Origin of the sequence: Flavobacterium sp. FlaQc-49 (assembly GCF_044005985.1) — a bacterium.
GTDB lineage: Bacteria > Bacteroidota > Bacteroidia > Flavobacteriales > Flavobacteriaceae > Flavobacterium > Flavobacterium cupriresistens.
Window position 1 is genome coordinate 1 of the sequence record NZ_JBIPCS010000013.1, and the last position, 57,671, is coordinate 57,671.

52 protein-coding genes (1 of these 52 running past the window's edge) are annotated in these 57,671 nt (G+C 34.4%); 27 read left to right on the forward strand and 25 right to left on the reverse strand.

Features of this window, described 5'->3' with window-relative positions; genetic code table 11:
- Positions 1 to 191 precede the first annotated feature (191 nt).
- Positions 192 to 392: a hypothetical protein gene (locus ACHRV3_RS19820; RefSeq protein ID WP_230001589.1), complete on the reverse strand. Its 201-nt coding sequence runs from the start codon at positions 390 to 392 to the stop codon at positions 192 to 194.
- A 146-nt stretch (positions 393 to 538) separates the two neighbouring features.
- On the opposite strand from ACHRV3_RS19820, the gene ACHRV3_RS19825 reads away from it, so the two are divergent.
- The 4 genes from ACHRV3_RS19825 to ACHRV3_RS19840 all read left to right on the forward strand — a co-directional run bounded on the left by ACHRV3_RS19825 (position 539) and on the right by ACHRV3_RS19840 (position 4,028).
- Positions 539 to 745 carry a helix-turn-helix transcriptional regulator gene (locus tag ACHRV3_RS19825; RefSeq protein WP_395426016.1) on the forward strand — a complete coding sequence of 69 codons (207 nt, stop codon included), beginning with the start codon at positions 539 to 541 and terminating at the stop codon, positions 743 to 745.
- 465 nt (positions 746 to 1,210) lie between these two features.
- A complete protein-coding gene (locus ACHRV3_RS19830; protein WP_395435879.1) occupies positions 1,211 to 1,792 on the forward strand; it encodes a hypothetical protein in 582 nt (193 codons plus the stop codon).
- A 74-nt stretch (positions 1,793 to 1,866) separates the two neighbouring features.
- Positions 1,867 to 2,454, forward strand: coding sequence for a hypothetical protein (locus ACHRV3_RS19835; RefSeq protein WP_395435880.1), 588 nt, complete (start codon positions 1,867 to 1,869; stop codon positions 2,452 to 2,454).
- Between the two features lie 104 nt (positions 2,455 to 2,558).
- On the forward strand, positions 2,559 to 4,028 hold the full coding sequence (locus tag ACHRV3_RS19840; RefSeq protein ID WP_395435881.1) for an FAD-dependent oxidoreductase: 1,470 nt from the start codon (positions 2,559 to 2,561) through the stop codon (positions 4,026 to 4,028).
- 195 nt (positions 4,029 to 4,223) lie between these two features.
- Here ACHRV3_RS19840 and ACHRV3_RS19845 read toward each other — a convergent pair whose 3' ends face one another.
- On the reverse strand, positions 4,224 to 5,153 hold the full coding sequence (locus ACHRV3_RS19845; protein ID WP_395435882.1) for a hypothetical protein: 930 nt from the start codon (positions 5,151 to 5,153) through the stop codon (positions 4,224 to 4,226).
- A gap of 324 nt (positions 5,154 to 5,477) precedes the next feature.
- Here ACHRV3_RS19845 and ACHRV3_RS19850 point away from each other — a divergent pair, with 324 nt between their 5' ends.
- The 3 genes from ACHRV3_RS19850 to ACHRV3_RS19860 all read left to right on the forward strand — a co-directional run bounded on the left by ACHRV3_RS19850 (position 5,478) and on the right by ACHRV3_RS19860 (position 7,970).
- Positions 5,478 to 6,482, forward strand: coding sequence for a hypothetical protein (locus tag ACHRV3_RS19850; protein ID WP_395435883.1), 1,005 nt, complete (start codon positions 5,478 to 5,480; stop codon positions 6,480 to 6,482).
- A 364-nt stretch (positions 6,483 to 6,846) separates the two neighbouring features.
- Complete coding sequence (locus ACHRV3_RS19855; protein ID WP_395435884.1) at positions 6,847 to 7,353, forward strand: GNAT family N-acetyltransferase; 507 nt, start codon at positions 6,847 to 6,849, stop codon at positions 7,351 to 7,353.
- 68 nt (positions 7,354 to 7,421) lie between these two features.
- On the forward strand, positions 7,422 to 7,970 hold the full coding sequence (locus ACHRV3_RS19860) for a HutD family protein (RefSeq protein WP_395435885.1): 549 nt from the start codon (positions 7,422 to 7,424) through the stop codon (positions 7,968 to 7,970).
- A gap of 232 nt (positions 7,971 to 8,202) precedes the next feature.
- Here ACHRV3_RS19860 and ACHRV3_RS19865 read toward each other — a convergent pair whose 3' ends face one another.
- The 3 genes from ACHRV3_RS19865 to ACHRV3_RS19875 form a co-directional block, all read right to left on the reverse strand.
- Positions 8,203 to 8,586 (reverse strand): DUF3037 domain-containing protein, encoded by a 384-nt coding sequence (locus tag ACHRV3_RS19865; RefSeq protein ID WP_395435886.1) that lies wholly within the window; start codon positions 8,584 to 8,586, stop codon positions 8,203 to 8,205.
- A complete protein-coding gene (locus ACHRV3_RS19870; protein WP_047776115.1) occupies positions 8,576 to 9,358 on the reverse strand; it encodes a HipA family kinase in 783 nt (260 codons plus the stop codon). The genes ACHRV3_RS19865 and ACHRV3_RS19870 overlap by 11 nt, the downstream gene beginning before the upstream one ends.
- A 132-nt stretch (positions 9,359 to 9,490) precedes the next feature.
- Positions 9,491 to 10,339 (reverse strand): NAD(P)H-hydrate dehydratase, encoded by an 849-nt coding sequence (locus tag ACHRV3_RS19875; RefSeq protein WP_230001579.1) that lies wholly within the window; start codon positions 10,337 to 10,339, stop codon positions 9,491 to 9,493.
- Positions 10,340 to 10,620: 281 nt separating this feature from the next.
- On the opposite strand from ACHRV3_RS19875, the gene gcvT reads away from it, so the two are divergent.
- The 3 genes from gcvT to ACHRV3_RS19890 all read left to right on the forward strand — a co-directional run bounded on the left by gcvT (position 10,621) and on the right by ACHRV3_RS19890 (position 15,267).
- A complete protein-coding gene (gcvT, locus tag ACHRV3_RS19880; protein WP_047776118.1) occupies positions 10,621 to 11,703 on the forward strand; it encodes a glycine cleavage system aminomethyltransferase GcvT in 1,083 nt (360 codons plus the stop codon).
- 497 nt (positions 11,704 to 12,200) lie between these two features.
- Positions 12,201 to 14,231: a S41 family peptidase gene (locus tag ACHRV3_RS19885; protein WP_395435887.1), complete on the forward strand. Its 2,031-nt coding sequence runs from the start codon at positions 12,201 to 12,203 to the stop codon at positions 14,229 to 14,231.
- A gap of 322 nt (positions 14,232 to 14,553) precedes the next feature.
- Positions 14,554 to 15,267, forward strand: a complete 714-nt coding sequence (locus ACHRV3_RS19890; protein WP_047776123.1) for a YebC/PmpR family DNA-binding transcriptional regulator — start codon at positions 14,554 to 14,556, stop codon at positions 15,265 to 15,267.
- 1,363 nt (positions 15,268 to 16,630) lie between these two features.
- Here ACHRV3_RS19890 and ACHRV3_RS19895 read toward each other — a convergent pair.
- Positions 16,631 to 17,671: a PLP-dependent cysteine synthase family protein gene (locus ACHRV3_RS19895; protein WP_047776313.1), complete on the reverse strand. Its 1,041-nt coding sequence runs from the start codon at positions 17,669 to 17,671 to the stop codon at positions 16,631 to 16,633.
- A gap of 70 nt (positions 17,672 to 17,741) precedes the next feature.
- Entirely contained in the window at positions 17,742 to 19,877 is a 2,136-nt protein-coding gene (locus tag ACHRV3_RS19900; RefSeq protein WP_395435888.1) for a S9 family peptidase, read from the reverse strand.
- Positions 19,878 to 19,945: 68 nt separating this feature from the next.
- Between ACHRV3_RS19900 and ACHRV3_RS19905 the strand changes: the two genes are divergently transcribed.
- Positions 19,946 to 20,266: a YbaB/EbfC family nucleoid-associated protein gene (locus ACHRV3_RS19905; protein WP_047776126.1), complete on the forward strand. Its 321-nt coding sequence runs from the start codon at positions 19,946 to 19,948 to the stop codon at positions 20,264 to 20,266.
- A gap of 94 nt (positions 20,267 to 20,360) precedes the next feature.
- On the opposite strand, the gene ACHRV3_RS19910 is transcribed toward ACHRV3_RS19905, so the two are convergent.
- Positions 20,361 to 21,380, reverse strand: coding sequence for a low specificity L-threonine aldolase (locus ACHRV3_RS19910; RefSeq protein WP_047776127.1), 1,020 nt, complete (start codon positions 21,378 to 21,380; stop codon positions 20,361 to 20,363).
- Between the two features lie 150 nt (positions 21,381 to 21,530).
- On the opposite strand from ACHRV3_RS19910, the gene prfB reads away from it, so the two are divergent.
- The 8 genes from prfB to hemN all read left to right on the forward strand — a co-directional run bounded on the left by prfB (position 21,531) and on the right by hemN (position 30,135).
- Positions 21,531 to 22,629 (forward strand): peptide chain release factor 2 gene (gene prfB / locus ACHRV3_RS19915; protein ID WP_395435889.1). Its coding sequence is split into 2 segments (ribosomal slippage): positions 21,531 to 21,593 and positions 21,595 to 22,629, totalling 1,098 coding nucleotides; the frame shifts between segments, so codons are not numbered across the junction.
- 149 nt (positions 22,630 to 22,778) lie between these two features.
- Entirely contained in the window at positions 22,779 to 23,225 is a 447-nt protein-coding gene (gene msrB, locus ACHRV3_RS19920) for a peptide-methionine (R)-S-oxide reductase MsrB (RefSeq protein ID WP_047776131.1), read from the forward strand.
- A 1,039-nt stretch (positions 23,226 to 24,264) separates the two neighbouring features.
- Positions 24,265 to 25,263 carry a UDP-3-O-(3-hydroxymyristoyl)glucosamine N-acyltransferase gene (lpxD, locus tag ACHRV3_RS19925; protein WP_047776132.1) on the forward strand — a complete coding sequence of 333 codons (999 nt, stop codon included), beginning with the start codon at positions 24,265 to 24,267 and terminating at the stop codon, positions 25,261 to 25,263.
- 160 nt (positions 25,264 to 25,423) lie between these two features.
- The gene (locus tag ACHRV3_RS19930; protein WP_395435890.1) at positions 25,424 to 27,052 is read left to right on the forward strand and encodes an acyl-CoA carboxylase subunit beta; all 1,629 of its coding nucleotides are present in this window, start codon (positions 25,424 to 25,426) and stop codon (positions 27,050 to 27,052) included.
- 121 nt (positions 27,053 to 27,173) lie between these two features.
- Positions 27,174 to 27,596 carry a DoxX family protein gene (locus ACHRV3_RS19935; protein ID WP_047776135.1) on the forward strand — a complete coding sequence of 141 codons (423 nt, stop codon included), beginning with the start codon at positions 27,174 to 27,176 and terminating at the stop codon, positions 27,594 to 27,596.
- A gap of 121 nt (positions 27,597 to 27,717) precedes the next feature.
- Positions 27,718 to 28,065 (forward strand): hypothetical protein, encoded by a 348-nt coding sequence (locus ACHRV3_RS19940; RefSeq protein ID WP_395435891.1) that lies wholly within the window; start codon positions 27,718 to 27,720, stop codon positions 28,063 to 28,065.
- Between the two features lie 109 nt (positions 28,066 to 28,174).
- A complete protein-coding gene (locus tag ACHRV3_RS19945) occupies positions 28,175 to 28,645 on the forward strand; it encodes a hypothetical protein (RefSeq protein ID WP_395435892.1) in 471 nt (156 codons plus the stop codon).
- 125 nt (positions 28,646 to 28,770) lie between these two features.
- Positions 28,771 to 30,135, forward strand: a complete 1,365-nt coding sequence (hemN, locus tag ACHRV3_RS19950) for an oxygen-independent coproporphyrinogen III oxidase (protein ID WP_395435893.1) — start codon at positions 28,771 to 28,773, stop codon at positions 30,133 to 30,135.
- A gap of 2 nt (positions 30,136 to 30,137) precedes the next feature.
- On the opposite strand, the gene ACHRV3_RS19955 is transcribed toward hemN, so the two are convergent.
- The 8 genes from ACHRV3_RS19955 to ACHRV3_RS19990 form a co-directional block, all read right to left on the reverse strand.
- Positions 30,138 to 30,839: a sulfite exporter TauE/SafE family protein gene (locus ACHRV3_RS19955; RefSeq protein ID WP_395435894.1), complete on the reverse strand. Its 702-nt coding sequence runs from the start codon at positions 30,837 to 30,839 to the stop codon at positions 30,138 to 30,140.
- A gap of 11 nt (positions 30,840 to 30,850) precedes the next feature.
- Positions 30,851 to 31,300, reverse strand: coding sequence for a FixH family protein (locus tag ACHRV3_RS19960; RefSeq protein WP_395435895.1), 450 nt, complete (start codon positions 31,298 to 31,300; stop codon positions 30,851 to 30,853).
- Between the two features lie 459 nt (positions 31,301 to 31,759).
- Positions 31,760 to 33,178 carry a cytochrome c oxidase accessory protein CcoG gene (gene ccoG, locus ACHRV3_RS19965; RefSeq protein WP_395435896.1) on the reverse strand — a complete coding sequence of 473 codons (1,419 nt, stop codon included), beginning with the start codon at positions 33,176 to 33,178 and terminating at the stop codon, positions 31,760 to 31,762.
- 13 nt (positions 33,179 to 33,191) lie between these two features.
- A complete protein-coding gene (locus tag ACHRV3_RS19970) occupies positions 33,192 to 34,127 on the reverse strand; it encodes a cbb3-type cytochrome c oxidase N-terminal domain-containing protein (RefSeq protein ID WP_395435897.1) in 936 nt (311 codons plus the stop codon).
- Positions 34,124 to 34,324, reverse strand: coding sequence for a CcoQ/FixQ family Cbb3-type cytochrome c oxidase assembly chaperone (locus tag ACHRV3_RS19975; protein ID WP_395435898.1), 201 nt, complete (start codon positions 34,322 to 34,324; stop codon positions 34,124 to 34,126). The genes ACHRV3_RS19970 and ACHRV3_RS19975 overlap by 4 nt, the downstream gene beginning before the upstream one ends.
- A gap of 5 nt (positions 34,325 to 34,329) precedes the next feature.
- Entirely contained in the window at positions 34,330 to 36,519 is a 2,190-nt protein-coding gene (gene ccoN / locus ACHRV3_RS19980; protein WP_395425997.1) for a cytochrome-c oxidase, cbb3-type subunit I, read from the reverse strand.
- A gap of 2 nt (positions 36,520 to 36,521) precedes the next feature.
- On the reverse strand, positions 36,522 to 36,713 hold the full coding sequence (gene ccoS / locus ACHRV3_RS19985; protein WP_047776152.1) for a cbb3-type cytochrome oxidase assembly protein CcoS: 192 nt from the start codon (positions 36,711 to 36,713) through the stop codon (positions 36,522 to 36,524).
- Between the two features lie 114 nt (positions 36,714 to 36,827).
- Positions 36,828 to 39,215, reverse strand: coding sequence for a heavy metal translocating P-type ATPase (locus tag ACHRV3_RS19990; RefSeq protein WP_395435899.1), 2,388 nt, complete (start codon positions 39,213 to 39,215; stop codon positions 36,828 to 36,830).
- 1,157 nt (positions 39,216 to 40,372) lie between these two features.
- On the opposite strand from ACHRV3_RS19990, the gene ACHRV3_RS19995 reads away from it, so the two are divergent.
- Complete coding sequence (locus ACHRV3_RS19995; protein WP_395435900.1) at positions 40,373 to 41,053, forward strand: Crp/Fnr family transcriptional regulator; 681 nt, start codon at positions 40,373 to 40,375, stop codon at positions 41,051 to 41,053.
- A 168-nt stretch (positions 41,054 to 41,221) separates the two neighbouring features.
- Here the strand turns inward: ACHRV3_RS19995 and mazG are convergent, their stop codons facing one another.
- The 3 genes from mazG to def all read right to left on the reverse strand — a co-directional run bounded on the left by mazG (position 41,222) and on the right by def (position 43,232).
- Positions 41,222 to 41,992, reverse strand: coding sequence for a nucleoside triphosphate pyrophosphohydrolase (gene mazG / locus ACHRV3_RS20000; protein ID WP_047776314.1), 771 nt, complete (start codon positions 41,990 to 41,992; stop codon positions 41,222 to 41,224).
- A 100-nt stretch (positions 41,993 to 42,092) separates the two neighbouring features.
- Positions 42,093 to 42,575 (reverse strand): DUF5606 domain-containing protein, encoded by a 483-nt coding sequence (locus tag ACHRV3_RS20005; protein WP_395435901.1) that lies wholly within the window; start codon positions 42,573 to 42,575, stop codon positions 42,093 to 42,095.
- 66 nt (positions 42,576 to 42,641) lie between these two features.
- Entirely contained in the window at positions 42,642 to 43,232 is a 591-nt protein-coding gene (def, locus tag ACHRV3_RS20010) for a peptide deformylase (protein WP_047776159.1), read from the reverse strand.
- 200 nt (positions 43,233 to 43,432) lie between these two features.
- On the opposite strand from def, the gene ACHRV3_RS20015 reads away from it, so the two are divergent.
- Complete coding sequence (locus ACHRV3_RS20015; protein WP_230001567.1) at positions 43,433 to 45,655, forward strand: FUSC family membrane protein; 2,223 nt, start codon at positions 43,433 to 43,435, stop codon at positions 45,653 to 45,655.
- Between the two features lie 40 nt (positions 45,656 to 45,695).
- Here the strand turns inward: ACHRV3_RS20015 and ACHRV3_RS20020 are convergent, their stop codons facing one another.
- From ACHRV3_RS20020 to ACHRV3_RS20030, 3 genes are all read right to left on the reverse strand, one after another.
- Positions 45,696 to 47,192 (reverse strand): malate:quinone oxidoreductase, encoded by a 1,497-nt coding sequence (locus ACHRV3_RS20020; RefSeq protein WP_047776162.1) that lies wholly within the window; start codon positions 47,190 to 47,192, stop codon positions 45,696 to 45,698.
- Positions 47,193 to 47,313: 121 nt separating this feature from the next.
- Positions 47,314 to 47,730 carry a Holliday junction resolvase RuvX gene (ruvX, locus tag ACHRV3_RS20025; protein ID WP_047776164.1) on the reverse strand — a complete coding sequence of 139 codons (417 nt, stop codon included), beginning with the start codon at positions 47,728 to 47,730 and terminating at the stop codon, positions 47,314 to 47,316.
- Positions 47,731 to 47,866: 136 nt separating this feature from the next.
- The gene (locus ACHRV3_RS20030) at positions 47,867 to 48,493 is read right to left on the reverse strand and encodes a PAS domain-containing protein (protein ID WP_395435902.1); all 627 of its coding nucleotides are present in this window, start codon (positions 48,491 to 48,493) and stop codon (positions 47,867 to 47,869) included.
- 280 nt (positions 48,494 to 48,773) lie between these two features.
- Between ACHRV3_RS20030 and ACHRV3_RS20035 the strand changes: the two genes are divergently transcribed.
- The 4 genes from ACHRV3_RS20035 (at position 48,774) to ACHRV3_RS20050 (ending at position 53,524) form a co-directional block, all read left to right on the forward strand.
- Complete coding sequence (locus ACHRV3_RS20035; protein WP_047776174.1) at positions 48,774 to 49,589, forward strand: 2,3,4,5-tetrahydropyridine-2,6-dicarboxylate N-succinyltransferase; 816 nt, start codon at positions 48,774 to 48,776, stop codon at positions 49,587 to 49,589.
- A 200-nt stretch (positions 49,590 to 49,789) separates the two neighbouring features.
- A complete protein-coding gene (locus ACHRV3_RS20040; RefSeq protein ID WP_395435903.1) occupies positions 49,790 to 51,565 on the forward strand; it encodes an LTA synthase family protein in 1,776 nt (591 codons plus the stop codon).
- 116 nt (positions 51,566 to 51,681) lie between these two features.
- Positions 51,682 to 52,749, forward strand: coding sequence for a glycosyltransferase family 9 protein (locus ACHRV3_RS20045; RefSeq protein ID WP_395435904.1), 1,068 nt, complete (start codon positions 51,682 to 51,684; stop codon positions 52,747 to 52,749).
- A 4-nt stretch (positions 52,750 to 52,753) separates the two neighbouring features.
- A complete protein-coding gene (locus tag ACHRV3_RS20050; protein WP_395435905.1) occupies positions 52,754 to 53,524 on the forward strand; it encodes a glycosyltransferase family 2 protein in 771 nt (256 codons plus the stop codon).
- Here the strand turns inward: ACHRV3_RS20050 and ACHRV3_RS20055 are convergent.
- Positions 53,521 to 54,288: a Kdo domain containing protein gene (locus ACHRV3_RS20055; RefSeq protein ID WP_395435906.1), complete on the reverse strand. Its 768-nt coding sequence runs from the start codon at positions 54,286 to 54,288 to the stop codon at positions 53,521 to 53,523. The two genes, ACHRV3_RS20050 and ACHRV3_RS20055, sit on opposite strands and share 4 nt — an antisense overlap.
- An 86-nt stretch (positions 54,289 to 54,374) precedes the next feature.
- Between ACHRV3_RS20055 and ACHRV3_RS20060 the strand changes: the two genes are divergently transcribed.
- Positions 54,375 to 55,451: a glycosyltransferase family 4 protein gene (locus ACHRV3_RS20060; protein WP_395435907.1), complete on the forward strand. Its 1,077-nt coding sequence runs from the start codon at positions 54,375 to 54,377 to the stop codon at positions 55,449 to 55,451.
- 2 nt (positions 55,452 to 55,453) lie between these two features.
- Here the strand turns inward: ACHRV3_RS20060 and ACHRV3_RS20065 are convergent, their stop codons facing one another.
- Positions 55,454 to 56,317, reverse strand: a complete 864-nt coding sequence (locus tag ACHRV3_RS20065; protein WP_395435908.1) for a hypothetical protein — start codon at positions 56,315 to 56,317, stop codon at positions 55,454 to 55,456.
- A 126-nt stretch (positions 56,318 to 56,443) separates the two neighbouring features.
- Here ACHRV3_RS20065 and ACHRV3_RS20070 point away from each other — a divergent pair, with 126 nt between their 5' ends.
- Complete coding sequence (locus ACHRV3_RS20070) at positions 56,444 to 57,460, forward strand: glycosyltransferase family 2 protein (protein ID WP_395435909.1); 1,017 nt, start codon at positions 56,444 to 56,446, stop codon at positions 57,458 to 57,460.
- Positions 57,461 to 57,640: 180 nt separating this feature from the next.
- Here ACHRV3_RS20070 and ACHRV3_RS20075 read toward each other — a convergent pair whose 3' ends face one another.
- A protein-coding gene (locus tag ACHRV3_RS20075; protein WP_395435910.1) for a glycosyltransferase family 2 protein crosses the window boundary here: on the reverse strand, positions 57,641 to 57,671 show its final stretch. It continues 941 nt past the right edge of the window; only the last 31 of its 972 coding nucleotides appear in the window; its start codon lies beyond the right edge, outside the window — the gene reads right to left on this strand; it ends in the stop codon at positions 57,641 to 57,643.

Genomic DNA, 57,671 nt, shown 5'->3' on the forward strand with positions numbered 1-57,671 from the left:
AAAAATTATGGAAGAACTATTATCTAAAAAGTCCTATTATTGTAAACCAATAACAGGACTAAAAATGAATTGTAAATCTATTTTAGGATTAAGGATAAATATGTAAACTTATTTTAGGACGAGACATTGGAACGTTCACGAGCGGGACGCTCGCGCGAGCAAATTGAATACTCAAACTAATCCAGTAAATCTTATTTACTATTTCGTTTACCAGTTGGATATGCAAAATGCTTCTCCTTAAATTCAGAAATTTCATCTTTCAATTTTTTGTTGGCATTGTGCAGCAGTTCATTCTGCACTTTCATGATACATAATAGGTCGTTAATAGCATTCAGGTTTTCTAATTGTGTCATAACAATTTGTTCAAGATCGGCTTTGGTATAAGTTTTCATGATTTTACATATTGAATTTCAATACAAATATATACTAAATTACAATATTTTACAATACATTTTTATATCATAATTTAACATACCGAAAGAAAGTTATTAATAGACAATAATTTTCTATGTTAAATAGCATTACAAAAAACGAATCAATGGCTGATATTCAAATGAACAGGATCAAAGAAGTACTGAAAGAGCAAGGAAGAACACAAACATGGCTAGCTGAAAAAATCGAAAAAAGTTATGTGGTCGTAACGAATTATTGCAATAATAATTCCCAACCAAGTATTGAGGTTTTAAGGAAAATTGCAGAGGTATTAGATGTAGATGTTAGACTATTATTGGTTTCAACAAAATAAAACAAGGAAAAATAAAATATCTCAGGCTCGCGCGAGCAAATGAAGCCCGAACTTATTGAATAGGTATCTGATCTAATAAGAATCAGAATTGTCAAAATTTTAAAATTATGGAAAATATTTTCCTCGTAATATTCATTTTCCAAATACTATTTTATGGCATAATTGATTATTTTAAAATCAATTATGGTCGTTTGATTATACTGTCATTATTCTTGTCCCTTTTTTTAGTTGTTTTTCCTTCTTATTTTCATTTGCCAAAAGATTGTTGTGAGTGTTATAATCCATTTTCATACTTTCAAGTTTATTGGAATATTGGTATCGCAATGGTTCTAGCTACTCATTATATTTATTATTTATTAAATAAAAAACATACAAATACTTAACTATTTTTTTAACTTAACCAAAGATTCACTGGCTAGCGCGAGCGTCCCGCTCGTGAACGCAAACAAAATCAACCAAATAACTATGGCAATTTGGCAATATCTCCTAATCGTTGTTCCTGAAAAACCTATTCAAAACGATTACCAATGCATTTTCAAAAATAATACAACGGAATATCTACCTGAAACTGAACCTTTGTGGAAAGATTTCGATGGTGATACGATTTCTATTATTTCCACAATGGACAGTATTATAAAAAGAGCCGATTGGGGAGATGAAACCTGTATATGCTGGAAAGGAGATACTAAAAATGAAGAAGACAATGACTGCAGTATTTCTTTAAATGAAGATAAAAATCAAATTATAGAATTCCGATTCCGCATTGATTTAAGAAAAGCTTCAAATCTTACTACTACCCTTCAGCCAATTTTAAAACTTTGTGAAGACAATCAACTTATTCTGATGGATTTAAAAGGAGAAATTCACAAACCAAAAATAGAAGATCTTATGGCCAGTATCAAAACCTCAAATGCAACTGCTTTTCTTACTGACCCAATACCTTTTTTAGAAAACTTAAATAATAAAAAGAAGACGTCTTTTAAAACGATTTTGATTCCTATACTAATTTTGATGACTTTCATATTAATTAAAATGCTAGGATTCTAATAATTGTTCTCACTCTTATTCTCTATCACTATTTATTAAATTAAAAAATACCACCATTTAAAACCAATAAAACTATGCTTAAAATATTCACTGTACTTTCACTTGTACTTTTAACATCTTGCCGAGAAAATGAATCTACGGATCGAAATAACAAAGAACCAAAAGCATTACAAGAAAAAAGTATTGATTTAGGAAGTTTAAGAAGCGGTAATAATTTAGTTGACGACCTCTATCAAGAACTTGTAAATAAATCTCCGGAATTGAAAGTTTTAGAGAATGAATTAGATGAGTTGAATACAAGAGATACCACAGACATCTTCTATGATTACGACCAAAAATCTGATGCTTATTACGGTTCTGCAAACAACTATATTAACACTATTAATGACAGTGTAATGAAACAAAAGATTTTAAATTTACTCCATAAAAATCAAGAGAAATATGTTTCCCGAAAAGCGGAATTGGAAAATCTTATAAAAACGATTCATAAAAAACGCATTGAAATAAAAGATTATCATAATGCTTTAAAAATTGTTTTAACGCTTCCATTAATTGAAGAATATCAGAAACAACATCTTCCAAGTAAGTCTCCTTTTGAAAAAATGATTGAAAAGGAAAATCAATTACTCCTTAAAACCAAAAAGAATACTCCAAAGTATTAATCTGACACAAAATATAAAGCCCACGAGAGCAGAAACTAAAAACTACCAATTTTATATTATTACATAAACGTGCTATATTAACTTCTACCAATAAAACCCTGTAAATGAAGAGAAAACATTTTTATCTAGTCCTCATTCTAATAACCTTAATTTTCATATCAATTCCCATTATTCACGTATTGAGAACAAAATGGAATGAAAAAGATCATAAAACCGAAACTCCAAACGGTTATACCAACGATGCAAGTCAGCTTAATCTAACCAGAGTTGACACTATACTTAAGGTTCCGAAAGATAAAGATTCAATTGTAAGACAACTTCAAAGCATCTTAAGATACGCAAAGGAAAAAAATCTAAAAATAGCTATTGCCGGCGCACAGCACAGTATGGGTGGCCATAGTATTTATCCGGACGGAATTGAGATCAATATGCTACCCTACAAAAACATGAAACTAGATACCGTTACTAATATCCTAACTATTGGTTCTGGTGCATTATGGCAGGATGCAATTGAATATTTAGATACCTATGGAAAATCGATCTCAGTAATGCAGGCTTTCAGTTCTTTTTCTGTAGGCGGTTCTATGAGTGTCAATGGGCATGGTTGGCAGAAGGATTCTCCTCCTATTTCATCGAGTATTGTTTCTTTTACCCTCATGAATTATGAAGGTAAAATCCTCAACTGCAGCAGAACCGAAAACAAAGAACTGTTTAAATTAGTTCTGGGTGGTTATGGTCTCTTCGGAATCATTTTAGATGTAAAGCTAAAAGTTACTGAAAATACGGCATTGCGATTTAAGTATGTTCGTTTGAGTTCCGAAAATTATGTTTCAAATTATAAAAAATACGTCTCCGAAAATCCAAATGTTGAACTGGTTTTTGGAAGATTGCGAATTTCTAAAAAACATTTTTTAGAAGATGCTACTTTAACTTTTTTTGAAAAGACGAACGACAAACCATTACCCTTACAACAACAAAACAAAAACAATCAGGAGACCAAACGATTGGTTTTCAGAAGTACAGTCAATAGTGAATACGGCAAAAGACTACGTTGGGATTTAGAATCTGAAATGAATAAAGTTTCTAGAAATGAAGTCTATTCCAGAAATGAATTGTTAAACGATCACGTTTCTTTGATTGAGAATAAAGACCCAAATTCGACTGATATTTTACAAGAATATTTTATTCCGGAAAGAAACTTCAACCAGTTTATTAATGAAATGAAGCCTATTTTGGAAAAATCCAATATTGATTTGATTAATATCACAATTCGCGGTGTGTACAAGGACGAAGACACCTATATGAATTATGCAAAAGAAAATGTCTTTGGTTTTGTTTTCCTGTTCAATCAAAAAAAGACGGAGAAACAGGAAAATCAGATGAAGATTCTAACAAATGATTTGGTTGATATTACCATAAAAAACAACGGAACTTTTTATTTACCATACCGATTACATATCGACAAAGTAAAAATGAGAAGCGTGTATCCGCAAACTGATGCTTTTTTTGAGCTTAAAAGGAAGTATGATCCAAAAGAGATTTTCAACAATAAATTTTATCAGCACTATAAATAATTCCCCGCTAACGCGAGCGTCCCGCTCGTGAGCGCAAACAAAATCAATCTAGAAAGACAATGGTCAATAAAGAAGTCTTAAACTGACTTTACTCAAGATTAAAAAGTTTTTACACCAAGAAAAAGTCTTAGCTGTTTCGGAAATCCGAAACGGCTAAGACTTAAATTCAAAAGTATCTTCTACTGTATTCGTTTTTTACTTATAAATAAAACTCATTTTTTCATTATTGAAACTTGAACTCGGAGTACCATCAACACTTTTCGTTAATGTACCTGACAATAAAATTTCGCTTAGTCTGCCATTTTTATCCAAATTTCTTGTGAAAAAAATCGTTCTGTAACCCAAAAATTGATTAGACCTTTTTTCATATGAAAAATCGGCTTTAGCGATATTGTTAACATTTTTCTTTCCTAATTTATCTTTAAAAAAAACATGCAACCCCTCAACGCTACCAAAATACAAGGGTGTTTCATAAACCATATCCCCCATATTTACATAAGGATTACTATCATAAGAATAATTAACCTCTGTAATTCCGGAGTATTCCGATGTTTCTTTGGCTTGTGTAATATTTCCGTTAACTTCAATAAAGTCAAACTGTTTGTCTAGACTGTAAGAATTCCCCCAGTTGACTGATTTGCCATAAAACTGAACCTTTGAAAGGTATTTATTACTATAGCTGAATAGTGTAGAATCTGTTGCTGCATTTTTACTTTCATTAGTGGCCTCTATCAGATCAAACTTTTTATCTACAATCAATGTAACATTTCCATCTTTCAGGCTGATTGTCTTTTTTGATACCATCTTTCTTCCTTCGATTGGATCTTCCAATAAATTGATCTCAATCAAATCCGGATTTACATAAGTAACTCCGTACACGAAACCAGTAAATTTTATTTTGCTGATTCTGTTTAAATTATCATATTCAAAAGTCTGCTTATCCATCATGTAAGGAATATTATTGCTAAAAGGATAAACAACCGAAACTAATTTTTCATTTGCAGGATTGACAACTTCGGGTTGCACAGGAAGTGTATCTGAAGCTGAATCTTCGTCAGAGGAGCAAGAAGTAATTGTAATACAGATAGAAGAAAACAAAATAAATGGTAATTTAGAAAATCTCATGTTTTTATGTTAAAATAGGTGAAATAGTTCGTTTATAGTGGCGCAAACATAATTATTATTTTTCCTATTCTCTCTTTCTTTTCCAAAAATAATAACAACAAAAAAACATACCTAAAAATAAATCTGAACCGCATTATTTTTTTACTTTAATACTTTAATTCTAAGTCGATTTTCCGGTTAATGAATACAGTTCTGCCAAATGTTTCAACAATCAAATAGTCAACTTTTGACTTATTAGTCTTGAAATTACCCCGCGTTCATCATAAATAAAACAGTATCTTTCAATCAAAATTAACAATCACCATTTAACTCACATTACCAAAAATGAAGAAAACTACTTTAGTATTTTTACTTATTACTTTACCCCTTCTTTTTACAAGCTGTGCAAGCGACGAAAATGCACCCGCTACACCTACTCCCGATGTAGTTGACCCCAGATTACCAAATCAGGAGGTATTTAAACCTGCCATACAATTGATTCCTAAAAAAACGGCAGCAAAAACCACGGGAAAATCAACTGAAACAGCACCGCATCGTTTAATAAAAGAAGTAGTCTCTGATATTATCAAAGATGATAACGGCAACGAAATAGAAGAAAACTTAAGAGAAAGATGTTATACTTACGATTCAAGAGGCAGATTACACTCAATCGATAAATATACAGACAATCTATTAGTTGGAAATATTACAAAATTCGATTTTAATGAAGCCAATCAGGTTACTAATGCCTACTATGCTGATATTGTTACAGAAATCAACAGTAGCGGTTTTATCTCAAAAGTAACTGCTCCAAACGGAAACGTAACCGATATTTATTATGACGAAATCGGACGTGATATAAAAGAAGTCGAAAACGGAACTTACACCCAAAGAATTCTTCAACAGCAACCTGACGGAAGTTATCTTCAGGTTCCGGTTACCAACCCGGTAAATACAACCTATTTGTATACTTATGTTGGCAATAAGGTTTTTGTGAATATAACAAGCTTGCAAAAAAATTATTCAAAACGTGTCGTTACCAACGGAGTTACTTCTTATGTTGTTAAAGACAGGACTGTAGATACCACTTACGAACTTACTGTAGACTACACAAAAGCCGGTATATATTCCAGTGAGCCAATTTTCAGATGTTACATTTACAATTGGATGCACATTTTAGATTGGAAAATTAAAGCCGTTTCTGAAGGGGTGACCTTATACGAAATGAGAAACGAGTATGATTATAAATATGATACTAATGGCTATCTGACAGAATCTACTGTTAAAGTAATCGATTTGGCATATCCTGACGAAAAAACCGTTACAAAAACGGTGTACAGCTACGAATAATCTGATGCTGTTTATCTGGGTTTAAAATATATTTACAAAGCGCAAACGTCCCTGACTTTGCGCTTTTTTATTGTATTAACTTTTCTTTTCGCTTTGAAAGTCTCGCAAAGACGCCAAGCTGCAAAATTTTCTCTTCTTATATTTAAGCTTTATCCTTTTGTTTTCCACTCTCTCACTTTGGGTTTCTCAAATGTCATGGAGTCTCAATTTTTTTTCAGTTTTTACTTTAAAACTTTGCGATTTTGCGACTCTGCGAGATTTTTACTTCCCAAAAACTTTTGGATTTGATCCTTAATCTGATCTTTCAAACACATTTACTTTTTCTATCTTTGAAAAATAAAACCATAGTCCATTCCTGTTACAAATGATCACAAAAGCAACATTAGCAGACATCCCTGCATTAAATCTATTAATCAATTCGGCCTACAGAGGAGAATCGTCTAAAAAAGGCTGGACTACAGAAGCCGATCTTTTAGAAGGAAAAAGAACTACTGAAGAAGAATTGACGCAAACCATTCAGGATCCAAAAAACACCATTTTGAAATTTACGGAGAATGGAAAAATCATTAGTTCCGTTTTATTGGTCCAAAAAGAACATGAATTGTACTTGGGAATGTTAACCGTTTCACCCGAACTACAAAACAGCGGAATCGGCAGAAAAATGTTGGCTGAAGCAGAAAATCATGCTAAATCTTTAGGTTTAAGTTCTATTATTATGACCGTGATTTCAGTTCGTGAAGAATTGATCGCCTGGTACAAACGTAATGGTTATGAAGATACCGGCGAAAGAGAAGCTTTTCCGCAAAGCGAAATTCACGTAAATATCTCTCAAAAACCTCTGGAGTTTATTTATTTCGAGAAAAAGATCTAAGTTTTTAAGTGCAATTGTTAATCATTGAAAAAATAGCACATTTGATTGCTTATTAAAAACAATAAAAAATGAACCTACATCTTTTCCCAAAAGAAAATAGTAAAGCCTCTGTTTGGAGTGGTGGATTGACCTACGAATATCTGATACATCCGAAAACAGCCAACTATGCCGACAGGGATTTTGCATTCAGAATAAGCAGTGCTACAATAGAGCAAGTGCCTTCAGAATTCACCAAATTTAAGGGTTATTACCGCTACTTGGTAATGCTTGATAACGACTTACATATTGATCTAAACAAAGAAAAAAAAGTATATGAGAAATATGAAATCATGGAATTTAATTCCGATGATGAAGTGACTTCTTATACAAAAGGTATTGATTTTAATTGGATGGTTTCTGAAAAAATAAGCCATCACAAACTGAAAATAGCCAATAGCAATCAGAATTGTAATGCACAAATAGTGATTTTATTTTCTTTAGATACAACAGTTATTACAATTAATGAGAAACCGTACGATCTAAAACCGTACGATTTATTGGTCATTGAAAATCAAAAAAAGGAAAATATACTGCTTCATTTTTCCAATGAATGCCTCTACGGAATATTGGACTTTTAATCCGATCGTCAATTGAAAAGGATAGATTAGTTATTTTTGCTTCAGGTTTCAGGTTTTAACTGACTGTGTTTTTGCACGCGGATTTGGCAGATTAAGCTGATTTATACTGCTTTTTTATCTGGAGTGAGAAAACTTGAAACTTGAAACCTGAAACTTCAAACTTCAAACTTCAAACTTGAAACTTGAAACAAAACCTTTGAACCTCTGGGCCTTTAAGCTTCTGAGTCTCTTCCTATAAAACCAGTTCGTCAAAAAGCCTTTGAATCGTTTTTTCCAAATCTTCACACAAACCCGGATGAGGTCTTGACGTTTGAATCGCCGAACTCCTGATTGCGGTTAACCATCTAAAGCGCTCCGGAATATCAAACTCAGCAATTGGACCTGCATCTTTGTCCCCATTGGCAATTTTTTGTAATGAAGTTAAATTACATTCTAATTGTTCGATATCAAAATCATCAGAAAGTGCTTCAATTTTAGTTGTATTAATGTGAAAAAGCACCTTTATAAACTTAGCTCTTTTGCAAAATAAAATGATTCCGATATTGAGGAATTCTTCGCGCTCCACTCTTGGTACTACACGAATTACAGCATACTCATATAAGTGACTATCTTGCATTTTGAGCCTGATTTACAAAGATTTCGGAATTATTTAAACGAGTTTGCAAAAACTGTAGATATACGTTTCGCAAAGCTTCGGGAGTTTCATCAGTATCTTCCCATTGCAGCCATTCTAATGGAATTGTATTCGCAATTTCTTCCAGAATTTGGGGTGTTAAAAGCGCTTTAAATTCAGCATCAACCTCCTTTAAAAGAGAAGCCTGTGGCAGTAAAACATGGTCTTTTATCAAGGCAAACGGACTTTTAGCATGTTGTTCCCAATTGTTCCAGGAATGATGAAAATACAGACAAGCCCCATGGTCGATTAGCCATAATTCTTTATGCCAGATCAACATATTTGTGTTTTTAAAAGTACGATCAACATTCGTAATATAAGCGTCCAGCCAAACAATTTGAGAAGCAAGTTTAGCATCAACAGTGGTTACAGCAGGATCAAAAGTAATGGCTCCCGACAAAAAGTGAAGTGCCAGATTAAGCCCTTGACTTCCTTGCAATAAATCCTGAATTTCTTCGTCGGCCTCGGTTCTGCCAAATGCTTCATCGAGCTGAGCAAAAACCAATTCAGGAAGCTGTAATTTTAAAGCTTTTGCAACTTGACCACCAACCAATTCGGCAATTAGAGCTTTTACACCATGTCCTGCACCTTTAAATTTTAATACATATTTAAAATCGTCATCGGCTTCTGCCAAAGCGGGTAAAGAACCGCCCTCGCGCAAAGGCGTAATATAACGCGTAACGTTTACCGTTCTGAGATCGAAATTGTTTTTCATAAGCAGTATTTACTGGAATACAAACTTACGAATTTTGATTTCTGAATCCTGATTTTAGATTTTTTTTAAAATTCGGACTAAATCTACATTCTTTACAAAGTATCTGTATAAAAAGTGGAGAAGTCTAAAGTGCTAAGAATCTAACGATAAAAATGCTTTTCCCAGATTTTTAATGCTATCAGAGGCGATAAAAGAATGATATCCTGTTTTTTGCACTCCAATATCTGCAGTTAATCCATGAAGGAAAACACCAAGTCTTGCGGCTTGGTCCGGTAAGTAGCCCTGCGCTAATAAACTGGTAATAATTCCCGTTAACACATCTCCGCTTCCAGCAGTTGCCAATGCGGCATTACCAGTTGTATTTTGGTAAATTTTACTTTGATTAATGATAAAAGTAGGTGCTCCTTTCATCACAATTATAACTTTATAGCGTTCCGAGAAAATAATTGTCTTTTCAAACTTATCAATCTCTGAGCTCCACTTTCCAACTATTCGTTCCAGTTCTTTAGGATGAGGTGTCAGAATCGTATTTTCAGGTAAGAGATCGAGCCAGGATTTGTTATTCGATAAGATATTTAAAGCATCCGCATCCAGAACTAAAGGGCTTTTATTGTTTTTTAAAAATTCAAAAAGCGCTATTTGTGTCCTTTGCTCCTGCCCGATTCCGGGACCAATTCCGATTGCTTGCGGTACTAACGAAAAATCAATTTTGGTGATACAATTTTCGCTTTGATCTGTCATAACCATTGCTTCGGGAATACTGATTTGCATAATCTGATACCCACATTTTGGTGTAAAAGCAGTGACCAGTCCACAACCTGCTTTTATGCATGCCTTTGAGGCCAAAACTGCTGCTCCTATTTTCCCATAACTGCCGCCAATAATTAGAGCATGACCTTGAATCCCCTTATGAGTTAAAGGATTTGGACGTTTATAAAAGGTCAGAATTTCTTGTTTTGTGATCTGAAGCGGAACTTTCATTTTGGATACTTTTACAGACCTAAAAGTATGAAAAATATTGAATACGAAGAATTTTCTTATTAGTAAAATACAGAACTCGTTCATTCTTTACATTAATTTTACAAGTACAGGTACTATACGCAATGTTTACTACGGTATCTCCTTATTTTTTTTCTTAAAAAAGCAAAAGATATAGCGAATCACACAAAATCAGTATCAATCTTTAAGAATTTTATAATTTAGACTGTTTTATTTTGATATTTTTTAAATAAATTTGCGACTCAATTATATAAAACAACACAATGAAAAATACTGCGCTTACGCACATACATGAAGGTCTGGGAGCAAAAATGCTACCTTTTGCCGGGTATAATATGCCAATTACATATGAAGGTATCAATGCAGAACACGAAACGGTTCGTAACAGTGTGGGCGTTTTTGACGTTTCACACATGGGTGAGTTCTTACTTACCGGACCAAATGCTTTGGCCTTAATTCAAAAAGTAACATCAAATGATGCTTCGACTTTAACGATCGGAAGAGCACAATATTCTTGTTTACCAAATAATGATGGTGGAATTGTAGACGATTTAATTGTATACAAAATGAAAGAAGAAGAGTATTTACTGGTTGTAAATGCTTCGAATATTGAGAAAGACTGGAACTGGATTTCATCACACAATGATTTAGGTGTTGAAATGAAAAATCTTTCAGATGACTATTCTTTATTGGCGATCCAAGGACCAAAAGCGGTTGAAGCAATGCAATCTTTATCTTCTATAGATTTATCAGCGATTGCTTACTACCATTTTGAAGTGGCGGATTTTGCAGGTCTTAGTGATGTAATTATCTCTGCTACGGGTTACACTGGTTCAGGTGGATTTGAAATCTATTGCAAAAATGCTGATGCAGAAGCGATCTGGAATAAAGTTTTTGAAGCTGGTGCAGCTTTTGGTATCAAACCAATTGGTCTTGCAGCTCGCGATACTTTACGTCTTGAGATGGGATTCTGTTTATACGGAAATGATATCAACGATACTACTTCTCCATTAGAAGCAGGTTTGGGATGGATCACTAAATTCACAAAAGAGTTCACCAATTCTGACAGTTTGAAAAAACAAAAAGAAGAAGGTGTTACCAAAAAACTAATCGCTTTCGAAATGCAAGAGCGTGCAGTACCAAGACACGACTACGAAATTGTTGACGCAACGGGAACTGTAATTGGTGTTGTTACCTCAGGAACCATGTCACCTTCGATGAATAAAGGAATTGGTTTAGGATATGTAACAGTAAGCAATAGTACTGTTGACAGCGATATCTTTATCAGAATCAGAAAAAATGATGTTCCTGCAAAAGTGGTTAAATTGCCGTTTTACAAGAAATAATATTTTTAAACTTTTAAGTATAGGTGCGTTGCAATTTTTATTGTAACGCATTTTTTTTTTGCCACGAATTACACGAATTTTCATTAATTGGTTTGTGGTTTTTCTTTCAGTTTAATCTGCCACAGATTACACTGATTTGAAGGATTTTCTTCTTTTGTCTTTTAAACTTTGACAAATAACACAAAGTTTAAACGATAAAATAATTCGTGGAAATTCGTGCAATTCGTGGCAAAAAAACTTCCCTATATAATATGCCACTTACTGTATATTCTTTCATAAAAATTTAAAACAAGAAACAAAATCTTAATAATCCTTTTAATCTGTGGCATTACAATTCACAAAGTCAAAACTCTCATAATTCGGACAATTAGCGGCGAAAAAACCTCCTCCATGCAGTTCAACCCAATTAATATTTCCTTTGCCAATATTTTAAAGAATTTACTGTCCTTTATCGAAAAATAAACGTAATTTTAGTCTGAACGATCATTTTCAGATTTATGAAAAAAATAGTATTTGCATTTGCATTAATTACCAGTACTCTATTTAGTCAAAATAGCGATAAAACCTGTGAAATACTAAATAAGATAAATGTACTAATTCAAACCGAGCATATTCGTCCCAAACCGGTCGACGATAGTTTGTCGGTATTTGTTTTCGATAATCTAATCAATGAGTTAGATCCATCCCGAAACATTTTTTTTCAGAGCGAATATGACGAAATATCCAAAAAATACCGCCACAATTTAGATAATTTGATTCTTCAGAACGATTGTAGCTTTTTAGCAGATATTACTACCAAATACAGAAACGGACTCCTTAGAACCAAAACCGTTCTGGAGAAAATTCAAGCTGAACCAATTGATTATAACAAAAACGACACCATACGATTTTACAAAAAATCATTTGCTTTTTATCTCAACAAAGAAAATCTGGAAAAGGTCTGGCTCAAAAAACTGCGCTATCAAATTTTAGATGATATCGTAGAGACCAGTGACAATTTAGACTCTATAAAAACCAATTTCAAATCGATTGAAGCAGTTTCAAAAAAGTTGATTTTAACTAATGAAATCTGTCGCATAAATACATTGTTGGAAACAAAAAGCAAGCAGGACGAAAAGTTGTACAATTTCTTTTGTACCTATTTTGACCCTCATACCGCCTATTTTAGTGATGATTCTAAATCCAGTTTTGTCGCTTCCTTATCAAAAGAGCATTTATCGTTGGGAATGACCGTAAATCTAAATGAGAAAAACGAAATAATCGTAGAAGAAGTCGATCCCAATGGTCCGGCCTTTAAAACGGGACAGATTAAAAAAGGAGATCAGATTGTATCCGTTTCCAATGAGAAAGAGACTTTGAAAGTTTCCTGCGCTTCTTTGGAATCCATTTCGACCATGATTTTATCTGAATCAAATAAAAATATTGTCTTTACATTAAAACGAAATTCAGGCAAAAGCTTCGAAGTAGCGATTGAAAAACAAGTCATGAAAGATGAAGAAAACTCGGTCTTTAGCTTTATAATTGGCAAGGAAAGTAAAATCGGCTACATCAAAATCCCAAGTTTTTATGCTGATTTAGACGGAAACAGTAGAAAAGGCTGTGCTGATGATGTCGCCCGTGAGGTAATCAAACTCGAAAAAGACGATATAGAAGGCCTGGTAATCGATTTGATTGACAATGGCGGAGGTTCAATGGAAGAAGCTATAAAAATGGCCGGTATGTTTATTGATTACGGTCCGCTTTCTGTTGTCGTTGACAACAAACAAGAACAAACGGTGATAAATGACCCTTTTAGAGGACTAATTTACAAAGGCCCAATTGTGATTTTAGTAAATAGCAATACAGCTTCAGCAAGTGAATTTTTCTCTTCTATCCTGCAAGATTACAATCGCGCTTTGCTGTTAGGCAGCACTACGCTTGGTAAGGCAACGATGCAAACCATTCTTTCGCTTGACGAAGAAAAAAATACCGACTTTCTAAAAATCACGATTAATAAATTCTACAGAGTTACCGGCAAAAGTCATCAATACGTTGGCGTTACTCCCGATGTAGTACTTCCGGAATTTTACGAAGACGTGTATCAAAAAGAAAGTGATTTTCCGACCGCTATCAAGAATGACAGTATTAAACCGTTTTTAAAATACAGAACCTACGTAAAACGAAACCTCATCACTAAAATAGCAACCAACAGCACTATAAGATTAGCTGACAATTATTATTTCAACGACATTAAAAAAATCAATCAGAAAATCGATAAATTAGTTAATGTCCCAAAATCAGAAGTGCTCATGACGCTGGATGCTGTTTTTGAGCAGAAAAAAAGAATCAGCGCTCTTTGGACAGAAATTCATACTTTTAATGACGATAACAACCCGCTTGATGTTTACAACTCTACCGTAAACCAATTTCTATTAGGCGTTTACCCCACTGAAAAAACAATGAATCAGTACCAGATAGACAATCTAAAAACGAATCCGTATCTGAATGAGGCTGTTAATATTATTACTGAATTTAACGGGTCGAAGTAAAAACTAGATTTGTTTCGGGGTGGGTTTGTTTCAGGTTTGTTTTGTTTCAGGTTGGTATTATTGTTTCAGGTTGGTTTTGTTTCAGGTTTCAGGTTAATCTTCTTATGGCTTTTCGGATAAATTACAATATTCAGTCGCAGTACTCAAATATGATATAAAATGTATCCTTTTCTTATTAGGTTTTATGGCTACACGTCATGGTATAAAAGCAATTGTTTTTAAATACAATTACTTATAAAAACATTATACAAAAAAGAATCCTTTTGATTTTGGAAAAATAAGGAATAACCGTATTTTTGCATCACAAAATAAAAAATTAGTAATGGGAAGAGCGTTCGAATTTAGAAAAGGAAGAAAAATGAAACGTTGGTCTGCAATGGCCAAAACATTTACCCGAATTGGTAAAGATATCGTTATGGCTGTCAAAGAAGGCGGTCCTAACCCAGAAGCCAATTCTAGATTAAGAGCTGTAATACAAAATGCAAAAGCGGCCAACATGCCTAAAGATAATGTTGAGCGCGCTATAAAAAATGCCAGTAATAAAGATACTGCCAATTATAAAGAAATCTTGTTTGAAGGATACGCTCCTCACGGAATTGCCATATTAATTGAAACAGCATCTGATAACAATAACAGAACTGTGGCTAATATTCGCAGTTATTTCAACAAATGCAACGGAACAATGGGAACTCAGGGATCGGTTGAATTCATGTTTGATCATACTTGTAATTTCCGCATTGCAAAAGGAGAACTTGATGCTGAGGAATTAGAACTGGAATTAATTGATTTCGGTGCAGAAGAGGTTTTCGAAGACGAAGACGGAATCTTAATCTATGCTCCTTTTGGAAGCTTTGGAGCTTTGCAAAAAGAATTAGAAAACAGAGGTTTGGAAATCTTGTCTTCAGGTTTTGAGCGTATTCCACAAATCACAAAAGAACTTACTGAAGCCCAAATCGCTGATGTAGAAAAGTTAATCGAAAAGATTGAAGAAGATGATGATGTGATGAACGTTTATCATACGATGAAAGAAGAATAAAAACTTCTATATACCTATCCAAAAGCTCTGAAAACTCAGAGCTTTTTTTATTCCCCAAACTCTAAATTTTAAACCATATAAGTGATGTAAGTTCATTTTAAGCAAAACGCTTAAGCTGGTATGAACTTACATCACTTATGTGGTTTAATTTTTTATCTATGGTTCTTTTTTACTTAAACCCGGATTTCTACTTTGTAATGTTTCTGTTTTAATTATGAAAAGACAGATTAACTGTTATATTTGCAGCAAGCAATGTTTTATTAAAATCTAAAAATTAATCTCATGAGAACATCAAAATACACCAAATTTGCCGTGATTATTCTGGTAATTTTATTTGTAGTGTTAAGTGTAATAAGCTAAAACGACACCCGTAAAAAAACAAAAAGCCAACTGACGATGCATTTCAGGAGGCTTTTTCACTATTCAAAACTTAACAACTAATAAACTAATCAATCTATAACTATAAAAGTTTTACATTCAATTTAAGGTTGTTTTTAGAGAGGGCATTTGTTGTTTACAACAAATAACTCCCTTCGGTCAAGTCATATATCACTATTCTTTTTTATCATCCCTCACTCGTTTCAGTTGATCTGAAAACACTCCTCTTCTTAAGTCTGAAAATTTCGTTTATCAATACCGATAACTCAGCATTGTCTTATATTTTTCATCGCATCCCTATAAGTAATTAAAAAACAGCGCATTATTCTAATACTACTAATCTATAGTATAATAGTGTTAAAAGAAAATTTTCCCGTTAACTTACCTAAATAATCGGCAAAACAATCAAAAGTGATGATCGTAAGCCTTTTAAGGCTGTTTTAAGCAATTATTTCTAAATTTTACTCCCACTCTCCATCTAATTTCTTTCTTCGAGATCAACTGAGCTCACATTATGAATCCTGCTAATCAATATATAGTTTATTTCTTCGAAACTCAACTATTAACATCATCAATTCGTCAAACCCTATTTCCTGTAATTTCATGTAGAAAATCGCCAATCTTTGCCGAGTTACTTGTGTGATTTCTCGTGCCTCGAAATGACATGGTTAGTTGAAAAACGTTAGTATAAGAACAGGATTCGCTCTTTTTGTCATTTCGAGCGAAGTCGAGAAATCACACGAGGAACTCCACAATAGAAAGACATTTAGTTTGTCATTTCGAGCGAAGTCGAGAAATCGCACAAGCAACTCCACAACAGGAACACATTTAGTTAGTCATTTCGAGCGAAGTCGAGTCTCCTTCGTTGAAAGAACAAACGGGACGCTTACTCTTTCTAGAGTTAATCCAAGTATCCCTTGCTTTAACTCCAAAAAAAAACTCCATTCGACCGGCGAATGGAGTTGTATCTCTAAAAGTATTTAAATTACTTTACGAATTCAATTTTTTGAACTTCTTCTTCATTGATGCTATCAAAGAATCCTTGTTCGTTCATCCAGTCATCACTAAATACTTTACTCATGTAACGTGAACCGTGATCTGGGAAAATAGCAATAACATTACTGTCTTTGGTAAACTCACCTTCTTCGGCATATTGTTTAATAGCCTGCATTACAGCTCCGGATGTATACCCCACAAATAAACCTTCTTTACGGGTGATCTCTCTTGCGGAGTGAGCACTTTCTTCGTCGGTTACCTTCATGAATTTATCAATAATATCAAAATCAGTCGCAGATGGAATCAGGTTTTTACCTAAACCTTCAATACGATACGGGTAAATTTCTTTGTTATCGAACTCTTTTGTTTCGTGGTATTTTTTTAATACCGATCCAAAAGCATCAACGCCTAAGATTCTAATATTTGGATTTTGTTCTTTTAAGAATTTTGCTGTTCCGGAAATTGTTCCTCCTGTTCCGCTACAAGCAATAAGATGCGTGATTTGGCCTTTTGTCTGTTCCCAGATTTCAGGACCTGTGGTGTTGTAATGTGCATCAATATTTAACTGATTGAAATATTGATTAATATAAACCGAACCTTTAGTTTCTTCGTGTAATCTCTTGGCAACATTGTAGTATGATCTTTCATCATCTGCAGAAACGTGCGCCGGACAGACATATACTTTAGCTCCTAAACTTCTTAACATGTCAATTTTATCTTTCGATGATTTTGAACTTACAGCTAGAATACAATTATACCCTTTTATAATGCTGACCATTGCTAAACTAAAACCGGTATTTCCTGATGTAGTTTCGATTATGGTATCTCCTGGAGACAGAATTCCTTTCTTCTCGGCTTCTTCAATAATATATAATGCTATTCTATCTTTTGAGGAATGTCCCGGATTAAAAGCTTCTACCTTTGCGTAGAAATTTCCTTCTAACTCTTCGGTGACTTTATTTAGCTTAATAAGTGGTGTATTACCTATTAACTCTAAAACATTATTATAAGCATTTATTTCTTCTTTCATAAAAAAATAGTTAATCAAAGGCATTTTTAAATAACCTCGATAGGTTGCAAATTTAACAAAAAAAATCTAATTAGCTTTTAATTTTTTCTAAATCTAATAAAAAACTAAATTCCTTTGCTAAGTCTTTTAGTGCTTCAAACCTTCCTGAAGCACCGCCATGTCCGGCATCCATATTGGTATCTAAAAACAAAAAATTATTATTTGTTTTCATTTCTCTCAATTTGGCTACCCACTTGGCCGGTTCCCAATATTGTACTTGCGAATCATGCAATCCTGTAGAAACGTACATATTTGGATATTGTTGCGCTTTTACATTATCATAAGGCGAATAAGACAACATATAATCGTAATACTTTTTATTGTTTGGGTTCCCCCATTCGTCATACTCTCCTGTCGTTAATGGAATACTATCATCAAGCATTGTTGTAACAACATCAACAAAAGGCACCTGAGCAATAACTCCGTTATACAGTTCCGGGGCTTCATTTATGATAACTCCCATCAATAACCCTCCTGCTGATCCTCCTTCTGCATACAAATGTTTCGAAGAAGTAAATTTTTCGTTAATTACAAATTTAGAGCAATCGATGAAATCTGTAAAGGTATTTTTCTTTTTTAACAGTTTTCCGTCCTCATACCATTGTCTTCCTAAGTCTTCTCCTCCTCTAATATGGGCAATTGCATACACAAATCCACGATCTAACAAAGAAAGTCTTGTAGACGAGAAATAAGCATCCATTGTCATTCCGTATGAACCATATGCGTACAACAATAAAGGATTTTTACCATTTTTCTCGAGTCCTTTTCTGTAAACGATAGAAATAGGTACTTTTACACCGTCTCTGGCAGTAGCCCAAATACGTTCTTCGATATAATTTTCTTTATCAAACTTCCCTCCTAAAACCGCTTGTTCTTTTAAGATTTCTTTGGTTTTAGTTTTCATATTAAAATCAATCACAGACGATGGCGTTGCAAGCGATTGATAGCTATAGCGCAAAATATCAGTATCAAAATCAATATTTGTTGTCGTATAAGCACTGTACGTTTCGCTTCCAAAAGGCAGATAATAATCCGGTTCGTCCTTCCAAGGCATGATTCGAATGTGATTTAATCCATTGGAGCGTTCTTCGACAACCAGATAATTTTTAAAAATCTCAATGTCTTCCAACAAAACATCTTCACGATGCGGGATAAGATCTACCCAGTTTCTCTTTTCTGTTCTGTTTTCAGGCGTTTTCATCAACTTAAAGTTCGTTGCTTTATCTTTATTGGTTAAGATATAAAACGAGTCTTCGTAATGCGAAATACTATATTCTAAACCACGTACACGGTGCTGAAAAACCTCAAACTCCCCGTCCGGATTGTCTGAATTCAGGATTCTGTGTTCTGTAGTAAGCGTACTTCCGGATCCTATTACAATGTATTTTCTTGATTTTTCTTTGCTGATGGAAACATTAAAAGTATCATCTGTTTCATTAAAAACCAGTACATCTTTTTCAGAACTTGTATTTAGTTTATGTCGGAATACTTTATCGGCTCTTAAGGTAACTTCGTCTTGTTTGGTATAAAAAATAGTATGGTTATCATTTGCCCAAACAGAACCGCCTGTAGCATTTTCGATTTTATCCGCCAGAATTTCTCCTGTTTCCAAGTTTTTAAACTGAATCGTGTAGATTCTTCTACCCACAATATCCACTCCAAAACTGGCAAATTTATTGTCCGGACTTATGCTTAAACCTCCTAGTTTAAAGTAAGCATGACCTACTGCCAATTCATTACAATTGAATAAAATTTCTTCAGCAGCAGAAAGGCTTCCTTTTTTTCTTGAAAAAATAGGATAGTTCTGTCCGGTTTCGAAACGAGTTATATAATAGTATCCATTATAGAAATAAGGAACCGATGAATCATCTTCTTTAATCCTCCCTTTCATTTCTTCATACAAGGCATTCTGAATTTCCTTTGTATGTGCTGTCATACTTTCGTAATAAGCATTTTCCTGATTCAGATAATCTATTACCTCAGGATTCTCACGATTATTCAACCAAAAATAGTTGTCGATTCGGGTTTCTTTATGCTTTTTTAATTTCTTTTCAATTATTTTGGCCTTTGGAGCCGTTATATCATTTGGCATAGATTGAGCATTAGTTTTTAAATAAGAAGGAGCAAAAGTAGCACAAACACAATAAAACAGAATTAATTTTTTCATAAAATATTGTATTGAAATACTAGAGCAATATACTAATTTTGTACGGAATAATTTAAAAATCAACAAAAATGGATTTAATGGGAATGATGGGCAAACTTAAAGAAACCCAACAAAAAATTGAAGATACAAAAAAGCGCCTGGATACTGTTTTAATCGACGAACAAAGTGCTGATGGATTATTAAAAGTGACCTTAACTGCAAATAGAAAGATAACTTCCATTTCAATTGACGACTCTTTATTAGAAGACAAAGAACAATTAGAAGATTACTTAATTGTAACAATCAATAAAGCGATTGAAAAAGCTACAGGTGTAAACGAAAGAGAATTGGACGCCGTTGCAAAAATGGATATGCCAATGATTCCGGGAATGGACAACTTGTTTAAATAAGAATGTTTCAGGTTTCAAGTTTCAGGTTTCAAGTTATACGTATTACGAAAAACCTGAAACCTGAAACTTGAAACAAAATTTAAACTCTTTTTTTTTAAAACTTCGAAAGTGTCTCCAAAACATACGTATGCATCACTTCTCTATAATCCAGATGCGTTACGATTCGGAGTTTATTGTGTCCCATTAAACTTATTGAAATATTTTTCTGTTTCAATTTTTCTACTAAAAGCTGGTCGCTGTAGTTTTCAGCCAGCGAAAAAATCAAAATATTAGTTTCTACCGGTTCTATTGCGGCTATCCAGGGTTTTGTGCTTAAAACTGCTGCAATTTCTTTAGCTCTGCGGTGATCTTCGGCCAATCTTTCAATATTATGAGCCAAAGCATAGAGTCCGGCTGCTGCCAAATACCCCACCTGACGCATTCCACCTCCAAGTATTTTTCTGATTCTCAACGCTCTATGGATATCAGCTTTAGATCCTAACAAAACAGAACCGATTGGCGCACCCAATCCTTTAGACAAACAAACCGAAATAGTATCGAAAATTGCTCCAAATTCTTTTGGGTTTTGTCTTTTTGCTACCAACGCATTCCAAATTCTGGCGCCATCCAAATGAAATTTCAAATTATTAGCATCGCAGACTTTTTTTATCTCTCTTAAATCTTCTAATTCGTAACAGGCACCACCCCCTTTATTGGTTGTATTTTCGACACAAACCAAACTTGTTAAAGGGCTATGATAGAATTCCGGGTCATTGATCGCTGCTGCTACCTGAGTAGCATTGATCATGCCGCGATGTCCATCTATCAAACAACAGGAAACACCACTATTAAAAGAAACACCTCCTCCTTCATAATGATAAACATGTGCGTATTTGTCTGCAATTAATTGTTCTCCCGGTTGGGTGTGTAATTTGATTGCGGTTTGGTTAGCCATAGTTCCGGATGGAAAAAAAAGCCCGGCCTCCATTCCAAAAAACTCCGCTACTCTGGTTTCAAGCTCAATGACTGTCGGGTCTTGTTTGTATACATCATCACCAACTTGGGCATTAAACATATACTGCAACATTTCCAGAGAAGGTTTGGTAATGGTATCGCTAATTAAATTTATTTCCATATTCTAAAAACTATGTCTTATTTTTGCACAACAAAATTACGTATTACTGACAGTTATTCGAGATAAGTTTTAATAAACTTTAACTAGTGAATATCCCAGAACCAAATTAACGTAATATTTATAAAAAACATATAAAACTTGTATTAATTTATGACAACTACCGAACAAATTAAAGGTATTGTGGAGCGCCTTGGTGCGTTGAGGAGGTATCTTTGACGTTGATGCCAAGCTAATCGAAATTGCCAACGAAGAAGAAAAAACCTTCGCACCTGACTTCTGGAACAATGCTAAAGAAGCTGAAATCATTGTAAAAAACCTTCGGAACAAGAAAAAATGGATCGAAGATTATGACAAAGCTATTGAACTTACAGATGAATTACAGCTTGCTTATGATTTCTATAAAGAAGGGGAACTTTCATCCGAGGAATTAGACGAGCATTATAACACTACGCAATCGCATATTGAAAACATAGAATTCAAAAACATGCTTTCCGACGAAGGTGACAGTTTGAGTGCTGTGGTTCAAATTACGGCGGGTGCCGGTGGAACTGAAAGTTGTGACTGGGCCGGAATGCTTATGCGCATGTACATCATGTGGGGAGAAAGTTACGGTTTCAAAATAAAAGAACTAAACTTTCAGGCTGGCGAGGTAGCAGGTATCAAAACCGTTACTTTAGAGTTTGAAGGAGATTATTCTTTTGGGTACTTAAAAGGAGAAAACGGCGTACATCGTTTAGTTCGAATTTCGCCTTTTGACAGTAATGCCAAACGTCATACGTCATTTGCGTCTGTTTATGTTTACCCACTTGTTGACGATAGTATTGAAATCGACATTAACCCTGCCGATATCGAGATTACAACTTCCCGTTCGAGTGGTGCCGGAGGACAAAACGTAAATAAGGTAGAAACCAAAGTACAATTGGTTCACAAACCAACCGGAATTCAGATTCAATGTTCTGAAACCCGTTCTCAGCAAGACAACAGGCAACGTGCCATGCAGATGTTACGTTCTCAGTTATACGAAATTGAGCTTAAAAAACAACAAGCCCAACGTGCTGATATCGAAGCCGGAAAAATGAAAATCGAATGGGGTTCGCAAATCCGTAATTACGTTATGCAACCTTATAAATTAGTAAAAGACGTCCGTACAGGTTACGAAACCAGCGATGTTGATGGCGTAATGAACGGAAATATTGATCCTTTCCTAAAAGCATTTCTAATGATGATGGGACAACGAGAGGAGGAATAGTTTTTTTTAGTCGCAGTTTTCAGTCGCAGTCGCAGTTTTACTCTTTGATTAAACTCAAAAGCAAAACCGTCAAGTAAACTGGAACTGAAAACTGAGACTTGAAACTTGGAATTTGGAATTTGGAATTTGGAATTTAAAAAAAACTACTTATGATCAAATGGGCAGATGTAATTCGTTTTACAAATAAAGGAAATCCGGCTCCTGAAAAGAGAGTGGAAAAAACAGAAGAAGAATGGAAACAACTTCTAACTGCTGAAGAATATCAGGTAACTCGTTTAAAAGGAACAGAAAGATCTTTTAGTTCTGAGTTATGCAGTTTATTTGATCCCGGAATTTATGAATGTAAATGTTGTGGTACGCTACTTTTTGATGCCAGTGAAAAATTTGAATCAGGAACAGGCTGGCCCTCCTTTACGCAACCGATTAAAGAAAATGCGATCGCTTATAACGCCGACAAATCATACGGAATGATTCGTGTTGAGGTAGTTTGTAATACTTGTGACGGACATTTAGGACACGTTTTTCCAGATGGCCCGGAACCAAGCGGATTGCGTTACTGTATCAATGCTATATCTCTTTCTAAAATAAAAGAGTAATTAATTCAAGTTATAAGTTTTCTTATGCCGAAAGCTAAATCAACTTAAGGTCTGTAAAAGCATTTTATTGAATAATCTCCTGCTTTAGTTTGAGGAATATAGTCAAGATGTTTTTTCACGCAGATTTTGCGGATTTTGCGGATTTTTTTTATTTCAATCCGCTAAAATCTGCGTGAGACTTTTTTTTGACAATCCTTAATTTAATGGCGTTGAACTTTAGCTGGAGGAATATAGTTAAGATGTTTTTCACACAGATTCTGCGGATTTTTTTTATTTCAATCTGCTAAAATCTGGGGGAGACTTTTTTTTGACAATCCTTAACTTAATGATATTGAGCCAAAGCTTGAGGCAAATCAAATAGTAAAAAATTCAAAAAGGATAATTATTTACAAACCAATTATTCAGAAAAGCGATTCCTTAGTAGTAAGTGAATCGCTTTTTTATTTTAGTCTTATAAAGTAAACGATTATTGTAAGTCACTTTTAAAAGCAATTCGCTGCTAAATCATTTCTTCCGTTTTTATAAATCATACTATTTATACTACTATTTTTTCATACAATCTCCCCATCACTAAAAAAACTTTTTTTACCACTATTTTACGCTTTGTTCTCATTATGAACGAATTACAATAAAAAACAAAATCAAAATTCGGAATGAGTCCAAAAAACCGAAAATGGTAATTTTTCCGATCTCTCTTTTTTCATAAAAAAGGAACAACAAAGCAGATAGTACGGCACAAAACATCAAAAAGAGGTTCATAATAAACACATGATAACCAACAAAATAAGACCTTATTCTTCTTTTTATTTTTTACTGAGATTTACATATTTAAACTACAAAATCTGCAGCGGAATCAAAATTTATGCAAACCTGAAAATTGCACAACAATCAAAAAATTAGTAGTTCTAGTATTAAATTTGTAATATTTAAACTATTATTTAGAGAGTAATTTAAAAAACTTAAAAAGAACATTAGGTAATTCGAATCAAATTGATTTTATTTGGCAAAAAATAACCCCTACAATCAATCTAATTCATTCATGAAATCCTATTCAATCCAAGAAATTAACGAAGTCATAAAAGGTGAAATTTATGGCACTACTTCGCAAAGCGTAACTGCAACAGAGCAACTGGAAAAAGCAACAACTACTGAAATTTCTTTCATAGGAAATAAAAAATATGAAAAATTATGGGAAGCTTCAAAAGCCTCAATAGCAGTTGTTAATGAAGATATTTCGATTGAACCTGGAGATAATCGTGCTTTTATAAAAGTAAAAAATGCCGATTTAGCGATGTCTCAAATTCTTGCCCTTTTTGCCCCACCTACTCCAATATTTCACAATCAAATCCACAGAACTGCGGTTATTGACGAAACTGCTATTATTGGTGAAGGAAGTAAAATTGGTGCTGGCTGTTATATTGGTCCAAAAGTAGAAATTGCTGCTAATGTGACCATCTATCCCAATGTGACTATTTTAGACGAATGTACGATCGGTAAAAACACCGTGATCTGGTCAGGAACCGTAGTGCGCGAGCGTTGCCATATTGGTAGCGATTGTATCATTCATCCAAATGCAACAATTGGAGCTGACGGTTTCGGATTCCGTCCTTGTAAGGAGAAAGGATTAGTTAAAATTCCACAAATCGGAAATGTAATTATCGGAAACGGAGTTGAAATTGGAGCCAATTCCTGTGTGGATCGTGGTAAATTCAGTTCAACCATTCTTGGTGACGGTTGTAAAATTGATAATTTAGTTCAAATCGGACATAACAGTAAATTAGGTAAATTTTGTATTATGGCCGGAAACAGTGGTTTAGCAGGTTCTGTAACCCTTGGTAACGGCGTAATAATTGGCGGTAGCGCCTCTATTAAAGACCACACCACTATCGGTGACGGAGCCATTGTAGGTGCCGGTTCCGGAGTTGTTGGAGATATACCTGCCGGAAAAACAATGTTGGGTTATCCTGCTGTAGAAGCTCGTGATGCTCTAAAACAATGGGCAATCCTAAAAAGATTGGTTTGCGAATCTAAAAAATAATCGTACGATTTATACATATACTAAACAGGAGTTCGCTCCTGTTTTTTTTTGCTCTTTAATTACAAAAAAGAAATCAAATTTCAATTTCAAATCCATAATAGTTTATTTCAATTGATTTTGTAAATTAGCGCAGACTATTTTGTAAAAAAATCAATTTCTTATGGATTTAAACTTCAATAAAAACGAAGATCACAATAAATTACTACTTTCTGAATTAAAACACAGATTTGCTAAAGTCAAATTAGGAGGAGGTGAAAAGCGAATTGCAAAACTTCATGCAGAAGGCAAAATGACAGCCCGCGAACGTATCGATTATTTACTGGATGAAAATGCTAAGAATATCGAAATCGGAGGATTTGTCGGAGACGGAATGTATGCCGAACATGGAGGTTGTCCTTCCGGTGGTGTGGTTATCAAAATAGGATACATAAGAGGAAAACAATGCATTGTGGTGGCCAATGATGCTACTGTAAAAGCAGGTGCCTGGTTTCCTATTACAGGAAAGAAAAACTTACGCGCTCAGGAAATCGCAATGGAAAACAGATTACCTATTATCTATTTGGTGGACAGTGCCGGTGTTTATCTGCCATTACAAGATGAAATTTTTCCTGATAAAGAACATTTTGGACGTATTTTTAGAAATAACGCTCAAATGAGTAGTATGGGAATTACCCAAATAGCTGCCGTAATGGGCAGTTGTGTAGCCGGTGGTGCTTATCTGCCTATTATGAGTGATGAAGCTTTAATTGTAGACAAAACCGGAAGTATTTTTCTTGCCGGAAGCTACCTGGTAAAAGCGGCCATTGGTGAAACGATCGATAATGAAACTTTGGGTGGCGCAACAACACATTGCGAAATTTCGGGTGTAACCGATTATAAAGCAAAAGATGATGCCGATGCCTTAGATAAAATAAAAAACATAGTAGATAAAATAGGTGATTTTGATAAAGCCGGATACAGCCGTATCAAAGCCGAAAAACCTGCTTTAGAACCAAAAGATATTTACGGAATCCTGCCAAAAGCCAGAAACGAACAATATGACATGATGGAAATCATCAATCGTCTGGTTGACAATTCTGAATTTGAAGCGTATAAGGATGGTTATGGACAGTCTTTGATCACCGGTTATGCGAGAATCGATGGTTGGGCAGTTGGTATTGTAGCCAATCAAAGAAAAGTAGTTAAAACCAAAAAAGGAGAAATGCAATTTGGAGGGGTTATCTACTCTGATAGTGCCGATAAAGCAACCCGTTTTATTGCCAATTGCAACCAGAAGAAAATTCCCCTTGTCTTTTTACAAGATGTGACCGGTTTTATGGTTGGATCAAAATCAGAACATGGCGGAATTATAAAAGACGGAGCGAAAATGGTAAATGCCGTGAGTAATTCAGTAGTTCCGAAATTTACCGTAATTGTGGGTAATTCTTATGGAGCCGGAAATTATGCCATGTGTGGAAAAGCTTATGATCCAAGATTGATTTTTGCCTGGCCAAGTGCAGAACTTGCCGTTATGGGTGGAACTCAGGCCGCAAAAGTATTGGCTCAAATTGAAGCCTCTTCGCTTAAAGCTAAAGGAGAAATTGTAGATGAAGCCAAAGAAACAGAATTGTTCACCAAAATAAAAGCACGTTACGACGAACAGACGTCTCCATATTACGCTGCTTCGAGATTATGGACAGATGCCATTATTGACCCTTTAGATACCCGTACATGGATTTCTATGGGAATTGAGGCTGCCAATCATGCTCCTATTCAGAAACCATTTAATTTGGGTGTAATTCAGGTATAACTTTTAAGGGATTCTTAAAATACGTTAAATTAAAAGTAAAAAACTTATTTTAAGGCCCTTAAAAATATTTATCTAATTAAAAATTAGTAACTTAGTGTGTAATTTTTAATCAGGTAACATCATGGAAAATGTAAAAAGCTTGAATAAATGGGCTAATTCGCACACTTATTTGCCAGTAGATTTAATACGTATTGTATTGGGCATTTTTTTATTTATGAAAGGAATTTCATTTGTAACCAACGTTCAATATTTGCATGATTTGATTTCACCAATTGACCAATTTGGAGGCGGAATGTTTCTCTTACATTATATTGCGCCAGCCCATATGATTGGAGGAATCATGATTTTCTTTGGATTACTCACCCGTTGGGCAATTGCCGCGCAATTACCCATACTATTTGGAGCTGTTCTCGTAAATTCCATGGGACATATGCACTCTGAAAATCTGACTGTAGCCATAGTTGTTTTATTAGTTTGCATTTTCTTTTTGTTCTATGGAGGCGGAAAACACTCAGCTGATTATTATTTCAAAATGCAAAAATAATATTGTTTTATCCTCAATTGTATCACAAAACTGTTGAGGATAAAATAATAACACCTTTTTTTAGCGTTAATTAATTCTTTAAAATTTCTTTAATTGTCTTTTATGAATTAAATTCGCCGCTATGAACGGGATTCGCAGAACCATTATCTTTTTTTCACTTTTAATTATAAGTTTCTTTGCTTGTCAGGGGAATGAAATTACTGTTGAAAAAACTCAAACGGAGAAAAGAGATCCTGCGTTCTCTATGGAATCACCTGATTCTTTAGCTTTCATACAACCTCAGGCAAGCTATCAATTTGTTGCAAATGTCAAAACCAACTATCCAAACTTAGTTAAATGGTTTGATGCTATATTGATGCCCATTCCAAGACATCAGGCCGTAAAATCAGCATCCAATTTTGCTAATCAACATTTAAATCAGAGTAAAAGAATACTACTTCTGCTCTACCCTTTCCATTATTTTTGGTAATTAGTTTTTGAAATTTCAAACGGAAGAAGTTCGTTCTTCTCCAATCATTAAACGGTTTTCCTTATGAAAGCGGTTTAACTATTTCATTCAATTAAACTTCAAAAACAAAATGGATACAAGTGTAACTATTATTGGTATTGTGATTGCGATCATAGTAGCCACCCCTATATATTTTTCTGCAAGAACAAATGCCGTAAACAAAGCAAAAATTTTAGACATAAAAAAAAGATTCAATCCCAATCACCCACAGGACTTCGATTTAACAGAATCTCAAAACAACAAAACGCTTACTATTGATCAGAAAAACGGGAAATTTATTTTGATGAATTTCAATCCAAATCAACAGGAATCTACCTACGTGGATTTAAAAAACATTTCTTCCTGTAAATTGGTTCCGACTACTGAGTCCGGTTCAGATACCATCTTGAAAATCGATTTTGAGTTTCAGGAAAAAGAAACCTCCAAAAAAATTACAATTCCATTCTATGATTTTGATGACGATCGCATCAAACAAATAAGTGCTTATCAAGATCAGCAGTTTGCAAAAAAATGGCTTAAAATCATTCAGGATTCAATTTAATGTTAGTTATTTAATTCACCGAAGAGGCTCAATTGAGCCTCTTTTTTTTGTGCCTGTCGTATGACATTTATCATTTTATATGTTGGCCTCGCTCCTTAATTTTGATAAATCGAAAATCCATTTTTATGAAAATTTCACTCACACAGAAATACAATGTTCCCGGTCCAAGATATACCAGTTACCCTACTGTTCCGTATTGGAATGAGTCTGATTTTACAGAACAAAAATGGATAGAGTCGTTTCAAAAGGCCTTTTCAGAAAGTAATACCCAAAACGGAATCAGTTTATACATCCATCTCCCTTTTTGCGAAAGTATGTGTACTTTTTGCGGTTGCAACAAACGAATCACAAAAAATCATACGGTAGAAGAAACGTATATAAAAGCACTTTTAAAAGAGTGGAGTTTGTATTGCAAACTTTTCACAGAAAAACCAATTATAAAAGAAATACACTTGGGAGGAGGTACGCCCACTTTTTTTTCTGTAAACAATTTAGAACACCTCATCAACGGAATTTTCTCTTTTGCCAATAAAGCAGATCATTATGAATTTAGTTTTGAAGGCCATCCCAACAACACCAGTTACGAACAACTTAAAAAATTATATGAATTAGGTTTTCGCAGGGTTAGTTTTGGTGTTCAGGATTATGCCGAAAAAGTGCAGAAAGCAATTCACCGAATTCAGCCTTTTCATAACGTAGCCAAAGTATCGTTTTGGGCAAAAGAAATCGGATATACTTCTATTAGCCACGATTTGATCTTTGGATTGCCTTTTCAGAATGTGGAAAACATAATTGATACGGTCGAAAAAACAAATTCTCTAAAACCGGACCGATTGGCTTTTTACAGCTATGCTCACGTGCCATGGATAAAAGGGAATGGCCAACGTGGTTTTAATGATGAAAACCTCCCAAAAGATGCCGAAAAACGACAACTGTATGAGATTGGAAAACAATTACTTTCTGAAAATGGTTATCACGAAATTGGTATGGATCATTTTGCTTTAAAAACAGATAGTTTGTATAAGGCTTCGCAAAGCAACCAATTACACCGAAACTTTATGGGATATAGCGCTTCTAAAACCCAGCTCATGATTGGGTTGGGCGTTTCTTCTATTAGCGACAGTTGGTACAGTTTTGCTCAAAACACCAAGAATCTGGAAGATTATTACCAATTGTTGGAATGGGATCAATTGCCAGTTGTTAAAGGGCATGTTCTTACTGATGAAGATCTGACAATTAGAAAACATATTTTAAATCTTACCTGTGAATTTGAAACTTCCTGGAATAATAAAACAGGCTATTTTAAAGAACTTCCTGATGTTTTATTTGATTTGAAAGAGATGCAAAGAGATCATTTAATTGTAATCGAAGAACATAAAATAAAAATTACGGAAGCCGGAAAACCATTTGTTCGCAATATTTGTATGGCTTTTGATTTGCATTTAAAAAGAAAGTCACCGGAAACAAACTTGTTTTCGATGACCATTTAAGTTTAATGACAATTGGGCGTTTGCTGTACAAATAAACTCATATTTGATGGTGACAGGTACGGAATTCCGAGCCCCAAACCCCTTAAGATAAACAAAACTCCAATAAGCACCGCTACGTACGGAATGACTTTCTGAATTCTGTTTCTGAAGGATACCGTAATTATAGAGTTGATGTACACTACAAGGGTCATTAACGGCACTGTACCCAGTCCAAACAAAAGCATATACAAAACTCCTAAACCGGCACTTTGCATGGCCATTGCTCCAAATAAAGCCACATAAACCATTCCGCAAGGCAGGAATCCGTTTAATAAACCGATTAGAAAAAGGGATTTGTAACTCTTGTTTTTAAAATGACTTCCTAAACTTGATTTTATTTTTGAAATGATTTTGTAAACGGGTCTCGAAAAATTGTATTTAGAAATTGTTTTTTCCGGAATCAAAACCACAAGTATCATGGCGACACCTATAAAAATGGACATTTTTTGCTGTAATCCTGCCAAAAAGAAAACTCGTCCCAGTAGTCCAAATAGTAATCCTATAGTGGCATAAGCTGTTAATCGTCCTAAATGATAGGTTATAATCTGGGCGCTCTTTTTGGCTTCATTGGTACGATCTACAGGTAACATCATAGCAATCGGGCCGCACATTCCTATGCAGTGAAAACTACTGATGAGTCCGAATATAAAAGCTGAATATAACATGCTGCCTGATTTTAGTTTACATAAATCACTTCTTTTGACAAGTATTTTATTCCATTATACTGCCATTCCATATGGACATCCCAGCGTCCTTTGATTAATTTTTTCTGCGGAATTAATAATGCATTGTTAGTCAAGGCGATTTCCGTATCAAAATCAAATTTCTTGTTTGATGGTCGATACAATAGTACGTTTCCTTTTATTTTTTCATTTTCAAAACTATTCGGAAAAGCTATTTTTAAACCTTCAGCGGTATAAATCATAGAAGGTTTATTCTTTAGATCATGGGCGTTCTGAATTCTTGCCATCTCGTCCTGAAAATGCGAATCGTGTTTGTAATATTCCTCGACAACCAGGTCGTTATCGTATTTACTATTCGATTGTACTTCAAAAACAAAATATAAAATAAAGGTCATAAATAATCCAAACGCGATTACTATTCCTGTTCCCCAGTTGATTTTCATGGTAGTATTATTTTAATTATTTTTTTCACGCAGATTTTGCGGATATTTTTTATTTCAATCCGCTTAAATCTGCGTGAGACTTCTTTTTGATGATTCTTTACTTGATGACGTTTGGCTGAAGTACAATGCCATTGAGTTAAGAGATTTTTTTCACGCAGATTTTGCAGATTTTGCGGATTTTTTTTTGTTTCAATCTGCTTAAATCTGCGTGAGACTTTTTTGATGATTATTTACATGATGGCATTGTGCTTTAGCCCAAAAAATTATGGTATATTTTGGCTAAAGCCATTTAATGTTTGATCTTAACAGTACTCCTACAGCTAAAGCTGTAGGCAATTTATAATGATCCTTTCATAAATCTTTTAATTTTTAATCTTTAATTTTTAATTCTTACAGTATTACCATTCAGAAAACGAGGTATAACTTGTTTCATTTTAGGGATAAGCCCCCAAACTTGAATTAATTAAAACTTCGTGGTCCCAAAAAATTTGTCGTTGCCGTTTCCAGTAACTGATTTCCGTTATAAATTCCAATTTTGACTTTAGTTTTGTCGCTTTCTAAAAGTGCTTTGTCAATTTCTATAAAAAGAGTCCCTTGCGAAATTCCTTCTTTCAATACTTTAAAATGTTGCTTTCCGACGTTTTTAATTGCTCCCTTTTGGTCTATGAGCTCAAAATGGATATCGGGATACTCTTTCATCGTTTTGTTTACAATTTTATAAGTGTACACATTGCTTATTTTATCGCCTTTGTGCTGAAAAAGCTGTCCAGGAAGTCTCAAAACAATCGCCTGAACATCTGTTCTTAAAAATAACATTCCAACAAAAACACTCAGCAGTATCAATAAAACGGCAGTGTAGCTTTTCATTCTGGCGGTGAATTTAAAAGATGCTTTTTTCTCAATTTCATCCTCAGAAGCGTATCTGATAAGTCCTTTCGGCAAACCTACCGTTTCCATTATAGTGTCGCATTCGTCAATACAGGCGGTACAATTGGTACATTCTAACTGAGTGCCGTTTCTGATATCAATTCCCATTGGGCAAACATGAACACATTGATGGCAATCGATACAATCCCCTTTTCCTGTGGTCGCTCTGTCTTCTTTTTTATTGAATTTTGCTCTGCCGGTTTCTTTTTCGCCACGAACAAAATCATAAGCCACATTTATTGATTTATTGTCTAAAAGTACTCCTTGCAAACGACCATAAGGGCAGGCAATGATGCAAACCTGCTCGCGAAACCAGACAAAAACAAAATAAAACACCGCCGTAAAAATCAGCAACGCCATAAAGTTACTGGCCTGTTCAAGAGGCCCTTGTTCGATCATTAAAAACAAGGTATCACTCCCTACTAAATACGCCAGAAAGACATTTGCAATTCCAAAAGAGATTAGAAAAAAGACGATCCATTTTAAAACTCTTTTGCGAATTTTTTCGGCATTCCATTCTTGTTTTGACAATCGCAACTGAGCGCCACGATCTCCATCAATCCAATATTCGATCCGACGGAAAACCATCTCGAGAAATATGGTCTGCGGACAAATCCAACCGCAAAAAATCCTTCCGAAAACCACGGTAAACAAAATAATAAAAACGATACCGACCAGCATGGAGATCACAAAAAGATAAAAATCCTGTGGCCAAAATGGAAATCCGAAAATAGTAAACCGACGTTCCAAAACATTGAACATCATAAACTGATTTCCGTTTATTTTTATAAATGGGTTAGCAATTAAAATGGCTAATAACACATAGCTAACCCATTTCCTATACTCATAAAATTTACCCGACGGTTTCTTAGGAAAAATAAACTTCCTTTTACCACCTTCATCAATAGTTCCAATGGTATCTCTAAATGTTTCGTCCGGTAAATTTGACATGGTATTTCTTTTATTATTTAACTTGCGTACTGTCTGCGGCTTTAGCAACCGCTGCTTCTTTTTTAGGAGCCGCTTCATCAACCCAAATTTCGCCCTCAGATTCTTTCGGGTCTTTTGGATTGCTACCTTGTAAAGACAAAATATAACTGGCTACTTTTTGAATTTCTTTAGGTTTTAAAGTTCCTTTCCAGGAAATCATTCCCTTCCCGTCACGTCCACCGTTGGTTATGGTGTGAAATAAATTTTTAATTCCACCGCCCAATATCCACTGATTATCTGTCAGGTTTGGTCCAATTTGTCCACCTCCATCTGCACGGTGGCAAGCAGCACAGTTGGTGGTAAATATCTCTTTTCCGGCATCCAGACTTGGTGTATCTGTTAGTAGAACAACTGTTTTTTCATCCATTAAATCGGGGGCAGTCTTTAGATATTCTTCTACATCAATTTTAGCCTGAGCCATCTCCATTTTTAGCTCCGTTTCCTGATCGTCACCACCAAACAATTCATATCGGGCGACATATATTACTCCGAAAATGACACAGATATAGAACAAATAGACCCACCAGGGTGGCAAATTATTATCAAGCTCTTTGATTCCGTCATAATCATGATCCATCAATAAGTCACCCTCTTTTTCTATGGGTTGAGTCTCGGTCAATTTTTGCATTAAGTTTTTATACCAATTACTTTCTGTCAGCGGCAGACTCTTTTCATACTCTATTTTTGCTTTTTCTTCGGGAGACAATAATTGAAACAAGACCCGATTTACAGCACTTAGTGTAATTTCTATTGCAATTAAAATGAATAAAAAGACCAGTAGAAAAACAGTAACCATCGGATATTTTACAAAAGCGGGCCTATCTCCTGAATCAATAAAATACTCCATCAAACCGAAAACGATAAAGAAAATCACAGGGACTCTTAGATATACGGGGAAAAACTTTTTCATTTTATTTGTCTTTTTGATATTACACAAAGTCCTTCGTCTAAAGGGATTGCACTCATTTCTCTAATTTTTTCTTTTTTATAGGAGAAGACCCAAAGGGCCAAACCCACAAAGAAGAAAAAGAATATCAGGAGAGAAAGTATCGGGTAAATTTCGATACCCGATATGTTTTCCATGTTGTGTTTAATTTGTTCGAACATAACGCTTAGTTTTTGGCAGTTTCTTTTACTTTAATATCTGTACCCAGTCTTTGGATGTAAGCAATCAGCGCTACAATTTCTCTTTCGTTCATAGGAACGAATTTTTCGCCTTTTGCAGCTGCTTTCTTCTTACTGTCTTCGTAACTTTTTACAAAATCAGGGTCGCTCTTTAGATTGTTCTCGATTGCTATTGCCTGTGTTCTCAAAGTCTTTTGCGCATTGGCTACATCGGCATCGGTATAAGGAACACCCAGCGAAACCATGGCTTTCATTTTCTTTTCAATTAAAGAAGTATCCATTGGTTTATTATCAAACAACCATTTGTAACCCGGCATAATTGATCCTGCCGAAGTACTTTGAGGATTCCAAAAGTGATTAAAATGCCAGTTGTCGTTATATTTTCCTCCGACTCTCAACAAATCAGGTCCTGTACGTTTTGATCCCCAAAGGAATGGATGGTCGTAAACAAATTCTCCGGCTTTGGCTTGTGGTCCGTAACGTTCGACTTCACTTCTAAACGGACGAACGGATTGAGAATGACAACCAACACAACCTTCACGAATGTATAAATCACGTCCCTCAAGTTCCAACGGACTATATGGTTTCACACTGCTTATGGTAGGTATGTTTGATTTTACCATAATCGTTGGCACAATCTGAATAACTCCTCCGATTAAAATAGCGATCGTAGCTAAAATGGTTAGCTGGATTGGTTTTCTTTCTAGCCAGGAATGGAATTTTTCTCCACTAAGTCTATTGCTGTTTATTACCTGTAAAGCAGGAGCCTGAGCTAATTCGTCTTCCACTGGTTGACCCGCTCTTACTGTCATGATGATATTATAAACCAAGGTTAGCATACCGATCAAATACAAGGTACCTCCAATGGCTCTCATCCAGTACATGGGCATAATTTGCGTAACGGTTTCCAGAAAATTTCCGTAAGTTAAAGTCCCGTCCGGATTAAATTGTTTCCACATAGAGGCTTGAAGAAAACCGGCTACATACATTGGAACGGTGTACAGGATAATCCCTAAAGTACCAATCCAGAAATGGAAGTTTGCTAATTTATTTGAAAACAGAGTGCTTTTTGTCATTCTTGGAATTAACCAATAAATGATACCAAATGACATAAACCCATTCCATGCTAAAGCTCCAACGTGTACGTGGGCAATAATCCAGTCCGTATAGTGTGCAATGGCGTTTACGTTTTTAAACGATAACATTGGTCCTTCAAAGGTTGCCATACCGTATCCTGTAATGGCAACTACAAAGAATTTTAAAACCGGTTCTTCACGAACTTTGTCCCATGCTCCTCTTAATGTTAAAAGTCCGTTGATCATACCTCCCCATGATGGGGCAATAAGCATTACAGAGAATGCAACTCCTAAATTTTGTGCCCAGTTTGGTAAAGCAGAATATAACAAGTGGTGTGGTCCTGCCCAGATATATATAAATATTAAAGACCAGAAATGTATAATTGATAAGCGATACGAGTAAACGGGTCTGTTGGCTACTTTTGGAACGAAATAGTACATTAATCCTAAAAATGGCGTTGTAAGGAAAAAGGCGACAGCATTATGTCCGTACCACCACTGTACTAAAGCATCCTGAACACCCGCGTAAACGGAATAACTTTTTAAGGCTGAAACCGGAATTTCGATATTGTTGAAAATATGCAATACGGCAACGGTAACAAATGTGGCCAGATAAAACCAAATGGCTACATACAAATGGCGTTCTCTACGACGCAACATCGTACCAATCATATTAATCCCCATTACAACCCAAATAAGCGCAATAGCAATATCAATTGGCCATTCGAGCTCTGCATATTCTTTTGAAGAAGTATAGCCTAACGGCAGCGTTATTGCGGCGGCAACGATAATAAGCTGCCATCCCCAGAAATGAAGATTACTTAAAAAGTCGCTAAACATTCTGGCTTTCAGCAATCGTTGCAGCGAATAATACATCCCTGCAAAAAAGGCGTTACCTACAAAGGCAAAAATAACCGCATTGGTGTGCAAAGGTCTTAATCTCCCGTAACTCAGCCACGGAATCCCGTCGGTTATATTGGGAAAGAGGTACATAACCGCCAAGGTCAGCCCTACTAACATCCCTACGACTCCAAAGAGGATCGTAGCGTAAATGAACTTCTTTACAATTTTGTTGTCGTAATAAAACTGTTCCATTTCCATAATTATACTTGTTTTTCTTCTGTATTTGATTTATTCTTTTTGGGGGTAATATTGGTCTCATCGTCAAAAAGCATTCTGACCGAGGGGGTATAATCATCGTCGTATTGTCCGGATTTGACAGCAACGATAAAAGCAATAAAGAATCCAATTGCTACGAAAATACTTACTGTAATTAGCAGATAAATGACACTCATACTCTAAATTTTATGTTACCAAAATTATTGTGTAACGAGCGTATAAAAAATGATATTTATCATGGTAAGGGAGGAATGTTGGCTTTATAAAAATACCTTCCGTATATTTTTAGTTTACCGTAGATTCTTAGCACTAAAATAGTTAGTAGCAAAAGTTACAAATCCAACTATAGTAATCGTACTTAAAGGCATAATTATAGCCGCCACTAAAGGAAGGAGATTGCCTGTAACAGCAAAAGATAAACCAACAATATTATAGAGTAAGGATAAAGTAAAACTCATCTTTATAATAAGAATTGATTTTTTAGAAAGTTTTAAAAAATAACTTAAGCAGGCAAACTCCGACGCATCTAAAATGGCATCGCAAGCGGGTGAAAAAACATTCACATTCTCTGAGATTGAAACTCCTATATTACTTTGCACCAAAGCACCTGCATCATTCAAACCATCTCCGACCATCATCACGTTTTGTCCTTTTTCCTGCAGTTGTTTAATGAATTCTAATTTCTGCTCGGGTTTTTGATTAAAAACCAATTCTGTATTTTCCGGTAGGATTGCTTCTAAATTGGCTCTTTCACCATCATTGTCACCCGAAAGTACTTTTATCTGATACTTTTTGCTTAATGCTAAAAACAATTTTTCTAAACCCTCCCGATATTGATTTTGAAATGTAAATCTGCCATAATAAATACCGTCAATTTCGACATGAAGCGAAGTTTTCCCCGTCTGCGTCTCGTCGGAAACAGGAACGTCAAGAAATACTGCTGAACCTATCCTTACTACTTTATTAGCAACTGAGGCCTGAATTCCTTTTCCGGTTATTTCGCAGAAATCATCAATTTTAGTTTTTTTATTTTCGGGTAAAAAGTCATACAACATTCGGCATAACGGGTGATTTGATGCACGAAGTACATTTTTTATAAGTACATTATTTTCTTCCGAAATTGACTTCCCGTCATACTTGATATTTGCCTTTTTACTGGTGGTGATCGTCCCTGTTTTATCAAAAACTATAGTATCTACTTTTGCCAGCTGCTCAATTACCAGCGCATTTTTAAGATAGAATTTTTGTTTTCCTAAAATCCTGAGGATGTTCCCAAAAGTAAAAGGTGCTGTCAGTGCCAAGGCGCAAGGGCATGCTACGATAAGCACCGCCGTAAAGACATTAAAAGCAATGTTTGCATCAATAGCAATCCAATATCCAAAACCTGCAATAGCAATTAATAACAACAGAGGCGTAAAATAACGACTAATCGTATCCGTAATGGTTTTATGTTGCTGCTGTACCTTTTTCTGAAAAATCTCATTGCTCCATAATTGTGTCAGGTAACTTTGTGAAACCGAATGCAAAACTTCCATTTCGATGACCTTCCCAATTTGTTTTCCTCCGGCAAAAACTTTATCCCCTGATTTTTTGGTAATCGGAATGGCTTCACCGGTAACAAAACTATAATCGATCTCTGCTTTTTCACTAATCAAAATACCATCAACGGGGATCAATTCCTGATTTCTGATTATTAATCTATTGCCTTCTACGATATCATAAACCGGAACACTTTCTTCAGATCCGTCAGCATCAATTCGGGTGACGGCGATCGGAAAATAGGATTTAAAATCTCTTTCAAAACTTAAAAAACTATAAGTTTTAATCTGAAACATTTTCCCTAGAAGCATAAAGAAAACGAGCCCTGTTAAACTATCAAAGAAGCCTGAGCCATAATCCATTACAATATCAAAAGTGCTCCGAATGAACATTACAATAATACCCAGGGCTATTGGAATATCAATATTTAACATTCCGGCCTTTATACTTTTATAAGCCGAAACATAATAACCACTTGCTGAATATAAAAAACTGGGCAGCGATAAAATTAAAATCAAAACCCTGAAAAATGGTTTGTAATTGTCTAACCAAAATTCCTTTATTTCGAAATACTCCGGAAATGACAGTAACATAATGTTTCCAAAACAAAAGAAAGCAACCCCTAATTTATAAGTCAGACTACGATCTACATTATTTTTTCCGGTTTCATAATTTTCTAAACTTATATAAGGTTCATATCCTATTGAGCTTAACAGGTAAACGATAGTTTTAAGAGAAACGAGTTCCGAATTAAAGGTAATTCGAACTTTCTTGTCCGGAAAATTAACTTGCGAATTACTGACTCCGGATTGCATCCTATTGAGGTTTTCCAGAATCCAAATACACGAACTACAATGGATATGCGGAATACTTAAGGATACAATAGCGGTATTTCCTTCCTGAAATTCTAGTAGTTTAGATAGTATGGCTTCATTTTCCAGGAAATCATATTTGCCGTGAATATCTTGCGGTGTAGCTCCCGGTGCTTTTTCAAAATCATAATAAGAGGTTAGATTATTAACGCTGAAAATTTCGTAAACTGTTTTACAGCCTTTGCAACAAAACTTTTTTTCATCAAAATTGATCTCTTCGTCTTTAGAAATGGTTAATCCGCAATGAAAACACCCTTGCTCGCTCATAATTTGTTATTTTAACTTCTGCAAAGTTTATAAATCACAAAAGACTTTAACTATGATAATTATCATTCGCAGCTACCGGATAATTACAAACGCGCAGTGCATTTAGAAAACCAGCTAAAAAAGCAAGTATAGTAAATCAGGAGATTTTTTTTATTGCGAATATCATCTATAACTTCTAAAATTGACACTTTTCATTGCAAAGAGTTGAATTGCCGTTGGTTGAAACCAACGGTACTGTAGGTCTGAGTTCGGAGGCTTTAGCCAAAATTTTATTCTTTAAGTTTTTTACAAAAACCTAATTTCATTAAAATTAAAATGTTTTTTCACGCAGATTTTGCAGATTTCGGGGATTTTTTTTTATCTGCTAAATCCGCTAAATCTGCGTGAAACTTTTTTTGAGAAGCCTTAGCTTAATGATATTGGGCTAAAGCCTTAAATCAACACCTTTTAAATCCGTTGGTTGAAACCAACGGCTATTCAAAAAATACAATGTTACTTAAATGTACTGCAAGCAATTACAATTCTAACTTTACAGAAATAAAAAAATACTGGCTATCAATATTTTTTTGCTGTTATTTTTCCAGCATAATTGGGGTCATAATATTGAAATTCTCACATACCATTTTAGATAAAACACAAAAAGTAAATCAGGAGAATTTTTTATTGCAAATACTATCTGTAACTTCTAAAATTGGCACTTCCCACTATAAATAATCAATCCGGATTTGAATTGCCGTTGGTTTCAACCAACGGTACTGTAGGTCCGAGTTCGGAGGCTTTAGCCAAAATTTTACTCTTTAATTTTTTTGCTAAAGCCTAATGTCACTAGATTAAAATGTTTTTTCACGCAGATTTTGCAGATTTCGGGGATTTTTTTTATCTGCTAAATCCGCTAAATCTGCGTGAGACTTTTTTGACAATTCTTAGCTTAATGATATTGGGCCAAAGCCTTACATTAGCACCTTTTAAATCCGTTGGTTGAAACCAGCGGCTATTCAAAAAATACAATGTTACTTAAATTCACTGCGCACAATTACAATTCTAACTTTACAGAAATAAAAAAATACTGGCCATCAATAATTTTTTGCTGTTATTTTTCTAGCATAATTGGGGTTTTGAATACGAATAATCGTAATTTTGCAGTAAATTTTTTTGCTATGAACAAATGTGATCAATGCATCGTAAGACAGCTTACTTCTCTAAAAGCACTAAATAAAGATGAGGTTATTAGATTAGCAAATAGCAAAACAACATTAAGCATAAAAAAAGGGGATGCTATTTTTGAAGAAGGTGAAATTACCAATGGTGTTTTTTGCGTAAAAGACGGTATTGGAAAACTTTCTAAGTTAAGTGCTAACGGAAAAGATCAGATTGTAAAGCTTGTTAAATCAGGTGAACTTTTAGGGCAACGCTCGATGATCAGTAACGAACCCGCAAATCTAAGTGCAAAAGCTGTCGCTGATATGGAAGTTTGTTTTATTCCAAAAACAGAAATCATTAACTTTTTTAACAACAACAATCAGTTCTCCATGAACCTGATGCAATCGGTGTGCGAAGATTTAAAAGAATCTGAAAACGACAAAATCGCATTGGCACAAAAGACCGTAAAACAAAGACTGGCCGAAACTTTATTATACTTGCTGGCTACTTTTGGCGAAAACACAGACAAAACCTTAAAAGTTCAGCTTACTCGTGAAGAATTAGCCGGAATGATTGGTACCGCCACTGAAAGCTGTATTCGTTTATTATCCGATTTCAATAAATTGGGACTAATCGAATTGGTTGGAAAAAAAATTGTGCTTAAAGACATCAATGCCCTGAAGCGATTGGCAGAATAATTGGCTTAAATTGCTAATTATTATTTTTCAATCTGTTGCTATTTAAACAGCCTTCTTCTTTAGCTTAATTTCATTAAATTATTTTTTTTTCACGCAGATTTTGCGGATTTTTTTATTTCATTCCGCTAAAAATCTACTTGAGCTTTTTAAAACCACAACTTGAATTAATTACTGTTTTTTTGCTTCATTCCAAAACACATCCATTTCTGCTAAAGTCATATCCATTAAAGGTTTCCCCATATCGCTTGCTTTGCTTTCTAAATATTGAAAACGCTTAATGAATTTTTTATTGGTGCGTTCTAAAGCATCTTCGGGATTCACATTTAAAAATCGGGCATAATTGATCATTGAGAATAAAACATCTCCGAATTCGGCTTCTATTTTATCCTGATCGCCTGCTTTTACTTCAACTTGTAATTCTTCTAGTTCTTCCTGTACTTTATCCCAAACCTGATGTGGTTCTTCCCAGTCAAAACCTACACCTTTTACCTTATCCTGTATTCTGCTTGCTTTTACTAAAGCGGGTAAACTTCTCGGAACGCCTTCTAAAACCGATTTTTTACCTTCTTTAAGCTTTAGTTTTTCCCAGTTTTGTTTGACTTCTTCTTCATCTTTTACAACCGTGTCGCTGTAAATATGAGGATGGCGATGAATCAGTTTATCACAAATTTCATTGCACACATCAGCCATATCAAAAGCATTGGTTTCACTGCCTATTTTAGCATAAAAAACAATATGCAATAACAGATCTCCAAGTTCTTTTTTAACTTCATTCAAATCATTGTCCAAAATGGCGTCTCCTAATTCGTAGGTTTCTTCGATTGTAAGGTGTCGAAGGGTTTGCAAAGTCTGTTTTTTATCCCACGGACATTGCTCACGAAGTTCATCCATAATAACTAATAATCTTTCGAAAGCCTGAAGTTGAAGTTCTTTGCTCATTTTTGACGTTTTTTTGATTGTATAACCGAACGGTGTAAAAGTAAAAAATCCTGTCAAGAAAACATCTTAACAGGATTATTATATTTGAATGTAAAATTTACTATTCTTCTTTTTTAACTTTTGCTTTTTTAGAAGCTGCAGCTTTTTTTGGTTTTTCCTCAGCAACAGGAGCTTCTTCAGTTTCAGTTGGAACCGGAGCTAAATCTGTCACTAAACCTTTTCCTTGAAGTGTGTTGTACCAGTTTAATACTTTTTTAATATCTGATGGGTAAACTCTTTCTTCATCATAATCAGGTAAAACTTCTTTAAAATAAGCTGTTAAAGTTGCATTATCTTCTTTATGAGAAATCGCCTGACCTTTGTTTTCTTTAACCGCAATGCGTTGCATTACTTCAGTCAACGGTTTTTCACCATCTTGTGTATAAATTGAAATTTCAGACAATAAACTTACATTACTTTTTAAGCTTACAGTGATTTTTTTTCCATCAGTTAATGATTCAGCTACAAATCCTGTACGAGTCTGTACTTTTAAAGCATATAAACCTGGTTTCCCGGAAACAGCTAATATTTTTTCTAAATTCATGTTTATTATAATTTGTATTAAGAATTTCGTTTATTTTTTATTGTCTCTTTTTTTTATCAAAAATAATTATCTGCCTTTTTTGGCAGCAACAAATTTCATTTTATAATCCTGAAAAGTCTTGCCTTCTGTAATATTTTTTAATTTCTTTTGAATCAAACGCTTTTTTAAAGAAGATATTTTGTCTGTAAACAACACTCCTTCAATATGATCGTATTCGTGCTGAATAACTCTGGCAATCAAACCGTCAAAAACCTCTGTTTTTACAACAAAATCTTCTTCACAATACTCGATTGTAACGGTTGGTTTTCTGTAAACGTCTTCACGAACATCAGGAATACTCAGGCAGCCTTCGTTAAAACTCCACTCCTCGCCTTCTTCTTTCACGATTCTGGCGTTGATAAATGTTTTTTTGAAACCTTTTAATTTATTTTGTTCTTCTGTTGAGTAATCTTCATCGTCACTAAAAGGAGTTGTATCAATTACAAACAAACGAATTGCTATTCCAACCTGTGGCGCAGCAAGTCCAACACCATAAGCGTTGTACATGGTTTCATACATGTTTGCTAATATCTCTTTTAAGTTTGGATACTCCGGTGTAATTACCTCACACACTTTTCTTAAAACTGGATCACCGTATCCTACAATTGGTAAAATCATTTGTATTATTTTTTTGTATTATCTACTGGAAAACACTGAATTTTATTCTCCTAATTCAGCTGGCAAAAATAGTAAAAAATAGTCAATGAATAATTCTAAACAACATATTAATCTCATTTTTGCATGCTTATTAAAAACTCAGCTATAATTGTGCCAAAAGAATTCGTACAATTCTTACCTTTGCTGGTAAACCATACTATATGTTTAATCGTATCTCCAAATTTACCAATAGTACCTCTTTTCTAAATGCTTCTAAAGTAACTATTGCTTCTGTTGTTCCTGTTCTGATCTTGAACTTTCTGGGACATTTTGAAATTGGTTTTACGATTGCCTTAGGTGCTTTTTATACCTATCCGAGTGATATTCCGAGTACTTTAACGCATAAAATAAAAGGTCTTATTGTAGCGTCCTTAATCGTTTCAGGCGTAAATCTTCTGGTGAATCTTGCTTATCCGTTCCCGATATTATTTTATCCGTTTTTAGGATTGTTACTGTTTTTATGCTGTATGATTTCTGTTTATGGACAGCGCGCTACCTTGGTTTCCTTTTCTGCATTACTTTCAATTTCTTTGTCTTTTGGTCATTTACATGAAGGCTGGGATGCGGTTGAATATTCGGGTTTTATTTTTATTGGTGGTATTTTATACCTCATTGTCTCGCTTATTTTTCATTTTGTACAACCTTATAAATATGTTGAATTACAAATTGCTGAAGGCATAAAACTTACGGCAAAATACTTAAAACTAAGAGGAGATTTATGGAGCCCTGAAGCGAATCGCGAGAAAATAACTCAAAAGCAATTGGCTGTTCAGGTAGAGCTAAACCAAATCAACGAAGATTTAAGGAAAGTGTTAATTGGAAATCAAAGCACTTCCGCTGCCACCAGTCAGAATCGCAAAATGTTACTTGTTTTTATAACGCTTGTTGAAATCCAGGAATTAGCATTATACACCTCATTTGATTACGACAAACTTCATGAAAAGTTTGACAAACATCCCGACGTTTTAAGAACGTATCAAAACGTGGCGTACAAACTGGCTTCCACTTTAAAAAAACTATCCAAAAATGTACATCATATTGCCGCTTATGTGGACAAAAATGATCTAAAAAATGAATTAGACGCGCTCGAATTTGCCATTTTTGATTATGAAAAAAGCTTAGGAAGAGACGAAGCAAACGAAGGAGTTCTTATGCTGACCAATATGCTGAAATATGCTAAAAATCAGGTTGGGAAAATCAAGATTATACAAAGGGCTTTTTCGCTTGCCATGCAATCTTACAAGTTGAAAGACAAAGACAAGGAACTGGAAAAATTTCTGACACCACAGTATTATCCGCTCCGTACACTTATTGAAAATATGAGTTTTTCTTCTTCTATTTTCAGACATTCGCTCCGACTGACCATTACGATTCTGATTGGTCTTGTTGTTGGGAACTTTCTTCCTTTTCAGAATGTCTATTGGATTCTACTGACCATCGTTGTCATCATGCGTCCGGGTTATGGATTAACAAAAGAACGTTCGTATAATCGAATTTTCGGAACTGTACTAGGCGGACTTCTGGCATTCGGGATTGTATCCCTTATTCAGAACCATGTGGCGTTGAGTATATTTTCTATTGTTTGTATGTTACTGGGTATCTCATTTACACAGATTAACTATAAAATAAGTGCGACTTTCGTAACCATGTATGTGGTTTTTATCTACGGAATCCTAACGCCAAATGTTGTAGAGGTAATTCAGTTCAGAATATTAGATTCGCTTGCAGGAGCTATTTTAGCTTTTATTGCCAATCAGTTTTTATGGCCGGCCTGGGAGTTTATCAATACTCCGATTCATATCGAAAATTCGATTCGCGCCAATCGAAATTACCTTAAAGAAATTGCTGATTTTTACAATAAAAAAGGAGAAACACCAACGTCCTACAGATTGGCCAGAAAACATGCTTTTGTCGAAATTGGCAATTTAACGACCTCGTTTCAACGCATGATGCAAGAACCTAAATCAAAGCAAAAAACGCTGCCATTGGTCAATAAACTGGTGGTTTTGAATCATTCTTTGCTATCGGCTTTGGCTTCTTTGTCTACTTATATTCAATCGCATCAAACCACATCTGCTTCGGAATCCTTTAACTATATTATAAAAACGATATTATTAAATCTTGATCATTCTATTTCGGTTTTAAAAAACGAAACGATTATAACCGATACCTTTTTTGATAAGGAAGATGTAACCCTGCAATTTGAAGAATTAAAGCGCATTAACTTTACACGTCTGGCGGCAGACGATGAACTTGATAAAGAAACCCGACAGGCTAAAATGCAGGAGGCTCAAATGGTCATTGAGCAATTGATCTGGATGAGCAATCTGGCAGAAAAAATACTAAAAATTACGAAAGAGCTAAAAGCAACAAATCCAGATTAATTCATCTGGATTTGTTGTTTATAATAGTAAGTAGTTGAATCTAGTTTTTCAGTTTTAAAACTTCAGAAGTATATTTTCTCATTTCTTCTAAAAGCTCCGGTGTTTCATTCAGGTTTTTACCGTAAGAAGGAATCATGATTTTCATTTTCTCTTCCCATTCAGGTGATTTACTTTGATCTGCAAAACATCTGCTGATTAAATCCACCATGATAGAAACAGCAGTAGAAGCTCCCGGAGAAGCACCTAATAAAACCGCTAAAGTTCCGTCGTGTGTATTAATTACTTCGGTTCCAAATTCTAAAACTCCGCCACCGTTTTCGTCTTTTTTAATCACCTGAACGCGTTGTCCGGCTCTTTCTAATGTCCAGTCCTTAGAACGTGCTGTTGGCAAATATTCACGAAGTGCTTTCATTCGGTCTTTTGGAGACTGACGCACTTGTTCGATCAGATATTTGGTTAATGGAATATTATGAAATCCCGCTGATAACATTGGAATTACGTTGTTTGCTTTTATAGACAAAGGCAAGTCCAAATACGATCCGTTTTTTAAGAATCGTGTAGAGAATCCGGCGAAGGGCCCAAAAAGAAGCGCTTTTTCACCATCAATGACACGGGTATCAATATGCGGAACTGACATTGGAGGCGCTCCAACACTTGCTTTTCCGTACACTTTTGCCTGATGTTTTGCAATCACTTCAGGATTAGTACATTTTAACCATTGTCCGCTTACCGGGAAACCACCGTACCCATTCCCTTCCGGAACATTGGCTTTTTCTAATAAAGGTAATGAACCTCCACCAGCTCCGATAAAAACAAACTTGGTATAGGATTTTCTTTTTTGTCCTGTAGCTAAATCGGTAATTTTAATTCTCCAGGATTTATCTTCACGTTGTCTCATTTTTTGAACCTCGTGATTGAAATGCAGGGACACACCATCTAGTTTTTCCAGATAATTAAACATGCTTCTGGTCAATGCACCGAAGTTTACATCGGTACCAATCGGCATAAAGGTGGCTGCTAATTTTTCATTATTTTCTCTGCCTTCCATTACAAGAGGCATCCATTGTTTCAATTGTTCAAATTCGGTACTAAAAGTCATTTGAGCAAAAATTGGATTGCTTTGTAAAGCTTCAAAACGTGTTTTAAGATATTCAACGTTTTTATCTCCCCATACAAAACTCATATGCGGAACGCTTTTTATAAAATTGTCAGGAGAGGGAACTTTATTTTGTTGCACTAAGTAGGCCCAAAACTGGCGGGAAACCTCGAAAGATTCCGCTATACTTATTGCTTTTTTAGGATCAATACTTCCGTCTGCCTTTTCCGGAGTGTAGTTTAATTCACAAAAGGCCGAGTGACCGGTTCCTGCATTATTCCAAGCATCAGAGCTTTCGGCTGCAGCAACATCTAATCTTTCGTATATTTCAATTTTAATATCCGGTTGTAACTCTTTCAAAATTACTCCAAGAGTGGCACTCATAATTCCAGCTCCAATGAGAACTACTTCACTATTTGAACGTATTGTTTCGTCAGGCATAACAAATTTATTTTAAAACGCAAAGGTACTTTTTATAATTGCAAAAAAAAACTAATTTCATAGGATAAAAGTTAGGAAATTTAAAACTCTAAAATCTTTGAAGATTCCGAAAAAGAAAATGCTAAAATCGTTTTGAAGAAAGATAATCCTGAAGCATTATGGTAGCCGAAATTTCATCAATCAACCCTTTATTCTGGCGCTGCTTTTTGCTTAATCCGCTATCTATCATCGTCTGAAATGCCATTTTTGAAGTAAAACGCTCGTCTACACGAACTACTTTCATATCCGGAAAGATATTTGAAAAATGCGTTACAAATCCTTTAATTATCGAAGCACTTTCAGACGGAAGCCCGTTCATTTGTTTGGGTTCTCCAATTAAGACCGCTTCTACTTTTTCTTTAGTGAAATAATCTTTCAAAAAATCTATTAAAGTATTCGTCGGAATCGTTGTCAAACCCGAGGCGATAATCTGCATTTCGTCTGTAACGGCAATTCCGGTGCGTTTTTGTCCGTAATCTATAGAGAGGATTCTTGGCATTTTAGTAATTTTCATCAAAGATAGAAAGGAAAATTCACAAACCTAAAAAAAGAATTATTTCATTTTATAAAAAAAAGAGTCCGCCTTGATTACTCAAAACGAACTCATCCAACATTAAAACCTAAAAAAAATGGGGTTATCTACTAAATAAACGACTAAAAAAACCTCTTTCGTCTTCTTCCTCCTCTTCCTGTTGCTCCTGGTGGAAAGACTTAGATTGGGCTCTTTCGTGGTCTAAAATCAGTTCCTTGATATATTCTACATAAGATCTCTTTTTCTCTTCTAAAAATCCGATCAGGTATTTTTCGCTGAACTCCACTCCGCTCGCGTTTTCTATTTGCAGTAATTTTTTATACAAGGGTTCAATATGCAGGGCAATGACTTCTTGAGGAATGGCTTGTCTTCTTCCAAAATAATTTACAATAACGCCATTTTCATCTTTAGCAATTTCAAAATCGGTAATGACCCAGTAATATCTCCCTGACTTGGCAAGATTTTTTACAACAGCATGAAAGTTTTTACCTGCTTTAAGATTTTCCCATAAAACTTTAAAAATTACTTTAGGCATATCAGGATGCCTGACAATATTATGTGGCTGTCCCATAAGCTCGTAATCTTCATATCCGCAAACGTCTATAAAAGTTTCATTTGCATATTCGATAATACCAAATGCATTGGTTTTACTCATAATCACCTGAGTTTTGTCCCACGAGACTTCTTTATCTATTATGGTTCGGTTTTGGAGCTGATTTTCGCTATTCATATCTTAGTAGATTAATTTGTTTTGGATTGGCACTGACAATTCTCACTTTATATTGTCCGAATTAGGATACAAAACTAACAAGAAGTAAAAACACAAAATCTGACTTTTATCATATTATAACAGTAAAAAAACGTTTAGGAACTCTTTCTTTTTATTGTTATTTAAACACCCAATTTTATTTATCAAATTAAAAACAAAATGTTACACTTGTAACATTTTCAAACGGTTTTACCTTTTTGCTTTTGGCCAAATACGCTATCTTTGCCAAAAATTAAAACTTATGAATTCTTTACAAACGATAATCGAACAAGCTTGGGAAAACAGAGCTTTACTACAAGAAACTACTACAACTGATGCCATTAGAGAGGTTATAGAATTATTAGATACAGGAAAATTACGTGTTGCTGAACCGGTTGGTGAAGGATGGCAGGTAAACGAATGGGTAAAAAAAGCAGTAGTAATGTATTTCCCAATTCAAAAAATGGAAACATTAGAAGCGGGTATCTTCGAATACCACGACAAAATGTTACTAAAAAGAGGTTATGCTGAAAAAGGAATTCGTGTAGTACCAAATGCAGTTGCACGTTACGGAGCTTACATTTCAAGCGGTGTTATTCTAATGCCAAGTTATGTAAACATCGGAGCTTATGTTGACGAAGGAACTATGGTTGATACCTGGGCGACTGTTGGTAGTTGTGCACAAATCGGTAAAAATGTTCACTTGAGTGGTGGTGTTGGTATTGGTGGTGTTTTAGAACCTTTACAAGCTGCTCCGGTAATTATTGAAGATGGTGCTTTTATTGGTTCTCGTTGTATTGTAGTAGAAGGTGTACATGTCGGTAAAGAAGCCGTTCTTGGTGCTAATGTTTGTCTTACTGCATCAACAAAAATTATAGATGTTACAGGTGACGAACCAGTTGAAAGAAAAGGTTATGTTCCGGCTCGTTCTGTTGTAATTCCGGGAAGTTATACTAAAAAGTTCGCTGCTGGAGAATTTCAGGTTCCTTGTGCCCTAATCATTGGTACACGCAAGCCTTCTACAGATTTAAAAACTTCATTAAACAATGCACTTCGCGAATACGATGTAGCTGTTTAAATTAATGTTAACAAAATATTAATTTTTTTAGGTTTTTTTTAAAATTGGGTTTATACTTTTGCGCAAAAATTAAAATCCCATTTTTAAAAAAAACCTAAAATTTTTAAATGAACAATATTAATCAAAACGTAATTTTATTTTTAAAAAGATTTACTTTAATATTACTGACCTACCAACTTAGCAGATTTCTATTTTTCATTATGAATATAGAACTGTTTGAACAATTTACCTTTAAAATTTTTATCGGAGGACTGCTTTTTGACTTAGCTGTTATAGCCTACATAAACTGTATTTTCCTTATTCTACATATAATTCCGGGTAATTTTAAATACAGGCCGTTATACCAAACAACATTAAAAATTACTTTTTTCGCAGTTAATCTTCTGCTTATTTCTACCAACTTTATTGATATTATCTATTACCGCTTTACGGGCAGAAGGAGTACTTTTGGACTGATTACTGCTACAGGTATGGAAAATGATATTATCCGTTTAATTCCTTCCTATTTAAAAGAATATTGGTATGTTGGTGTTTCTTTTTTAATGACCAGCATTGTACTTTGGATGTTGATGCCAAATCCAAAAGATAAAATTGTTATCAACAATTTAACCAAAAAGAACTATTTGAAAAAATGTTCTTACGGGATTGCATTGCTGCTTGTTATTTTAATTATTGGCCGCGGCGGGTTTCGAAAAAAACCACTCCGAATTGTAGACGCTATTGAATATGGTGAAGTCAACAATGCAGGATTAGTGTTAAATACTCCTTTTTCTATTTTAAAAACTTTATTCAAAAAAGAAGGCAATACTTTTACACACTATTACGACAGCAAGGAACTGTCTAAGACTTACAATCCAATCATTTCCATAAAATCAAATCAGGCACCGCTACGAAAGAATGTTGTCATTATAATTTTAGAAAGTTTTGGAAATGAAAATGTCGGAAGAGGTCAAACACCATTTTTAGACTCTCTTATTACAAAATCATATTATTTCAAAAATGGATTTGCAAACGGAAAAGTATCAATTGACGCTGTTCCTTCGATCATATCAAGCATCCCGAGTTTAATGAACGATTCTTATATATCGTCCAGTTATGCTTTAAACAAAGTGCATAGTCTACCCCTTATTTTTAAAGATCAAGGATACACTACTTCTTTTTTTCATGGTGCTTTTAATGGCAGCCAAAACTTTGACAAATACGCAAAAGCGGCAGGCTTTGATGAGTATTACGGGAAAGATCAATATCAAGGAAAGGACGCTTTTGATGGAAAATGGGGCATATTTGATGAAGAATTCCTGCAGTTTTACGCTACGAAACTAGGTACATTTAAAAAGCCGTTTTTCAGCTCCATATTTACTATTTCTTCGCATATCCCTTACATTATACCGGAAAGATATCAGAATAAATTCCCTAAAGGAACAACTGACATACACGAAAGTATAGCGTACGCGGATCATTCTCTTCGTAAATTTTTTGATACTGCGAAAAAACAGAAATGGTACAAAAATACATTGTTTGTTATCTCATCAGATCACACTTCATCTGGCGGAGATCGGGAAACAGATCAAACTAACATTGGAAAATTCAGAATTCCAATCTTATTTTTTGATCCTTCAAATCCGGCATTAACAGGTGTCAGCGAGAAAAATTTCCAACAAATTGATATTATGCCAAGTATTTTGGATTATCTGCATATCAAAACCGATATGGTGAGTTTTGGAAAAAGCTACAAATCAAAAGAAAATTTTGTTGTGTACTATCTTCAGGGAACTTATCATTATATTCAGGACGATTACTATGTTTCATTTTCAGACAATAAAGTAATTGGATTGTATAATTGGAAAAAGGATGTTTTATTGAACAATAATTTAATGAAAATTGATAAAGTCCGAGCCCAAAAAGCAGAAAAATTCTTAAAAACCTATATTCAATCCTTTAACGAAAGAGTAACAAATAATCAATTGGTAATTTAAAAAGAAAATTACTTTTCGAAAGACAAATAAAATTCCAAATTCCAATCAATAAAATAATTGGAATTTGGAATTTTTTGCTTCAATTTGTATTCTCAAAAAAAATTCTATTTTTCTATATGAAGATACTTGTAATTCAGCAAAAAATGATTGGTGATGTTTTGGTTAGCAGTATCATTTGCAACAATCTGCGTATTGCTTATCCTGATGCTCAAATTGATTATTTGGTTTACAGTTCAACAACTCCTGTTCTCGAAGGCAATTCAAGTATTGATAACATTATCCTGTTTGAAGAAAAACATCGAAAAAGCAAAAAAGAATTACTTCAGCTTGGTTTACAGATCAGAAATGAAAAATATGATTTATTAATTGACGCCTACTCCAAATTAGAAAGCTGGGTACTGGTTCTGTTAAGCAATGCCAAACGAAAGATCTCGTACAAAAAACCGGGCAGAAATTTTCTTTACACAGACAATATTCCGTTTGAATCTTATCCGAAAACCAATCTGGGCCTGGCGATTGAAAGACGTCTTTCTTTACTGGAACCGCTTGATTTGCAAATAAAAACAGATCCTATTCCGAAATTATTTGTTTCGGACAAGGAAAACCAAGATGCCATTGCGCTTTTTGAGAAACATAAAGTTCAAAAAGACCGAAAAACAATCATGATCAGTCTTTTAGGAAGTGAAAAACTAAAAACATACCCTTTAGATTTCATGGCCAAAGTTGTCGATTATATTGCGGATCAGGAGGATGTAAATATTCTCTTTAATTATTTTCCAAAGCAACTTGAAAGCGCCAAAACCGTATTTAATGCCTGCAAACCATCCACTCAGGAGAAAATTTATTTTGATTTACTAGGCGATGATTTAAGATCCTTTATTGCCATTATGAATCAATGTGATTTAATTATCGGAAACGACGGGGGCGCAATCAATATGGCCAAAGCCTTAGAAAAACCCTCTTTTATTATTTTCTCTCCTTGGATTGAGAAAAAAATATGGGCTACTTTTGAAGATGGAATACATCATCTCTCAGTGCATCTTAAAGATTTTCGACCGGACTTGTTTGTGGACAAAACGGAAAAAATGCTCAAAAAAGAAGCCTTATCTTTATATGAGGAGTTTAAACCTGATTTTTTTAGCGATACAATCAAATTGTTTCTAAATCAAAATATAAGCAAGTAACAAAATGATATTGCCTGAAAAACAACTTTTATCGGCCTTGCTTATCACTTATAATGAGGAGTCAAATATAAAAGAAGCGCTTCTCAATCTGTCTTTTGCAGATGAAATAATCGTTGTTGATTCTTTTAGCACGGATCAAACAGTAGCAATTGCCTCAAGCTTTAAAAATGTAAAAGTTTTTCAACATACGTTTGACAACTTTGCTTTGCAACGAAATTATGCACTAAGCCTTGCTTCCAATCAATGGATTCTTTTTATTGATGCGGATGAAAGAATAACTCCGAAATTGCAGCAGGAAATCAACGCTATAATTAATGAAGCCGACAGTTGTCCTGCTTATTTCATGTATCGTAATTTCATTTTCGAAAATAAAAAATTACGTTTTAGTGGCTGGCAAACAGATAAAATCATTCGTCTTTTCAAAAAAGAAAATGCCATTTATAATATCGAAAAGATTGTTCACGAGAAATTAATTGTAAACGGAAAAATCGGCAAATTAAAACACAAACTGATTCATCATTCGTATTCCAATTATGAGGACTACAAGCAAAAAATGATTTTTTACGGGAAGTTAAAGGCGCAGGAAGAACTGCTAAAGAAAACCAATCCTAACTTTTTTCATTTTTATATTCGCCCACTTTACCAGTTCCTGAATCAATACTTGCTTCGCTTTGGTTTTTTAGACGGTAAAAAAGGAATTATAATTTGTTATCTCAATGCCATGAGTGTGGCTATACGCTTTCAGGAACTTAAAAAAATCCGAATGACGTCTTAAGACTTCCAGAATTTAAGTTTCTTTTTAAGTCTTTTCTTTTTTGCAAACTCTTCCTGAAACTGCGTTGTATCTTGCCACATCTGCTCAAAAATCTCCAGTTCAGATTTAGCGGTATAGAACTTTGAATATTCATTACTCATCACTGCAATCATTTCTTTCTTTGGAGTTAAACGTCTGAAATTATTCATGCGTTGTTCAAAACTCATATTTTCATGAAAATTCATTCGATTTAGGTCGACCAGAAAAAAATCGTATTGATTGGCCTCCTTTTTCTTGATTAAAGTATTTCCGGGTGAATGATCTAAGAACTCTACTCCTTTTTCATGCAAGTCAAAAGTAAATTTAGTAAACTGTCGCAAAATGTTCTCATAATCCGGATAATTCGCGATTTCTACCAGCTCTCTATAAGTCAATTCCGTTACCAAATGCTGGCTTACATAATAGCTGTCCCTTAATCCAACCCAGCTAAAATTTTCAAGAAATGCAAGGGGCGTAGGAGTTCCAATCCCTTTTTCTAATAAGATAGTAGCAAATTCAAAAGAGCGCTTGGCTTTGGATTTCCTAAAGTATTTATAGGCGATTTTATTAACGATATTGGGGATTTTAAATGATTTGATATTAATGGTCTCCTCATTTAAACTAAAAAGCTTTATTTTATTTCGATCTCCATTACCAAAAAGAGTTCCTGAAGTATTAAATGTTTCAATATTTTTAAGTATTGACTCGGTACTATTTTTAAAAATCGGATTTATCTTGAAATTCATTCAGTTGTGTTTTACGAACAAACAAAAATACGCATAGAATTTTAGACTTCAAATTATTATTGTATTTTCGTAAAAAAAAGAATTAAATGTCCAGCAAAAAAAGTGTTTTCTTAGAGACCCATAATATCAACAACAGGGCTACTGGCTTAGGCACTTTTAATTATGAACTAATTAAAGGTCTGCAACATCTTAATTTTGAGGATTTAGAACTGCATCTCAACGCAGGACAACCTAAATTACTAAAAGACGAATTTGGTGATACATTCAAATACCATAAATACAGGTCATTTCACAGGTATAAAACCTTCAGACCGTTACATAAATTTGATTTATGGCATTCTGTAAATCAAAACTCTAAATTAGAACCCAGATCGTATTCTAAATATCTTTTAACGATTCATGATGTCAATTTTCACGAAGAAGTTTCTTCTGACATGAATCATAAAAGAAACCGACTTTTTACGGAGAAACTAAATAAAGCAACTGCTATTACTTATATTTCTGAATTTGCAAAAAAGCAAACTCATGATTATTTTGATGTCCCAAATGTTCCGGAACATATTATATACAATGGAAATCCAATTTCTACCTTATTAGATACTTCGGGTTTTGTAAGTACCGTTCCTGTAAACAAACCTTTCTTTTATACTATCGGAGATTTTATCGAAAGAAAAAACTACACCTCTATTATTAACATGATGAGGTTAATGAAAGATTTCAATTTGATTATTTCCGGAAATAACGACAGGAAATACGGGCAGGTAATTAAGGATCTTATACAAGAAAACGGGCTTCAAAATCAGGTTTTTTTAACAGGTAAGATCAGTAATGAGGGAAAACAATTTTATATGAAAAACTGTACAGCATTTCTTTTCCCGTCTATACGAGAAGGATTTGGTTTACCTCCTATTGAAGCAATGAGTTTTGGCAAACCGGTCTTTTTATCTGATAAAACTTCTTTACCTGAAATTGGTGGCGAAATGGCTAATTATTGGTCCGATTTTGATCCCGAATACATGAAGGAGGTATTACTAAACGGACTGGATCATTTTGAAAATAACAAAAACCTAATCGAAACAGAGATGAAAAAAAGAGCAGCAAGTTTCGATTGGAAAGTTGCTGCTGCTGATTATTTGAAAATTTATAAGGATATTCTAAAATAGAATTACTTAAATAAATGTTTGAACCATTGTCCGAAGTTTTTCTTTGAGATGTACGAAAATGTTGGAAGTACATTTAGGAAATCTAAATTTTGCTCAATTTCTTTAAATGTGGTCCCTTTTACGAAAGCCAGTTTTTTCCATTTTTCAGGCTCCATATAGAAGAAATTGCGCATCTCTTTGTAATTGCTCTCATTTACGGCCTCCCATTTTTCGAGAAACTCGTTTTTATTGATATCGGTATCGTGTCCCCAGTTATTGAACTTCATTTGCAGTTCTTCTTTTGTTCTGGAAAGGCATTCATGAAGCACGGCACCTTTGTAATAAATAATTCTTTTACGGGTCTGACGTCCGACCCTATAACTTGGATAATTGGTGGCAACCATAATCTTTGTTGGTTTTTCAACATACAACACCCCATTCTCAACCCATTTGTACATATTAATTAAAAAAGGAGAAATCTGAACCTGCTGTTTTTCAGGGTTATCCAAATAATGGTTTTTAGATCTCAGAAAAGAGACAAACTCTTTAAAATCCAAAAAATATTCATCGGCATCCAATTGGATCAGCCAATTTCCAATTCCCATTTTTTCTGCAAGGATTTTACGCTCGCGAACTTCGCATTCCATACTTGTTAATTCCGGACGATAGAAATTATCTTCCACAATTTGAATTTTTGAATCAACATCAACTGATTTAATCCACTGAAAAAAACTGTCTTCAACTGTAAAAGACTCTCCTTTCCAAGTCTTTCTATCCTTATCAATTGCTAAAAAAATTGAATCGGACTCCTTATACACCTGAGGTATAGCATTTTTAAGCAATTCGTAATCATATGAGACCAAAAAACCAACTTGTATTCTTTTCATTATAAAATTTTGTTAAAAAACAAAGATAGAAACATTCGCAAATTATCACACAAAATTACTTTTGAATTATATAAAATAGACTAAGTTAATATTATATATTTGTCATTTTAATAATAAACTAAGTTTATGGCAACTCCCGAAATTTCTGTTATAATGCCCGTTTACAATGCAGGTAATTTTTTAGCTGAAAGTATCGAAAGCATTCTAAAGCAGACTTTCACGAATTTTGAACTAATTATTCTTAACGACAAATCTACCGACAATAGCCTGGAAGTAATCTCTAATTATCAACGAAACGATTCGAGAATTATTATAATCAACAAAGACATTAACGTTGGTCCGGCAAATCTTAGAAATGAAGGTTTGAAAATCGCTAAGGGAGATTTCATCGCTTTGATGGATGCAGATGATATCGCATTGCCTACACGTTTTGAGAAACAAATTGCAGTTTTAAAAAACAATCCCGAAATTGGAGTATGCGGAACCTGGTTTACTTTTTTTGGATCTAAAAAGAACAAACTCATAAAACACAGCGAGAAACCTGACGCTATAAAAATTTCATTTCTACACAGCTGCGTTATAGGAAATCCAACTGTGATGCTTCGAAAAACAGCCTTAAACAACGCTCAATTCGAAAACGAATATGTACCTGTGGAAGATTATGATTTATGGAGCAGATTATCGGCTAAAACAGCCTTTTATAACATCCCAGAATCCTTACTAGACTACAGACAGCACGATAACAACATCAGCAAAACCAAAATTGACAATGTAAACCGATCAGTAAGAAAGGTTAAAATCAATCAATTGAGCCAATTTGGAATTGAAAGCTCAGACCCAAAAATTGATTCTTACCTAAATGCTGTTTCGTTAAAAAAAGGATTGTCTTCAGAAGAAATACTTCAGGTTATTGCAGCAGCAAAACATTTGATTGAACAAAATAACAAACTTAACAATTACAATCCCCAATTACTTGAAAGCCACATTACCAAAACCTTATTGCGTACAATAAGAAATGCCGGTAATTATAACTTGGCTTTCTACAATCAGTTAAAAGAAACCGACAAAAAGTTGTTCGGAAAAATAAATGGCCTTGATAAAGTCCTTTTATTTTTCAAATCTTTAATTGGCTGGAAAAAGTAGTTTTTTTCCACTTCAGTAATCCGTTGGAGATAACTCAGGTAACTATTATTTAACACATAAAAACATAGTTTTAGAATTGACGATTTATGTTTCAAAAAAAACATCTTTTTTTAGTAATGTATACTAAATAAAACGCCTTTTTAGTCTTTATTACCTATGCTTCTATGCGGTCGAATCAATTTACTTTAGTATTTTATTCTTTACAGAACGT

Excerpts from the sequence above, each read along its gene's own strand:
- ACHRV3_RS19840 (WP_395435881.1), top strand. The coding sequence starts at position 2,559 with ATGAAGAGAAAACATTTTTATCTAGTCCTCATTCTAATAACCTTAATT.
- ACHRV3_RS20070 (WP_395435909.1), top strand. The coding sequence starts at position 56,444 with ATGGCAACTCCCGAAATTTCTGTTATAATGCCCGTTTACAATGCAGGT.
- ACHRV3_RS19905 (WP_047776126.1), top strand. The coding sequence starts at position 19,946 with ATGGATTTAATGGGAATGATGGGCAAACTTAAAGAAACCCAACAAAAA.
- ACHRV3_RS19865 (WP_395435886.1), bottom strand. The coding sequence starts at position 8,586 with ATGCAAGATAGTCACTTATATGAGTATGCTGTAATTCGTGTAGTACCA.
- ACHRV3_RS19990 (WP_395435899.1), bottom strand. The coding sequence starts at position 39,215 with ATGAGCGAGCAAGGGTGTTTTCATTGCGGATTAACCATTTCTAAAGAC.
- ACHRV3_RS20045 (WP_395435904.1), top strand. The coding sequence starts at position 51,682 with ATGAAGATACTTGTAATTCAGCAAAAAATGATTGGTGATGTTTTGGTT.
- ACHRV3_RS19960 (WP_395435895.1), bottom strand. The coding sequence starts at position 31,300 with ATGAAAATCAACTGGGGAACAGGAATAGTAATCGCGTTTGGATTATTT.
- ACHRV3_RS20055 (WP_395435906.1), bottom strand. The coding sequence starts at position 54,288 with ATGAATTTCAAGATAAATCCGATTTTTAAAAATAGTACCGAGTCAATA.
- ACHRV3_RS20005 (WP_395435901.1), bottom strand. The coding sequence starts at position 42,575 with ATGAATTTAGAAAAAATATTAGCTGTTTCCGGGAAACCAGGTTTATAT.
- ccoS (WP_047776152.1), bottom strand. The coding sequence starts at position 36,713 with ATGAGTGTCATTTATCTGCTAATTACAGTAAGTATTTTCGTAGCAATT.
- ccoN (WP_395425997.1), bottom strand. The coding sequence starts at position 36,519 with ATGGAAATGGAACAGTTTTATTACGACAACAAAATTGTAAAGAAGTTC.
- ACHRV3_RS19940 (WP_395435891.1), top strand. The coding sequence starts at position 27,718 with ATGAACGGGATTCGCAGAACCATTATCTTTTTTTCACTTTTAATTATA.
- ACHRV3_RS19860 (WP_395435885.1), top strand. The coding sequence starts at position 7,422 with ATGAACCTACATCTTTTCCCAAAAGAAAATAGTAAAGCCTCTGTTTGG.
- ACHRV3_RS19835 (WP_395435880.1), top strand. The coding sequence starts at position 1,867 with ATGCTTAAAATATTCACTGTACTTTCACTTGTACTTTTAACATCTTGC.
- ACHRV3_RS20015 (WP_230001567.1), top strand. The coding sequence starts at position 43,433 with ATGTTTAATCGTATCTCCAAATTTACCAATAGTACCTCTTTTCTAAAT.
- ACHRV3_RS19895 (WP_047776313.1), bottom strand. The coding sequence starts at position 17,671 with ATGAAAGAAGAAATAAATGCTTATAATAATGTTTTAGAGTTAATAGGT.
- ACHRV3_RS19910 (WP_047776127.1), bottom strand. The coding sequence starts at position 21,380 with ATGGAAATAAATTTAATTAGCGATACCATTACCAAACCTTCTCTGGAA.
- ACHRV3_RS19855 (WP_395435884.1), top strand. The coding sequence starts at position 6,847 with ATGATCACAAAAGCAACATTAGCAGACATCCCTGCATTAAATCTATTA.
- ccoG (WP_395435896.1), bottom strand. The coding sequence starts at position 33,178 with ATGTCAAATTTACCGGACGAAACATTTAGAGATACCATTGGAACTATT.
- ACHRV3_RS19955 (WP_395435894.1), bottom strand. The coding sequence starts at position 30,839 with ATGTTATATTCAGCTTTTATATTCGGACTCATCAGTAGTTTTCACTGC.
- lpxD (WP_047776132.1), top strand. The coding sequence starts at position 24,265 with ATGAAATCCTATTCAATCCAAGAAATTAACGAAGTCATAAAAGGTGAA.
- ACHRV3_RS20060 (WP_395435907.1), top strand. The coding sequence starts at position 54,375 with ATGTCCAGCAAAAAAAGTGTTTTCTTAGAGACCCATAATATCAACAAC.
- ACHRV3_RS20050 (WP_395435905.1), top strand. The coding sequence starts at position 52,754 with ATGATATTGCCTGAAAAACAACTTTTATCGGCCTTGCTTATCACTTAT.
- ruvX (WP_047776164.1), bottom strand. The coding sequence starts at position 47,730 with ATGCCAAGAATCCTCTCTATAGATTACGGACAAAAACGCACCGGAATT.
- mazG (WP_047776314.1), bottom strand. The coding sequence starts at position 41,992 with ATGAGCAAAGAACTTCAACTTCAGGCTTTCGAAAGATTATTAGTTATT.
- ACHRV3_RS19995 (WP_395435900.1), top strand. The coding sequence starts at position 40,373 with ATGAACAAATGTGATCAATGCATCGTAAGACAGCTTACTTCTCTAAAA.
- ACHRV3_RS19975 (WP_395435898.1), bottom strand. The coding sequence starts at position 34,324 with ATGTTCGAACAAATTAAACACAACATGGAAAACATATCGGGTATCGAA.
- ACHRV3_RS19970 (WP_395435897.1), bottom strand. The coding sequence starts at position 34,127 with ATGAAAAAGTTTTTCCCCGTATATCTAAGAGTCCCTGTGATTTTCTTT.
- ACHRV3_RS19930 (WP_395435890.1), top strand. The coding sequence starts at position 25,424 with ATGGATTTAAACTTCAATAAAAACGAAGATCACAATAAATTACTACTT.
- ACHRV3_RS20030 (WP_395435902.1), bottom strand. The coding sequence starts at position 48,493 with ATGAATAGCGAAAATCAGCTCCAAAACCGAACCATAATAGATAAAGAA.
- ACHRV3_RS20065 (WP_395435908.1), bottom strand. The coding sequence starts at position 56,317 with ATGAAAAGAATACAAGTTGGTTTTTTGGTCTCATATGATTACGAATTG.
- ACHRV3_RS19850 (WP_395435883.1), top strand. The coding sequence starts at position 5,478 with ATGAAGAAAACTACTTTAGTATTTTTACTTATTACTTTACCCCTTCTT.
- ACHRV3_RS19885 (WP_395435887.1), top strand. The coding sequence starts at position 12,201 with ATGAAAAAAATAGTATTTGCATTTGCATTAATTACCAGTACTCTATTT.
- ACHRV3_RS19830 (WP_395435879.1), top strand. The coding sequence starts at position 1,211 with ATGGCAATTTGGCAATATCTCCTAATCGTTGTTCCTGAAAAACCTATT.
- ACHRV3_RS19820 (WP_230001589.1), bottom strand. The coding sequence starts at position 392 with ATGAAAACTTATACCAAAGCCGATCTTGAACAAATTGTTATGACACAA.
- hemN (WP_395435893.1), top strand. The coding sequence starts at position 28,771 with ATGAAAATTTCACTCACACAGAAATACAATGTTCCCGGTCCAAGATAT.
- ACHRV3_RS19875 (WP_230001579.1), bottom strand. The coding sequence starts at position 10,339 with ATGAAAGTTCCGCTTCAGATCACAAAACAAGAAATTCTGACCTTTTAT.
- ACHRV3_RS19900 (WP_395435888.1), bottom strand. The coding sequence starts at position 19,877 with ATGAAAAAATTAATTCTGTTTTATTGTGTTTGTGCTACTTTTGCTCCT.
- ACHRV3_RS19845 (WP_395435882.1), bottom strand. The coding sequence starts at position 5,153 with ATGAGATTTTCTAAATTACCATTTATTTTGTTTTCTTCTATCTGTATT.
- ACHRV3_RS19890 (WP_047776123.1), top strand. The coding sequence starts at position 14,554 with ATGGGAAGAGCGTTCGAATTTAGAAAAGGAAGAAAAATGAAACGTTGG.
- ACHRV3_RS19825 (WP_395426016.1), top strand. The coding sequence starts at position 539 with ATGGCTGATATTCAAATGAACAGGATCAAAGAAGTACTGAAAGAGCAA.
- def (WP_047776159.1), bottom strand. The coding sequence starts at position 43,232 with ATGATTTTACCAATTGTAGGATACGGTGATCCAGTTTTAAGAAAAGTG.
- ACHRV3_RS19935 (WP_047776135.1), top strand. The coding sequence starts at position 27,174 with ATGGAAAATGTAAAAAGCTTGAATAAATGGGCTAATTCGCACACTTAT.
- ACHRV3_RS20040 (WP_395435903.1), top strand. The coding sequence starts at position 49,790 with ATGAATATAGAACTGTTTGAACAATTTACCTTTAAAATTTTTATCGGA.
- ACHRV3_RS20020 (WP_047776162.1), bottom strand. The coding sequence starts at position 47,192 with ATGCCTGACGAAACAATACGTTCAAATAGTGAAGTAGTTCTCATTGGA.
- ACHRV3_RS19945 (WP_395435892.1), top strand. The coding sequence starts at position 28,175 with ATGGATACAAGTGTAACTATTATTGGTATTGTGATTGCGATCATAGTA.
- msrB (WP_047776131.1), top strand. The coding sequence starts at position 22,779 with ATGATCAAATGGGCAGATGTAATTCGTTTTACAAATAAAGGAAATCCG.
- gcvT (WP_047776118.1), top strand. The coding sequence starts at position 10,621 with ATGAAAAATACTGCGCTTACGCACATACATGAAGGTCTGGGAGCAAAA.
- ACHRV3_RS20035 (WP_047776174.1), top strand. The coding sequence starts at position 48,774 with ATGAATTCTTTACAAACGATAATCGAACAAGCTTGGGAAAACAGAGCT.
- ACHRV3_RS19870 (WP_047776115.1), bottom strand. The coding sequence starts at position 9,358 with ATGAAAAACAATTTCGATCTCAGAACGGTAAACGTTACGCGTTATATT.